Source organism: Acinetobacter sp. YH1901134 (genome assembly GCF_013416965.1).
In the GTDB taxonomy this organism is placed as follows: Bacteria; Pseudomonadota; Gammaproteobacteria; order Pseudomonadales; family Moraxellaceae; genus Acinetobacter; species Acinetobacter amyesii.
Map to the genome: position 1 here is coordinate 1 of NZ_VPEW01000017.1, position 57,671 is coordinate 57,671.

52 protein-coding genes and 5 pseudogenes (1 of these 57 running past the window's edge) are annotated in these 57,671 nt (G+C 37.9%); 24 read left to right on the forward strand and 33 right to left on the reverse strand.

Annotated elements, in window-relative coordinates; genetic code table 11:
• Positions 1 to 167 precede the first annotated feature (167 nt).
• The 3 genes and pseudogenes from nadS to FTV50_RS14315 all read right to left on the reverse strand — a co-directional run bounded on the left by nadS (position 168) and on the right by FTV50_RS14315 (position 2,155).
• Entirely contained in the window at positions 168 to 440 is a 273-nt protein-coding gene (gene nadS / locus FTV50_RS14305; protein WP_180024821.1) for a NadS family protein, read from the reverse strand.
• On the reverse strand, positions 433 to 753 hold the full coding sequence (locus tag FTV50_RS14310) for a type II toxin-antitoxin system RelE/ParE family toxin (RefSeq protein ID WP_111861355.1): 321 nt from the start codon (positions 751 to 753) through the stop codon (positions 433 to 435). The genes nadS and FTV50_RS14310 overlap by 8 nt, the downstream gene beginning before the upstream one ends.
• 96 nt (positions 754 to 849) lie before the next feature.
• Positions 850 to 2,155: pseudogene (locus tag FTV50_RS14315) on the reverse strand (ISNCY family transposase).
• 266 nt (positions 2,156 to 2,421) lie between these two features.
• On the opposite strand from FTV50_RS14315, the pseudogene FTV50_RS16765 reads away from it, so the two are divergent.
• Positions 2,422 to 2,547: pseudogene (locus FTV50_RS16765) on the forward strand (site-specific integrase); the annotation flags it as partial.
• A gap of 48 nt (positions 2,548 to 2,595) precedes the next feature.
• On the opposite strand, the pseudogene FTV50_RS14320 reads toward FTV50_RS16765, so the two are convergent.
• The 8 genes and pseudogenes from FTV50_RS14320 to FTV50_RS14355 all read right to left on the reverse strand — a co-directional run.
• Positions 2,596 to 3,350, reverse strand: a pseudogene (locus tag FTV50_RS14320) (IS5 family transposase); the annotation flags it as partial.
• A 94-nt stretch (positions 3,351 to 3,444) separates the two neighbouring features.
• A complete protein-coding gene (locus FTV50_RS14325) occupies positions 3,445 to 4,200 on the reverse strand; it encodes a class II aldolase/adducin family protein (protein ID WP_180024822.1) in 756 nt (251 codons plus the stop codon).
• A complete protein-coding gene (locus FTV50_RS14330) occupies positions 4,197 to 5,201 on the reverse strand; it encodes a ketopantoate reductase family protein (RefSeq protein ID WP_373683694.1) in 1,005 nt (334 codons plus the stop codon). Before FTV50_RS14330 ends, FTV50_RS14325 begins: the two co-directional genes overlap by 4 nt.
• Positions 5,202 to 5,242: 41 nt before the next feature.
• Entirely contained in the window at positions 5,243 to 6,016 is a 774-nt protein-coding gene (locus tag FTV50_RS14335; RefSeq protein ID WP_180024824.1) for an ABC transporter ATP-binding protein, read from the reverse strand.
• On the reverse strand, positions 6,013 to 7,815 hold the full coding sequence (locus FTV50_RS14340) for an ATP-binding cassette domain-containing protein (protein WP_180024825.1): 1,803 nt from the start codon (positions 7,813 to 7,815) through the stop codon (positions 6,013 to 6,015). Before FTV50_RS14340 ends, FTV50_RS14335 begins: the two co-directional genes overlap by 4 nt.
• Positions 7,812 to 8,849 (reverse strand): branched-chain amino acid ABC transporter permease, encoded by a 1,038-nt coding sequence (locus FTV50_RS14345; protein ID WP_180024826.1) that lies wholly within the window; start codon positions 8,847 to 8,849, stop codon positions 7,812 to 7,814. The genes FTV50_RS14340 and FTV50_RS14345 overlap by 4 nt, the downstream gene beginning before the upstream one ends.
• 90 nt (positions 8,850 to 8,939) lie before the next feature.
• Positions 8,940 to 10,085, reverse strand: coding sequence for an ABC transporter substrate-binding protein (locus tag FTV50_RS14350; RefSeq protein ID WP_180024827.1), 1,146 nt, complete (start codon positions 10,083 to 10,085; stop codon positions 8,940 to 8,942).
• A 43-nt stretch (positions 10,086 to 10,128) separates the two neighbouring features.
• The gene (locus FTV50_RS14355; RefSeq protein ID WP_180024828.1) at positions 10,129 to 11,364 is read right to left on the reverse strand and encodes an OprD family outer membrane porin; all 1,236 of its coding nucleotides are present in this window, start codon (positions 11,362 to 11,364) and stop codon (positions 10,129 to 10,131) included.
• 775 nt (positions 11,365 to 12,139) lie between these two features.
• On the opposite strand from FTV50_RS14355, the gene catA reads away from it, so the two are divergent.
• The 3 genes from catA to FTV50_RS14370 all read left to right on the forward strand — a co-directional run bounded on the left by catA (position 12,140) and on the right by FTV50_RS14370 (position 16,042).
• Positions 12,140 to 13,084: a catechol 1,2-dioxygenase gene (gene catA / locus FTV50_RS14360; protein WP_180024829.1), complete on the forward strand. Its 945-nt coding sequence runs from the start codon at positions 12,140 to 12,142 to the stop codon at positions 13,082 to 13,084.
• An 88-nt stretch (positions 13,085 to 13,172) separates the two neighbouring features.
• A complete protein-coding gene (locus tag FTV50_RS14365; RefSeq protein ID WP_180024830.1) occupies positions 13,173 to 14,432 on the forward strand; it encodes a GTPase in 1,260 nt (419 codons plus the stop codon).
• A complete protein-coding gene (locus FTV50_RS14370; RefSeq protein WP_180024831.1) occupies positions 14,429 to 16,042 on the forward strand; it encodes a dynamin family protein in 1,614 nt (537 codons plus the stop codon). Before FTV50_RS14365 ends, FTV50_RS14370 begins: the two co-directional genes overlap by 4 nt.
• 46 nt (positions 16,043 to 16,088) lie before the next feature.
• Here the strand turns inward: FTV50_RS14370 and catM are convergent, their stop codons facing one another.
• The gene (catM, locus tag FTV50_RS14375; protein WP_180024832.1) at positions 16,089 to 17,006 is read right to left on the reverse strand and encodes a cis,cis-muconate-binding transcription regulator CatM; all 918 of its coding nucleotides are present in this window, start codon (positions 17,004 to 17,006) and stop codon (positions 16,089 to 16,091) included.
• A gap of 102 nt (positions 17,007 to 17,108) precedes the next feature.
• Here catM and FTV50_RS14380 point away from each other — a divergent pair, with 102 nt between their 5' ends.
• From FTV50_RS14380 to FTV50_RS14400, 5 genes are all read left to right on the forward strand, one after another.
• A complete protein-coding gene (locus tag FTV50_RS14380; protein ID WP_180024833.1) occupies positions 17,109 to 18,218 on the forward strand; it encodes a muconate/chloromuconate family cycloisomerase in 1,110 nt (369 codons plus the stop codon).
• 14 nt (positions 18,219 to 18,232) lie between these two features.
• Entirely contained in the window at positions 18,233 to 18,523 is a 291-nt protein-coding gene (catC, locus tag FTV50_RS14385; RefSeq protein ID WP_180024834.1) for a muconolactone Delta-isomerase, read from the forward strand.
• A 201-nt stretch (positions 18,524 to 18,724) separates the two neighbouring features.
• Entirely contained in the window at positions 18,725 to 19,396 is a 672-nt protein-coding gene (locus FTV50_RS14390; RefSeq protein ID WP_180024835.1) for a 3-oxoacid CoA-transferase subunit A, read from the forward strand.
• A 19-nt stretch (positions 19,397 to 19,415) separates the two neighbouring features.
• Positions 19,416 to 20,069 (forward strand): 3-oxoacid CoA-transferase subunit B, encoded by a 654-nt coding sequence (locus FTV50_RS14395; RefSeq protein WP_180024836.1) that lies wholly within the window; start codon positions 19,416 to 19,418, stop codon positions 20,067 to 20,069.
• A 175-nt stretch (positions 20,070 to 20,244) separates the two neighbouring features.
• Entirely contained in the window at positions 20,245 to 21,177 is a 933-nt protein-coding gene (locus FTV50_RS14400) for an IS5 family transposase (protein ID WP_180024837.1), read from the forward strand.
• A 211-nt stretch (positions 21,178 to 21,388) separates the two neighbouring features.
• Here the strand turns inward: FTV50_RS14400 and FTV50_RS14405 are convergent, their stop codons facing one another.
• From FTV50_RS14405 to FTV50_RS14450, 10 genes are all read right to left on the reverse strand, one after another.
• A complete protein-coding gene (locus FTV50_RS14405) occupies positions 21,389 to 22,822 on the reverse strand; it encodes an amidase (protein ID WP_233945547.1) in 1,434 nt (477 codons plus the stop codon).
• A 216-nt stretch (positions 22,823 to 23,038) separates the two neighbouring features.
• The gene (locus FTV50_RS14410) at positions 23,039 to 23,431 is read right to left on the reverse strand and encodes a DUF4440 domain-containing protein (protein WP_019836947.1); all 393 of its coding nucleotides are present in this window, start codon (positions 23,429 to 23,431) and stop codon (positions 23,039 to 23,041) included.
• A gap of 155 nt (positions 23,432 to 23,586) precedes the next feature.
• On the reverse strand, positions 23,587 to 24,546 hold the full coding sequence (locus tag FTV50_RS14415; protein WP_019836948.1) for a p-hydroxyphenylacetate 3-hydroxylase reductase component: 960 nt from the start codon (positions 24,544 to 24,546) through the stop codon (positions 23,587 to 23,589).
• A 72-nt stretch (positions 24,547 to 24,618) separates the two neighbouring features.
• Positions 24,619 to 25,572 (reverse strand): PDR/VanB family oxidoreductase, encoded by a 954-nt coding sequence (locus FTV50_RS14420; RefSeq protein ID WP_180024838.1) that lies wholly within the window; start codon positions 25,570 to 25,572, stop codon positions 24,619 to 24,621.
• Positions 25,573 to 25,606: 34 nt separating this feature from the next.
• Positions 25,607 to 26,344 (reverse strand): SDR family NAD(P)-dependent oxidoreductase, encoded by a 738-nt coding sequence (locus FTV50_RS14425; RefSeq protein WP_180024839.1) that lies wholly within the window; start codon positions 26,342 to 26,344, stop codon positions 25,607 to 25,609.
• A gap of 9 nt (positions 26,345 to 26,353) precedes the next feature.
• Positions 26,354 to 26,839 (reverse strand): aromatic-ring-hydroxylating dioxygenase subunit beta, encoded by a 486-nt coding sequence (locus FTV50_RS14430; protein ID WP_180024840.1) that lies wholly within the window; start codon positions 26,837 to 26,839, stop codon positions 26,354 to 26,356.
• 13 nt (positions 26,840 to 26,852) lie between these two features.
• On the reverse strand, positions 26,853 to 28,130 hold the full coding sequence (locus tag FTV50_RS14435; protein WP_180024841.1) for a Rieske 2Fe-2S domain-containing protein: 1,278 nt from the start codon (positions 28,128 to 28,130) through the stop codon (positions 26,853 to 26,855).
• A 29-nt stretch (positions 28,131 to 28,159) separates the two neighbouring features.
• Positions 28,160 to 28,675, reverse strand: a complete 516-nt coding sequence (locus tag FTV50_RS14440) for a nuclear transport factor 2 family protein (RefSeq protein ID WP_180024842.1) — start codon at positions 28,673 to 28,675, stop codon at positions 28,160 to 28,162.
• Between the two features lie 37 nt (positions 28,676 to 28,712).
• Positions 28,713 to 29,879, reverse strand: a complete 1,167-nt coding sequence (locus FTV50_RS14445) for an acyl-CoA dehydrogenase family protein (RefSeq protein ID WP_180024843.1) — start codon at positions 29,877 to 29,879, stop codon at positions 28,713 to 28,715.
• An 18-nt stretch (positions 29,880 to 29,897) separates the two neighbouring features.
• Complete coding sequence (locus FTV50_RS14450; protein ID WP_180024844.1) at positions 29,898 to 30,671, reverse strand: amidase family protein; 774 nt, start codon at positions 30,669 to 30,671, stop codon at positions 29,898 to 29,900.
• A 147-nt stretch (positions 30,672 to 30,818) separates the two neighbouring features.
• Between FTV50_RS14450 and FTV50_RS14455 the strand changes: the two genes are divergently transcribed.
• Positions 30,819 to 31,286 carry a MarR family winged helix-turn-helix transcriptional regulator gene (locus FTV50_RS14455; protein ID WP_180024845.1) on the forward strand — a complete coding sequence of 156 codons (468 nt, stop codon included), beginning with the start codon at positions 30,819 to 30,821 and terminating at the stop codon, positions 31,284 to 31,286.
• A 127-nt stretch (positions 31,287 to 31,413) separates the two neighbouring features.
• On the opposite strand, the gene FTV50_RS14460 is transcribed toward FTV50_RS14455, so the two are convergent.
• The 8 genes and pseudogenes from FTV50_RS14460 to FTV50_RS14490 all read right to left on the reverse strand — a co-directional run bounded on the left by FTV50_RS14460 (position 31,414) and on the right by FTV50_RS14490 (position 40,030).
• Positions 31,414 to 32,403 carry a 3-hydroxybutyryl-CoA dehydrogenase gene (locus FTV50_RS14460; RefSeq protein ID WP_180024846.1) on the reverse strand — a complete coding sequence of 330 codons (990 nt, stop codon included), beginning with the start codon at positions 32,401 to 32,403 and terminating at the stop codon, positions 31,414 to 31,416.
• Positions 32,404 to 32,407: 4 nt separating this feature from the next.
• Positions 32,408 to 33,514, reverse strand: coding sequence for an NAD/NADP-dependent octopine/nopaline dehydrogenase family protein (locus FTV50_RS14465; RefSeq protein WP_180024847.1), 1,107 nt, complete (start codon positions 33,512 to 33,514; stop codon positions 32,408 to 32,410).
• Between the two features lie 111 nt (positions 33,515 to 33,625).
• Entirely contained in the window at positions 33,626 to 34,615 is a 990-nt protein-coding gene (locus tag FTV50_RS14470) for an AraC family transcriptional regulator (RefSeq protein ID WP_180024848.1), read from the reverse strand.
• Between the two features lie 148 nt (positions 34,616 to 34,763).
• Positions 34,764 to 36,116 carry an MFS transporter gene (locus tag FTV50_RS14475; protein ID WP_180024849.1) on the reverse strand — a complete coding sequence of 451 codons (1,353 nt, stop codon included), beginning with the start codon at positions 36,114 to 36,116 and terminating at the stop codon, positions 34,764 to 34,766.
• Between the two features lie 449 nt (positions 36,117 to 36,565).
• A pseudogene (locus FTV50_RS14480) lies at positions 36,566 to 37,528 on the reverse strand (IS5 family transposase).
• A gap of 33 nt (positions 37,529 to 37,561) precedes the next feature.
• Positions 37,562 to 38,097 (reverse strand): annotated as a pseudogene (locus tag FTV50_RS16875) (transposase); the annotation flags it as partial.
• 233 nt (positions 38,098 to 38,330) lie between these two features.
• The gene (locus tag FTV50_RS14485) at positions 38,331 to 39,242 is read right to left on the reverse strand and encodes a ParB/RepB/Spo0J family partition protein (protein ID WP_104442427.1); all 912 of its coding nucleotides are present in this window, start codon (positions 39,240 to 39,242) and stop codon (positions 38,331 to 38,333) included.
• An 11-nt stretch (positions 39,243 to 39,253) separates the two neighbouring features.
• Positions 39,254 to 40,030, reverse strand: coding sequence for a ParA family protein (locus FTV50_RS14490; protein ID WP_130075507.1), 777 nt, complete (start codon positions 40,028 to 40,030; stop codon positions 39,254 to 39,256).
• A 942-nt stretch (positions 40,031 to 40,972) separates the two neighbouring features.
• Here FTV50_RS14490 and FTV50_RS14495 point away from each other — a divergent pair.
• The 3 genes from FTV50_RS14495 to FTV50_RS16775 all read left to right on the forward strand — a co-directional run bounded on the left by FTV50_RS14495 (position 40,973) and on the right by FTV50_RS16775 (position 43,192).
• Positions 40,973 to 42,151: a replication initiation protein gene (locus FTV50_RS14495; protein WP_104442428.1), complete on the forward strand. Its 1,179-nt coding sequence runs from the start codon at positions 40,973 to 40,975 to the stop codon at positions 42,149 to 42,151.
• Positions 42,152 to 42,539: 388 nt separating this feature from the next.
• Positions 42,540 to 43,064: a helix-turn-helix domain-containing protein gene (locus tag FTV50_RS14500; protein ID WP_180024850.1), complete on the forward strand. Its 525-nt coding sequence runs from the start codon at positions 42,540 to 42,542 to the stop codon at positions 43,062 to 43,064.
• Positions 43,061 to 43,192 carry a hypothetical protein gene (locus FTV50_RS16775; protein ID WP_257223926.1) on the forward strand — a complete coding sequence of 44 codons (132 nt, stop codon included), beginning with the start codon at positions 43,061 to 43,063 and terminating at the stop codon, positions 43,190 to 43,192. The genes FTV50_RS14500 and FTV50_RS16775 overlap by 4 nt, the downstream gene beginning before the upstream one ends.
• 680 nt (positions 43,193 to 43,872) lie before the next feature.
• Here the strand turns inward: FTV50_RS16775 and FTV50_RS14505 are convergent.
• Positions 43,873 to 44,649 (reverse strand): hypothetical protein, encoded by a 777-nt coding sequence (locus FTV50_RS14505; RefSeq protein WP_180024851.1) that lies wholly within the window; start codon positions 44,647 to 44,649, stop codon positions 43,873 to 43,875.
• Positions 44,650 to 44,750: 101 nt separating this feature from the next.
• On the opposite strand from FTV50_RS14505, the gene FTV50_RS14510 reads away from it, so the two are divergent.
• From FTV50_RS14510 to FTV50_RS14555, 10 genes are all read left to right on the forward strand, one after another.
• A complete protein-coding gene (locus tag FTV50_RS14510) occupies positions 44,751 to 44,990 on the forward strand; it encodes a helix-turn-helix domain-containing protein (RefSeq protein WP_180024852.1) in 240 nt (79 codons plus the stop codon).
• Between the two features lie 51 nt (positions 44,991 to 45,041).
• Positions 45,042 to 45,494, forward strand: coding sequence for a transporter (locus tag FTV50_RS14515; RefSeq protein ID WP_180024853.1), 453 nt, complete (start codon positions 45,042 to 45,044; stop codon positions 45,492 to 45,494).
• Positions 45,495 to 45,592: 98 nt separating this feature from the next.
• Positions 45,593 to 47,806 carry a hypothetical protein gene (locus FTV50_RS14520; RefSeq protein WP_257223927.1) on the forward strand — a complete coding sequence of 738 codons (2,214 nt, stop codon included), beginning with the start codon at positions 45,593 to 45,595 and terminating at the stop codon, positions 47,804 to 47,806.
• 11 nt (positions 47,807 to 47,817) lie between these two features.
• A complete protein-coding gene (locus tag FTV50_RS14525) occupies positions 47,818 to 51,318 on the forward strand; it encodes a hypothetical protein (protein ID WP_180024854.1) in 3,501 nt (1,166 codons plus the stop codon).
• Between the two features lie 882 nt (positions 51,319 to 52,200).
• On the forward strand, positions 52,201 to 52,392 hold the full coding sequence (locus FTV50_RS14530) for a transposase family protein (protein WP_257223929.1): 192 nt from the start codon (positions 52,201 to 52,203) through the stop codon (positions 52,390 to 52,392).
• Positions 52,362 to 52,883: a transposase family protein gene (locus FTV50_RS16785; RefSeq protein WP_257223930.1), complete on the forward strand. Its 522-nt coding sequence runs from the start codon at positions 52,362 to 52,364 to the stop codon at positions 52,881 to 52,883. Before FTV50_RS14530 ends, FTV50_RS16785 begins: the two co-directional genes overlap by 31 nt.
• A 411-nt stretch (positions 52,884 to 53,294) precedes the next feature.
• Positions 53,295 to 53,585 (forward strand): hypothetical protein, encoded by a 291-nt coding sequence (locus tag FTV50_RS14540; RefSeq protein WP_151766085.1) that lies wholly within the window; start codon positions 53,295 to 53,297, stop codon positions 53,583 to 53,585.
• A 95-nt stretch (positions 53,586 to 53,680) separates the two neighbouring features.
• Entirely contained in the window at positions 53,681 to 53,980 is a 300-nt protein-coding gene (locus tag FTV50_RS14545) for a hypothetical protein (protein ID WP_180024856.1), read from the forward strand.
• Between the two features lie 10 nt (positions 53,981 to 53,990).
• A complete protein-coding gene (locus FTV50_RS14550; RefSeq protein WP_218950751.1) occupies positions 53,991 to 54,170 on the forward strand; it encodes a hypothetical protein in 180 nt (59 codons plus the stop codon).
• 139 nt (positions 54,171 to 54,309) lie between these two features.
• Positions 54,310 to 54,540, forward strand: a complete 231-nt coding sequence (locus tag FTV50_RS14555) for a hypothetical protein (protein ID WP_257223928.1) — start codon at positions 54,310 to 54,312, stop codon at positions 54,538 to 54,540.
• 87 nt (positions 54,541 to 54,627) lie between these two features.
• Here the strand turns inward: FTV50_RS14555 and FTV50_RS14560 are convergent, their stop codons facing one another.
• Positions 54,628 to 54,810 carry a hypothetical protein gene (locus FTV50_RS14560; RefSeq protein ID WP_180009562.1) on the reverse strand — a complete coding sequence of 61 codons (183 nt, stop codon included), beginning with the start codon at positions 54,808 to 54,810 and terminating at the stop codon, positions 54,628 to 54,630.
• 513 nt (positions 54,811 to 55,323) lie between these two features.
• Positions 55,324 to 56,073 carry a metallophosphoesterase gene (locus FTV50_RS14565; protein ID WP_180024858.1) on the reverse strand — a complete coding sequence of 250 codons (750 nt, stop codon included), beginning with the start codon at positions 56,071 to 56,073 and terminating at the stop codon, positions 55,324 to 55,326.
• 582 nt (positions 56,074 to 56,655) lie between these two features.
• On the opposite strand from FTV50_RS14565, the gene FTV50_RS14570 reads away from it, so the two are divergent.
• A protein-coding gene (locus tag FTV50_RS14570; RefSeq protein WP_180024859.1) for an HNH endonuclease crosses the window boundary here: on the forward strand, positions 56,656 to 57,671 show its 5' portion. Its footprint extends 619 nt past the window's final position; the window shows 1,016 of its 1,635 coding nt (coding positions 1-1,016); it begins with the start codon at positions 56,656 to 56,658; its stop codon lies beyond the right edge, outside the window.

Here is a 57,671-nt window from a genome sequence, read left to right on the forward strand (position 1 = left end):
TCACATGCGTAATCTGCATGAGTAGGAACGTCATGCAGTAATACAGAAATTTCTTTATTCATTAAGCCACTCATTAATAATTATCTTAAGATTTCCTAAAATTAACATAATACACGTTATACGAAGTCAAAAAATGGGAGCTAAGCTCCCATTTTTAATGAAATTTTTTAAATAAGGCTAGGATGTGCATCTAAGATTCTAATTAATGTTGCCGCTGGTCCTGTCGGATAGCGTCGGCCTTGTTCCCAGTTTTGCAGGGTGCGATGACTGATGTGGAGACGTGCAGCAAATTCGCTTTGACTTAAACCAGTTTTTTCTCGGACTTCCTTAATATCAGGTAATTCAAGTTCGGTTGTTCGACTAGCTTTGATTTTTTTGCGTTTGATTGCTCCAGCTTCTTTAATCGAAGCGACCAAGTCATCAAATAAATTGTTATCCATGAAATTGCTCCTTCACGAGTTGGCGCAGAATGGCGGTTTCTTTATCCGTTAGATCATCTTTTACAGATTTTGGATAAGCCACCAAGAAAAAGATTTGATCATCCTCATTTACCCAATAGTAAATTACTCTGATACCGCCACTTTTACCTTTATTACCTTGAGCGCAACGTACTTTCCGAATGCCACCACCATTCTTGATCAAGTCACCTTTATCAGGTTGAACCAATAGATCTTGTTGAAGTTGACGATATTCCTCATCAGATACAAGGTCTTTGATTTGCTTGGTAAAGATACTAGTTTCAATGAATAACATAGATTCTATGTACGTCAATGGCGTACAAGTATTCTAGCAGTTTCCACATTAAAAAACGAGAGCTGCTGCCCTCTGTTATTCCCAAGTAGAAATGTCCTATATGGACATTTCAAAGTCAAGCACAGGATTCAGATTTCGTTGTTCAATCGCTGTTTTCTGTGCTTGTCTACGTGGCATCTTTTGAGAACGATTGCGTTTGTTTTGGTGTTCCAGTTGTTCATGCTGTTGTTGAATATGTGCCACCACAGAACCCAAACGTTTATTCTCAACAATCTCTCGTTGATTGAGCTGACTTAATTTATCGAAGATACTGTAATTGATTTTTCTTCCCTGATATTCAATGGCTACAGTACCATCCGGATATTCCAGGAACTCAAGATACTTGCCGACCAATCTTTGATTTTCTTCGCTGTTTTCCAAAATATATACGCATTTATCATAAGTAATCGTCAAGCTGTTCGTGACCCTGCGGAGTTCACGCCAGGTAAAAATATCATCTAATTCTTCGGCTGTTTCAGTGATAGTCCGGTGCAGATCCTTGGGATTAAAGGCCATCTTGGCGAATTTACGATTAAATTGCTCAATAAAGCACGGCAGCCACTTATTGGCATCTGCAATTGAACTGATGCCTTCCAGACGCATCTTCTTGATCAAACGGTCTTGAAGGGTTCTATTCGCGCGTTCTACGCGTCCTTTAGCCTGTGGTGAGTTGGCAAAGATAATATCAATCTTTAACTCATTCAGAATGCGTCCAAATTGCGTGATTTTGCTGTCCTGGCTCGATTTCTGGTTCACTCGGAAGACCGAATGTTTATCGCTATAAAAGGCCAGGGGCTTACAATATTGTTCAATATAGGCTCGGGTTGAAAGCATATAGTCGAAGGTCGTTTTCGCCTCACAGAACAGTGGCATCATCGATATAAACCAGCAAGCAGCACTTAGCAGCGCGTCCTTCGAACCTGTCATGATATGAGCCATCAATCTGGATTAGCTCACCGAAGCAATCCCGGTTATAACGTGGCTGATATGGACGTTTAAGGCGCTTGGATCGTGGAATCCAGAGGTCATTTGCAGTCATCCAGCGCCGAAGCGTTTCTACCGAAAGATCGAATCCATGCACGGTGGTGAGCTTTTCATGCGCTAAAGTGGGTCCGAAACCATAAAGTTGATCTGAAACAATATTGAGACACTTAAGTCTGAGTTCTTCAGGAAGTTTAGAATTGCTGATTTGGCCACGACCGGCATGAGCTAATGCAGCGGGACCTTGAGCTTTATATTTCTGCAGTAAGCGTCTGATCTGATGTTCTGAGATATGAAGTAGCTGAGCAGCCTGGGATTGAGTTATACGTTGATCACAGATTTCTTGCAAGACTGACAATCGGTTAAGTTCTTTATCCGACATAGACACCAACATATCAAACCGTCCGCTAAGGAAATTGCAAAAGCGCATATTCTAAAAGCGGACATTTTTACTTTGGAGAAACTGGACATTTCTATTTGGGGCTTACAGAAGAATTTCGTATAATATAGATTATGTTAAATATAATACCCCATCCATTAACTTCATATTTGTACTTATTTTACTTAATATCAATAACTTATACAAATAAAACTCCTAAGCAAAAATATGATATGTTGACCTAAATTGTAGTTCATGAAGTTCACACTATGTTTGAAGTTAAAAGTATTCATTTAGAACAAAAGATATCTAATGAGAACGAAATTAAATTATTGTTTGATACTGAATCAACATTTCCATGCTTATACCCATTATTATTTAGCTTGAAAGGGCTTTGTTGCACAAAGATTTAAAAGACAACACTCTGCTCATTTGAACAGAATTTAAGTGATAACTTGGGTAAGTGGTCGACCTAATTCCGTAAATCTGTTGAGGACTGCTACACGTGTATGTATCTCATTCACTTGGCTATCAAAACTCCTTGTACTGAGTTTATCTCCTAATAATTTAATGCAGTACATCTTAGTTTCAACCAAACTTCGCCGATGATAGCCTGACCATTTTTTCCATAGTGTCCTGCCTAAACGTTTAATTGTTCGAAGTAATTCATTTCGCTCTAGCGAGCTACTCTTTGTATCTTTCCATGGTTTCGCATTTTTCTTGGCGGAATCACTGCATACGCTTGCCAATCTGCAATGACCTGACGGCATTGCTTGGTGTCATAAGCTCCATCGGTATAAACAGAGTCAATTTGCTCATCTTGTGGAATCTGATTAAGTAAATCATCAAGCACCTGTGAATCACTGAAATTATTGGTTGTGAGCTGAATAGCGTGTAGTGTTTTAGCATCTATACCAATATGTAGTTTACGCCATTGACGACGATATTCAGGTCTATGTTTCTTACGCTTCCATTCACCTTCACCTAAAAACTTTAGCCCAGTAGAGTCTACGAGTAGTAGATGAAGACCACCACTACTTTTTTGATAACCAATTGTAATATCGATATGCCTTTGTCTTCTGCACAGTGTGGAATAATCTGGCGCTGTCCAATCTAATCCACAAAGCTTAATCAGACTTTAGACAAATCCAGTAACCATACGTAAAGACAGACGGAATAAGGATTTAATCATCAGAATAGGTTTGAAATTTTCATCAACATATTCTTGCCTTTCAATATCAACTTCTGTTATTTCAAGTGCATAATTTTGTGCCATTTCAAAAATTCTATTTTTATATCCTCCTTCTCTCCTCCATTTTTCTAACCATTGCCCTAAAAAATTTATCAGCAAATCCGCCATCTTGAATCAGCATCTGGGTCAAATCTGCACATTTTTGTTTAATGGTATCTTCTAGCAAAACATCTACACTTTGCATGGAGTCTGCTAAACATTGAATTTCCGCCGCGCGCTGAACCGTCCATAGCAAAAAGAATGCTTTTTCAATACTATTTTCACCAACAGCAACACCATGATTTCTCAGAACCAAAATATGTTTTTGTCCTAAACTCTGGATCATGCGCTTTTTTTCATCTTCAAATAATGTGATCCCTTCAAAGGTATGATAAGCCACGCGGCCAAACAATTGAGCGCCATAAAAATTATCGTTTTTAAACCCTTGTTGTTTCTGTGCAATTGCGCTGATTGGCGTAGTATGCGTATGGATTAAACAGCGAATATCATGTCGCGCCCCATGTACCGCGCTGTGCAAAGCAAAGCCAGCAGGATTGGCATCATATTCAGAGGGCGTTACTTTATTCCCAGACAAATCTACCTTAAGTAAGTTTTCAGGGGTTATTTCTGTGTAATTGAGACCAAAAGGGTTCACCAAATAATAGTGTTCATTGCCCGGTAAGCGAGCTGAAACATGATTAAAAATTGTCTCGGTCCAGCCAAAAAAATCAATCAAATGGTAACATTGGGCCAGCTTTACCCGTAAATCCCATTCTTCCTGACTGACATCCATTGGCTTTTGAAAATTATTATTCATGTTGAAGATCCCTCATTTTTTATCGACTGAGCACTTAAAAAATGGCTTAGTTCATAAATTATTTTTGTCACAGGCAACTCGCAGCCGTAGCGCTCAGCTAACTCAAACACTGCATCGGCAATATTTGCCAATTCCAGTGTTTTCTTGTCTTGGTAGTCATACCACATCGATGTATAAATTGAGCCCATTTCTGCACCCAGCTGCATAAAGGTATTTGGATCAATTGAAATCCGCGCACTGTAGCAAGCGGCTACACTTCTGACTTCCTGAGTAATGGATTTGGAAATTGGACTTAAATAAGTATTTGAGTAGATTTGCTCTAAAGTCGTATTGGCGACCACAGACAATGGATTTGAACTGAGGTTGGCAATCACTTTCGTCCAGATTTGATCGCGAATATTTTCGACTGGCCGTGCTTCAATGCCACTATTTTCAAATAAGTTCACCAAATCTTGTAGCCGATCTGACATTTGATGATTCGGCTCCCCAAAAATCAGCAAATGCGGATTTGTAGATTTGACCTGCCCCAGCCCCTGCAATTGTGCCGTGATAAATACTACGGCACCAATCAAGTGTTGCAGAGGAAAATTTTCAGTCAGGGTATTGTGCGGGTCTAAAGCTCTGATTGTGGCTAAAGGCTGTTGTTCGGTAATGCCATAAAAATACCAAAAAGGAATCCCGTTCATTAAAGGAATAATTTGAGTCTTTTCATGCAGCATACGTTTCAAGTTGGGCATAATTTCAGTTAAAGCCTGAAATTTAGTCGCGATAAAAATATAATCTTGATCGCTTAAATCATCTTGATCGCTGACCACTTGCACAGGATAAATATTATGCTGACCGGTTAAGTCCTCTAAATGAATTCCATGTACTTTAATGTGCTGATAATTTTCGCCACGTGCGAGCAAACGTACATTGTGGCCTGCAAGGATAAGCCTTGCAGCCACGACACAACCAATTGCACCTGCACCATAGACGAGAATTTTTGAATCTGAATTCACTTCTGCCTCCATGCAAATCAATGTTGTTGAGCGGTATTAAATTACACCGCTAAAATATCCTGATGTTTGCTATTGATGCCTAAATAACTTTCAATAATGCGTGGATCTTCTACAAGATCACTGCCTTTACCGTGCATAGACAGTTCACCCATTTCTAACACATAGGCATAATCTGCAAGCTTTAATGCGGCACGTGCATTTTGTTCAACCAATAAAATAGACACGCCTTGCGAACGTAAATGGTCGATGACTTTAAAGATTTCACGGGTAATTAACGGTGCAAGACCTAAGCTAGGTTCATCCAACATTAATAGTTTAGGCTTTGCCATAAGTGCACGCCCTACCGCCAACATTTGGCGCTCACCGCCAGATAATGTGCCAGCCTGCTGGCTATGGCGTTCTTTAAGGCGAGGAAAAATATCATACACTTCATTTAAGGTTTGACTCAGTTGTCGATCCCCCTGACGATAGCGCTGAAAAGCGCCAAGCATCAGGTTATCTTCAATACTCATTGAACTAAAAAGCTCTCGCTTTTCAGGCACCAGTCCTAAGCCTCTGACGACCATACGTTCTACTGCAGGACATTGCTCAACCGCACCATCAAATTCAACATTACCTTTAGAACTTAACAAGCCCATAATGGCTGAAAGTAATGTGGTTTTTCCTGCACCATTTGGCCCAACCACAGAGACAATCTGCCCCTCGTTTACGCGCATATTGAAATTGGTTAATGCCTCAACTTTGCCATAGGCAACACTGAGATTGGAAATTTCAAGTAAAGCCTTTCCTTGATCATTTTGAATGACATCACTCATGCAGCACCTCCAAGATAGGCTTCAAGCACCGCTGGATCTTTTTGAATATCCTCTGGTAAGCCTTCTGCAATTTTTTGACCAAATTCCATTACCACAATACGGTCTGCTAAATTCATCACAAAATCCATGTCATGTTCGACCAGTAAAATTGCCATGCCTTCTGCTCTTAGTTTATTCAATAAAGCGGCCAAGGCTTGTTTCTCTTTAAAACGTAAACCTGCTGCAGGCTCATCAAGCAATAACAAACTTGGGCTTGCGCATAATGCACGTGCAATTTCTAAGATACGTTGTTGTCCCAAAGCTAAACTGCCCGCTTCGGTATACAGATAGTCGCCTAAGCCAACGCGTTCCAACTGTGTTTTCGCTTCATTGAGTAAAATATTTTCCTCATCTCGGTCCATATAGAACATAGAAGAAAAAATACCTTTTTCACCGCGTAAATGCGTGCCAATTGCCGTGTTTTCTAGCACCGTCATTTCTGGCAAAATTTTGACATGCTGGAAGGTTCGGCTCAGTCCTAATCGCGCAATTTCACGTGATGGAATACCATTGATCTTTTGCCCTTTAAATATCACTTCGCCGCTGGTTGGTTCATCCACACCCGAAATTTGGTTGAACATGGTACTTTTACCTGCACCATTCGGGCCAATGAGTGCAAGTATTTCACCTGCATGAATCGATAAATTCATGTCATTGTTGGCAACTAAACCACCAAATTTTTTGGTGACATTTTTAGCCTCTAAAATCACACTGCCTTGTTCAGGTAATGTTGGCGTGGCTAAGGATTGAGAAACGGGATTTACCTTGGGATGGATATCTACGGGTTTAAATTTTGCTGGCACAAGTTTTGTGATGAATGACCATAAACCTGAAGGCGCTTTTTGCATTAATAGAATAATAATCAAGCCAAATACAATGGTTTCATAATGCCCTTCTGCGCCAAAAACAATTGGCAGGAAGTCTTGTAACCATTGTCGAACAAGGGTAAATATACCCGCGCCTAAAATTGCACCCCAAATACTGCCTACACCACCCAGTAACGCCATAAATAGGTAATCAATACCCATTTGTAAACCAAACGGTGTTGGGTTGATGAAGCTTTGTGTATGCGCATATAGCCATCCTGAAACGGAGGCAAATATCGAAGCGATCATAAATACAATCATTTTAGAGCGGAAGGTATTCACACCCATTGATTCTGCCATGACCTGACCGCCTTTTAAGGCGCGCATCGCACGACCTTCACGTGAATTGAGCAAGTTTTTGGTGACAATAATGGCAGCAAAAACAACCAACCAGATGAGGTAATACATTTTATTACCCGAATCGAAGGCATAACCGGCAATCGAGATATTTGGAATATTGGATATCCCTGAATGTCCGCCTAAAGACTCAATGGTAGAGAAGAAATAATATAAAGAAATGCCCCAAGCAATGGTGCCCAAAGGTAAATAATGTCCTGAAAGCTTGAGTGTCAGTCCACCAACCAATAGTGCAGAACATAAGGTAATTAAAATTCCGAACAACAGACCAAACCACGGATTGCCACCTGTCCAAGCCAAAAAGTTTGGCAGCTGTTCAGTGACGGTTAGGTAGGCCGTTGTATATGCGCCAATTCCGACAAGTGCAGCCTGACCAAAGGTGGTCATTCCACCCACACCAGTGACCAGAACTAAACCGAGGACAACCAATGCATTTAAGCCAATATAATTGAGTAACGTCACTTGATAGGTCGGTAAAATAAGCGGACTGATGAATACGATTAGAGCAAAAATTAAAATTAAGTATTTAGATTTCATTCTTCGTCCTCCTCTACATGGCGTGTCGTTAGGGATTTCCACAGTAAAAATGGAATAATGAGTGTGAAGACAATAATTTCCTTGTAATCACTGGCCCAAAACATAGAGAACGATTCAATAACTCCGACGACAACAGCGCCAATGGCCGCAAAAGGAAAGCTGATCAAACCACCAATAATGGCGCCAACAAAGCCTTTTAAACTTAGAATAAATCCAGAGTCATAATATAAAGTGGTGATTGGAGCAATCAGAATGCCTGAAAGCGCGCCAATAAATGCCGCCATAACAAAGGTGAGTTTTCCAGCAAAGATGGGTGAAATTCCCATAAGCTGTGCACCAATACGATTGACTGCAGTGGCGTGTAATGCCTTGCCATAAAGGGTTTTCTCGAAGAAATACCACAATACAAGGATCAAAATAAAGAATGCCGCGATGATCACCAACGTTTGGCTATTGACCGTTAAAGATCCAAGATTAAACGTTGCATCACTAAAGGATTGGGTTTGCGCACCATCAGGGCCAAATATAACTAAACCTAAGCCCACCAAAACCACGTGCACCGCAATAGAAACAATCAGTAAAACTAAAGGTTTTGCGCTAACCAAAGGTTGGAAAAAAGTGCGATAAATTTGAGGGCCCAACGGAATAATTGCCGCTAAGGTTAATATAATTTGTCCCCACATCGGTAACTGATCAAGGTGCAACTTATACATAGCCAGTAATAAAACACCTATATAAATTAGGCTTCCGGCAAATAGCTTGATATTAAAAATACTGTTGTGTCTGACTTTGGCATATAGATCTAATAAAGTATTTACCACAAAGAATGCAGCCACCAACCAAACAATTAAACTTGGTTTACCGGCCTGAATAGATGCCAAAGTAAGTGCACCAAAAACTGCAAATTCGCCCAGAGGAATTAATAATATTCGTGTCACTGAAAATACAAGAATAATGCACAGTGCCAATAAGGCATAAATCGCACCACTGGTGATGCCATCCTGTGCAAGTACCAAGGCAATATCTAAATCCATAACGTCTCCCCGCCTTTCCTGTGGGTGAGTCAATATTCGAGTAAAGGGACGCCTCCACCCGAATAATTTAACTTTTTATCTCTATCAGTTTTATTTCAAAAGCTTCCACTGACCATTTTTCACAATAATCATTTCACGACCACGTTTATCAAAGCCGCTGTGATCTGTTGGCGTCATGTTATAAACACCTTGAGTACCCGCCACTTCTTTTGTGCTTTCTAAAGCATTACGTAGTGCTGCACGGAATTGCGGAGTACCCGGTTTAGCTGTTTTTAAAGCGACAGGCACTGCTTTTTCCAACAAAATTCCAGCATCGTAAACGTTCGCCCCGAAAGTCGCAGGAGTCTGTTTATATTGCGTCTTGTAGGCGTTCATATATTTAGTAGCAACTGCTTTAGACGGATGGCTGCTCGGAATTTCATTAATCACCAGCATCAAACTCGCAGCTAAGATTGTATTTTCTACTTTCTTACCACCTAGTTTTAAGAACTGATCCAATGCAGCACCATGGGTTTGATAGATCTGGCCACGGTAACCGCGGTCAAATAGTGCTGTTTGAGGCGGAACTGCTGCACTGCCAGGTGCGGCAATTAAAATTGCTTGTGGCTTTTTACTGATCAGTTTCAGCGCTTGACCTGTCAAAGACGTATCTTGACGCTGGAAAGACTCCTGAGCGACGACTTGAATGCCATGCTTTTTAGCTAATGCACTCACAACCTTGCCCCAGTTTTCACCATAAGGATCAGCTGTACCAATAAATCCGATGGTTTTGAACTTACGTTTCACCATGTCTTGGATGAGAGCTGCAGCAATAATGTCGTCATTTTGAGTGGTCTTGAATACCCATTTTTTTTGAGCATTCATCGGTAAGACTACAGATGCTGTACCTACTGGCGCTAATAGCGGAACTTGTGCTTTTGCCACTGTTCCAATGACTGCTGAAGCATTTGGCGATCCTGATGGACCAATAATGGCATCGACATTATTTTCTTTAATTAATTTTTCAACTGCTTTTACTGATGCAGTCGGATCGCTGGCATCATCGAGTGAAAAATAACGTACAGTTTCATTGCCAATTTTTTTAGGCAGTAAAGCAATGGTATTTTTTTGAGGGATACCCACCATAGCGATTGGGCCAGATGATGAAGTAATCACACCTACTTTGATTTCAGCGTGTGCACAAACAATAGAGGCTGCCAAGACACTGGTTGCACATACTAATTTTCTTAAAGTCATTATTCTCTCCTTGCTATTCTTTTAACCTACACGTTAAATCCAATTAGAATTTCATGCTGTAAGTCGTAATGAATCGATTTTCTACAAAATCATTTCCTGCGCTATGACCCGCACCGTATTTGGTTGTGGTATCGATATAGCGCCACTCAAAGCCAAGTCCTTTCAACTTACCTTCTGGAACGGTGTAACCTAAGATAAAGTTTGCTTCGGTTTCTTTATTGTCTGTTAGACCTGGACGCTCAATATTAGTTCCATATAAATAACGTAGTGTGGTACGCAGACCTGGTACGCCTACATCTTTAAAATCATACGAATATTGTGCGTGATAGGTCAGTTCTTCAGGTTTAATAAACCCTAGTGTTGACCATGTATGTAAAAATGGTTGCGGTGCATATCCATCAAATGTTGGGAAGTTGGTTTCGCCTTTATTTTTTTGTACGCCTGCTGCGAATGAATGTGGACCATTACTTAAATTGGCTTGAACACCTAAAGTTTGACTATCAATATTTCCGTAATATGCATCACCATCTTCACTGTTATGGAAATAACGCGCATCCAATTTCAGCTTAGTTGTACCTACATTGGTGTTGTACGCTGCACTAAAAAAATGTTGCTGATAAATATCTTCAAGTTGCCCGAACCAATATGACCCATCAACTGCAGGAGTGAATTTATAGTCAAAACCAACATAGTTCAAACCATCACTTTCCATGTGTGGTTTACCTGGGGCAAATAAACTTAATTTCTCAAACTCATCATCATTACGTGCATTAATATGCGTGATGCGGCCCAATGAAAATTTTAAGTTATCAATTGATTTATTTTCAAATGCAGCACCTGCATAGGTCGTTACCAATTGACGTGACTCATCAATATAAGCGACTGGCGTACGTGGCGACAGCTCACCGATTAATAATTCAGAGTCTTTATATTTGAGCTTTAAGGTCGCGCCAAATTTATTATAGCTGCGTTCTTGCTTATTTTTGATTGGGTCGAATGGAAGAATCGTATCAGGTCTTTCAGCGTTATGATCAGTCAGACGTAAAGCATAGCTAGATGTCACATCTAATCCCATCTGTACTGGTGTATCTGTATAACCTGAACTAAATTTTAGACCAAGTGCTTGTGACCAGCTACCTACATTAGGGGTCGTTGTGTTATCACGCTCCATATAAAAATTTCTAAAATTTAGTGTGGTTTGGCTGTCTTCGACAAAATCAGCATACACAGCCCCATTACAACAGACGGTTAATAATGCTAATGCTGGTAATTTATTCATGTAATATCCTTATACAATACAAATCAATCGAATTTTTCTCATCTGTTCCAATCAATGAGTTAAGTCATCCCGACAAAGCTAGCCTCTATATTTCATGCCATCTCTGACCATTTTTTATGACTGCATCGCATCAATATTGTTTATTTACATGGAAATTTCAATGTTATTTTAAGTATATTTATATACCTTAAATAGTAAAATCGCCTAAATTATTTACACGAAAGGAATATTCATAAGTCAAAACATTATATTTTTTATGGAGATGAAGTTTTCAAAACGAAAAAATAGATTAATGATGTTGTAATGATCTGTAAGTTTGCTTGATTCTAATATTTCATTTGGAGCTTGTATTGCAATTAGCAAGACTTAAATATGTAACATCTATCAATATGAAATGAATGTAAATAAAAAAGTCCTATATTTAATCAAAGCTCATATAAATTAGTCACCTCGTTTTAGATGACCAGTTTCAATATTCGATTTTTCTAATTTTAGCTATTTTATTGGACTCAAATGAGCTTAATTAGTTTCATGATCATTTAAGCTTTATGTTAATAAGAACTATCCGACTTAGATTAATTTTTTAGAACTACATTCCTTAAATATACCTTTTAAGTATTTAAAGATACCAAAACAAGACTAGATAAGGCTATAACATTTAATTAAGGTATATATGAACGGATATACAATTTAAGAATCAATGCAGGCTTAACTCATACAACGATTGAATAATTATGTAGTGGACCAGCATTATGGCAACATGAAGGAGATAGCCATGACAGCCGCAAATGTTAAAATTTTTAACACGGAAGAAGTACAAAATTTTATAAATCTACTCAGTGGACTTGAGCAAGAAGGTGGTAATCCACGTATCAAACAAATTATCCACCGTGTAGTTTCTGATTTATTTAAAACCATCGAAGATTTAGAAATTACTTCTGACGAATATTGGGCGGCAATTGCATATTTAAACCAACTCGGTACAAGTCATGAAGCTGGATTGCTTTCCCCTGGTTTAGGTTTTGACCATTTCCTCGATATGCGTATGGATGCCGCGGATGCCGCTTTAGGTATTGATAACCCAACGCCACGTACCATTGAAGGCCCTCTTTATGTGGCTGGCGCGCCTGTGTCACAAGGCTTTGCCCGTATGGATGATGGCAGCGATCCAAATGGCCATACGCTTATTTTGCATGGCACAATTTACAATGCAGATGGTCAACCGATTCCAAATGCACAAGTTGAAATTTGGCATGCCAATACCAAAGGTTTCTATTCACACTTTGACCCAACTGGCGAACAAACACCGTTCAATATGCGCCGTACTATTATGACGGATGCACAAGGCCATTATCGTGTACAAACGATTCTGCCATCAGGTTATGGCTGCCCACCAAATGGTCCAACACAGCAATTGTTAAATCAATTAGGTCGGCACGGTAACCGTCCTGCGCACATCCACTTTTTTGTGTCAGCAGATGGTCATCGCAAACTAACTACGCAAATTAACGTTGCTGGCGACCCGTACACCTACGATGACTTCGCTTTTGCAACTCGTGAAGGCCTAGTGGTTGAAGCGATTGAGCATACCGATCCTGCGACAAGTCAAGCCAACGGCGTAGAAGGTCCATTTGCTGAAATGGTCTTTGATCTAAAATTAAGCCGACTTGTCGATGGAGTTGATAACCAAGTGGTAGACCGCCCGCGCTTGCAAGCTTGATGCAAATATAAATCTAATTTTGAATCTTGTAATCAGGCTGCCAGCAATGGACTAGCCTGATTTGCTTTACGGATAAATAGAAAATTATATGGATATTCGTATTTTTGATGCAGCACAAAATGAAATTTTAGCCATTCTTCCAGAGCGAAATAGGACTTTGGCTCGGCTTCGTGCCATCTTATTAGCAGGACAATTTCCCACCGTGACGGTGATTGGCAAATATAACCACGGTAAAAGCCGACTTTTAAATGAACTCATTGGCGATGACATTTTCTCTGTTGCAGATAAACGTGAAACCGTCACCCTATCTGAACATTTAAAGCATAATATTCGCTGGTTAGATGCACCAGGTTTAGATGCTGATGTCGCAGCCATTGACGACCAATATGCGCAAGATGCGATGTGGACCGAAGCGGATATCCGCTTAATGATCCATTCGGTTCGTGAGGGTGAATTCGATCCGTATGAATTACATTTATTTCAGCAATTCAAACAGGATGAACAGCAAACACGGCGCCAAAGCGTACTCGTGTTGACACAAATCGACCAAGCACCAGATGCAGATGTTTTAGCACATATTATTGACAGTATTAAGAAACAAGCGCCAGATGCCAATGTTCTGCCTGTTTCTGCAACGCGTCATCGCCAAGGCTTAGTCAATTCTAAACCACTCCTAGTTCAACGCAGTGGTATTCCAGAACTAAAGCAAAAGCTCAACAGCATGATTGAAAAAGTATCAACAGTACGCCAGTTTGAAAAAAATAAGATCTTTACTGAACTTAAATCAGAAACATCTGAATTGCAAAATTCGATTCAAACCAATATCCATCAAGTTACTGCAACACTTGAACAGCAATCTGAATCCTTTTTACATGATCTCAATCAAGTGCTAGACAAAGTTCGTGAGGATTTACAGCCCATTCTGCAGATTTCAGGAAAAGACGATTCTTTAGAACCAGATTCCTTTGCCAATATGTATAAAGTGACTGCGGGTAAACGAGATCGTAACCGTATTCAAGTAGCGTATTCTCGCGCTTGTATCGAAATCAACAGTCACTTAGTACGATATGGTGTGATTGGTTTATCTGATACACAAAAAAGTAATGTCCGTAGTTTGGATACTGTAATGGTTGCGGTCATGGGGGTTTCGGTCAAACTGCGTAAGGATTTAAAACTTATTTTTGACGAAGAATCAGGTCGTGATCGTTTGCGACGTGAATTCACACACTATTTTGAAGTCTCGGCCGATCGCATGCAATTGAAAAACCAACTGCAGAATCTAGAGCAACGACTTCAACTCATTGTACAAGCCCAACAAGCAACAGAAACTTTGGAGGGAGCATTATGAGTACTGATTTGATTCAAACTTCGATTGAAAGTCCAATTCAACATTTGATCCAAAGTTCCGATGCTTTCGATCAGTCTGAGCAAGATATTCTACCGCATTTAAATAAAATGCAGGCTTGGCATCAGCAACTGGCAACCAATCTAAATGAACGACGTTTAAACAGTAACGGATTGAGTTCATCCAGCCAAATATCTACTGCGATTGTAGCTTTAAATACCCAACTTGAACATTATCTAAGTTACTGGGAAACACATCTAGATCGACTCAAAGATGCACATTCTGTTGCTGAACATTTTGAAGATAAAATCATTTTACTGATTTTTGGCAAATTTAATGCTGGTAAAAGTTCATTATGTAATGTCTTGGCTGAAAGTTTCCGTAGACGACAACAAAGCGTTGATTATTTTTATCTCGATGCTGGAAATATCATCGAAAGTGATAAACCTTTAAAAGAAGGTGCCACAGAGACTACCTCACGTTTACAAGGTGTTTGCCTCGGTCATAATTTAATTTTATTAGACACGCCTGGACTGCATTCTGTAACTCCCCAAAATGCCGAACTAACTCAACGGTTTTTAGACAGTGCCGATGGTGTTTTATGGTTAAGCAGTTCATCCTCACCCGGTCAAGTCAAAGAACTCATGGCTTTGGGACAAGAGTTACGTAGGCATAAACCCTTACTGCCTGTGATTACCAGAAGTGATTATTTTGAAGAAGACGAGGTGGATGGAGAAATTTGCCAAGTCTTATGCAATAAAAATTCGGTTCAACGCAGTTTGCAGGAACGGGACGTCTACACGCGTGCCACGGCACAGCTGGTGGAAATGCAAGTTGATCCCGACTTATTACAAGCGCCAGTATCGATTTCTTCGCAAATGTTAAAAGATGCAGATTTTAAGGATCAAGCTATGCAATCCGCGGGATTTAATAGCCTATTTAATGCTCTTTTACATTTAATTGAACCCGCCTTAGCCTATAAACAGCGAAAACCTGCCGAAGCCTTACTTCATCATTTGCAGGAAGAAATATTAGCGCCGTTACAACTTGAAGTTGTGCCACAGCTCAATCAATTACAGTTGTATTTGAACAATGCAAGCAATGCATTGGCACAGCATAAGTCTCAAATCATGACGCAAACATGGCGCAGCGTTATTGCCACTTTACCGAGCCTATTAGAACAATTTGCCGAGCAGCAAGCCTTGCCTGATTTATATCGCACGCTTACACAGCAAACCAATCAATTACTGGCAGTACACATTTCAAATCATTTGGCTGATTATCAGTTGAAATTTATGCCGCTTGAGCATTTAGAGTTTTCGGAGTATTTGGCGTACGAAGTCATATATGCAGACGAGGGTATGGACGTCTTAGCCATTGGCCATGAGCGTTTATATACTGAAATTTCGAATGGTTTATTGCAGAAAATAGACAACTATTTGGATGATGTCATTGAGCAATGTCAAAACGTGCTGAGCGACATTGAAAAGCAAATTGAGACCATCAAACAGGGCTTAATCAATGATGAACAAGAACTAAAATACATTGCCGATTATTTAAGACGACCAAATTCTGATTCATCAAAAGCGAGGAATCTTTTGAATCTATCCTAAATAGGCACATTAAGGAAAACTTCAGTGCAGCTTACCTACCATTGTGTTAATCATCATTGAGTTGAACTGGCTTACCCTCTTCGGCGAATACTTCTTTGATGCATTCTAAAATATCGGGAATGTATGAACTTTGATCCATATTTCTGACCGATAATGAAATTGGCGAATAAGCTTCTAAGTCTAAAATTGGAATATAGATTAAGTTTTTCATGCCAATTTCACTGGCACTTTCAGGAATGATCGAAATCCCTTCACCAGAAGAAACCAAACCGAGTGCTAAATGAATTTCACGAACTTCTATGAGCTCTTTCGGGACTAAGCCTAATTCCGTAAAAATAGACTGAATTAATGTCGAAAAATTAGGTTTAGGCGCAATGGGATAAGAAAAGATGGATTCTTTGACAATTTGGGATAGGTAAACGCCAGTATCAATAAATTCTGCCAGATGGTGATTTTTATGCACCGCGAGTTTTAAGCGCTCTTTACGTAATAATAAACGTTTGATGGCTGGATCGGATAATCGCAATCGACCAAAACCAATATCAATCTTACCTGCTTTTAGGGCTTCAATCTGATCCCGCGTGCCACACTCGATTAACTCTACATGTGTATCTGGATGTCGCTGACGAAATAAATAAATGATTTGAGGCAACAAGGCATACAGTAAAGAACCGACGTAGCCGATCCGAACTGTCTTATCCACAGCATTGATGCGCTGCGCCATTGAGGTCGCTTGAGATGTATGCGTCAAAATTTGCACAGCATGTTCATAAAAGAACATCCCTGCCTCTGTTGTTTTAACTGGGCGCGATCCTCGTTCGAATAAGGTAATGCCTAATTCTTCTTCTAATTTTTGAATTTGTCGACTCAAAGGAGGCTGAGCAATACAGAGTTTATCTGCAGCTTTAGTAATGCTTTGTTCTTCAACAACCGTCACAAAATAACGTAAATGTCTTAATTCCATTTATATACCTTTTAAGTATTCAAAAATACCAATTTGGCTCTAGTTTAAGATATTACATTAACTTAGGGTATACAAATAGCTAAACACAGAAGATTTTTTGCAATGTATAAAACTATAGAAACATTGCTTGTTGAGATTCCAACGATCCGTCCACATAAGATGGCTGTTGCAACAATGCAAACTCAGACACTCGTACTGGTTAAAATCAGCACAGACGACGGTTTTATCGGCTGGGGCGAAGCCACCACAATTGGTGGCTTAGGCTATGGCGAAGAAAGTCCTGAAAGTGTTAAAACCAATATACAAACCTATTTCGCGCCCTTATTAAAAACGTTAAATGGTTTAAACGTCGCACAGACGATGCACATCATTAACCGTCATATTAATGGCAACCGTTTTGCGAAATGTGCCATTCAAACGGCTTTACTGGATATTCAAGCACAACGTCTAGGCCTGCCTCTTAGTGAGGTTTTAGGTGGTCGTTTGCGTGACAGTATTCCAGTGCTATGGGTACTGGCTTCAGGCAATACTGAAAAAGACATTGCTGAAGCGCAAAAGATGATTGCCAGCAAGCGTCATAATGTGTTCAAACTCAAAATCGGTTCACGCCCTGTTGAACAAGATGTTGAACACGTTTTAGCAATCAAAAAAGCCTTAGGTGATGACATTTCGATTCGGGTCGATGTCAATCGTGCTTGGTCTGAATTGACTGCCATTAAAGGCATTCAAATGCTACAAGATGGCGGTGTCGATCTGATTGAACAGCCTTGTGTGATCAACAATATTGATGCGATGGAACGCTTAACCCGTAAATTCGACATTGCGATCATGGCAGACGAATCCCTAATGGGTCCGCAAAGCGCCTATGAATTAGCAAAACGCAATGCAGCCTCTGTTTTTGCCGTCAAAATTGCACAATCAGGCGGCTTACTTGAGGGCTGCGAAGTTGGGAAAATTGCCAATCTTGCAGGTATAGATCTTTACGGTGGAACCATGCTGGAAGGCCCTATCGGCACGATTGCTTCTGCACACGTATTTTCAACCTTCAGTAATTTAGCATATGGCACTGAGTTATTTGGTCCATTATTGCTGACTGAACAAATTTTAAAAACACCACTTAAATATGAAAATTTTGAGCTACAAATCCCTACAGGTTTAGGCTTAGGTATTGAGTTGGACGAAAATAAAATCGACAACATGCGTCGTCAATAATTTAAGGAGACATCATGCTTTTCCAAGTCAAAATGGACGTACATATCCCTTTAGATATGCCAAGCGATAAAGCCAATGAAATTAAAGCTGTTGAAAAAGCTTATTCACAAGATTTACAGTGCCAAGGTAAATGGCGCCATATTTGGCGTATTACAGGTCAATATTCAAATATCAGTATTTTTGATGTTGAAAGCAATGAAGAGTTGCACAACATTTTGCAAGGTTTACCACTCTACCCGTATATGGATATTCAAGTGACTGCCTTAAATCGTCATCCTTCTTCAATTCGTGAAGATGACACCTGATTAAAAAATTAAACCATTCTCATTTTTAGGATGGTTTATCTCTCATTTATTTACTGAGATGTATTCCAGGATTTGTAAAGGTGCAGCTTGAAATAGGAGCTAATTGTAGAGTGATAACAAGCCAATAATTTTTATGCATAGGTATTTTTGAAATGATATTTACGCATAGCAATTTAAGCATATACAAATAAGAGTAGGCATATGATTGATAAAAGCTCAACATCATTAATGGATGCACTGTCCCAAATTAAAAACGGTTCAACTATCATGATCGGCGGCTTTGGTACAGCAGGTCAGCCCGCAGAACTAATTGACGGACTGATTAAGCTTGGCATCAAAGACCTCGTGATTGTGAATAACAATGCAGGTAATGGTGATTATGGTCTTGCCAAACTGCTTAAAGCTGGCTCTGTACGTAAAATCATATGTTCTTTCCCACGCCAGTCTGACTCTTGGGTATTTGATGAACTTTACCGTGCTGGAAAAATTGAATTAGAACTGGTGCCACAAGGCAATTTGGCATGTCGTATTCAAGCTGCTGGCATGGGTTTAGGCCCAATCTATACGCCTACAGGTTTTGGTACGCTTTTAGCTGAGGGTAAACCGACACTCAATTATGAAGGCAAAGACTTTGTTTTAGAAAATCCAATCAAAGCCGACTTTGCTCTCATTAAAGCGCATCAAGGCGACCGTTGGGGTAGCTTGGTTTACAACAAATCGGCACGTAACTTTGGCCCAATTATGGCTATGGCTGCTGATGTGACTATTGCGCAAGTATCTGAAGTGGTTGAACTGGGTGGTTTAGATCCAGAACATATCATCACCCCAGGGATTTTTGTTCAACACATTGTTCAAGTTACACCTGCTCAATAATTGGATACGGAGATTTAAGATGAGTTATACCAAATTAAGCCGTGATCAAATTGCTGAACGTGTGGCCCAAGATATTCCAGATGGTGCTTATGTGAATTTAGGCATTGGTTTACCGACGAAAATTTCGAATTATTTGCCTTCAGACAAAGACGTATTTTTACATTCTGAAAATGGCCTATTGGCTTTTGGTCCACCTCCAGAAAAAGGTCAAGAAGACCCTGAGCTGATTAATGCGGGCAAAGAATTTGTCACTATGCTGACTGGCGGTGCATTTTTCCATCACGGAGACTCTTTTGCCATGATGCGTGGTGGTCACTTAGATATTGCTGTACTCGGTGCATTCCAAGTGGCTGAAAATGGCGACTTAGCCAACTGGCATACAGGCGCTCCCGATGCCATCCCTGCTGTGGGCGGTGCAATGGACTTGGCTGTAGGTGCGAAGAAAGTCTTTATCACCACAGATCATGTAACCAAAAAAGGCGAACCAAAAATTGTCGCGGAATTAAGCTACCCTGCTACTGGCTTGAAATGCGTAGACCGTATTTATACCGACCTTTGCGTTATTGATGTAACGTCTACAGGCATGACCGTGATTGAAAAAGTGGACGGTATGAGCTTTGAAGAGTTGCAGTCGATGACTGGTGCAAAATTGGTGGATGGGACATCTAAATAAAAAAGGAAGTCCCCCTTTTACAAAGGGGGATTTAGGGGGATTTTTCGAATAAATCATCTTTTTAAAATCCCTCCCAACTTCCCTTTAAAAAGGGAGGAGCTTTCAGTTAAGGATTTAAAAAGGCTTTGTTGCACAAACCTATCTGTAAAGGCTTTTTCAGCGATATCATTTTCAAATGAAGAAGCCTACACACAAAATCTACCGCACAACCAATTGGCCCGCATATAACCGAGCACTCATGAGTCGCGGAAATATTGCCCTTTGGTTTGATCCTGCTACGCAATGGTATACGCCATCAAAAGGCAAACAAGGGCGAAATCAAACCTACTCCGACGCAGCCATCCAATGCTGCTTAATGATTAAATCCTTATTTCGTCTGTCTTTACGTATGGTTACTGGCTTTGTGCAAAGTCTGATTAAACTTTGCGGATTAAATTGGATAGCTCCAGATTACACCACGCTTTGTAGAAGACAAAAGCATATTGATATTGTAATCAGCTACCACAAAAGTAGCGATGGGCTGCATCTACTCATAGACTCTACAGGCATGAAGTTTCTAGGTGAGGGCGAATGGAAGCGCAAGAAACATGGACCTGAATATCGTCGCCAATGGCGTAAACTTCATATTGGTACAGATGCTGAAACCCTTCAAATACGCGCCATTCAACTCACTACAAATAATGTGAGTGATTCACAAGTGCTTGGTGATTTACTCGATCAGATTCCACAAGATGAGCAGATTGACTCTGTTTATACCGATGGAGCTTATGACACCAAGCAATGCCGTCAGGTCATTGCAGATCGGCAAGCGCATGCGGTGATTCCACCTAGAAAAAATGCGAAACCATGGAAAGATATAAAGAGTAGCTCGCTAGAGCGAAATGAATTACTTCGAACAGTTACACGTTTAGGCAGGACACTATGGAAAAAATGGTCAGGCTATCATCGGCGAAGTTTGGTTGAAACTAAGATGTACTGCATTAAATTATTAGGAGATAAACTCAGTACAAGGAGTTTTGATAGCCAAGTGAATGAGATACATACACGTGTAGCAGTCCTCAACAGATTTACGGAATTAGGTCGACCACTTACCCAAGTTACGCTTTAAATTTGGCTCAATTAGGGGCGTTTTGCATTTCCAATCTTTGTGCAACAAAGCCCTTACATGCCCATCTTTGCCTGTTTTGGTAATAGTCATTTTTTTCAAATAAAAAAATCATTAATCGCTGTAATAACTACCATATATTACATATTCAATATTTGTAATATCTTATTTGTTCATGTTTCAGACTTTTAAAGGTTCGCTATTTATTTAAATTTCAACCTTTAGATTGCGACAATTTAAATAGATAATCACTGTGCTCTAACAATTCATCATCTTGATGAAATTTACCCACCAGTTGAATACCGAGTGGCATGTTTTGCTGATGCGCCATAGGGAAAGTTGTTACAGGTAAACCCATGACTTGCCATGGACGGCTCATAAAAGGTTGTCCAGTTTTTTCTAAACCAAGTGGTGCAATACCCGGTGCAGCTGGTGCAATCGTGAGATCAATAGATGCCTTGTTCATCCAATTTACATAGTCTGTTTTGATTTTTTCAACGGATTGAAGATGTTCTAAATAATCAGCATGAGCCATATTCAGACCAGTATGAATAAGTTCAGTGATATATTCATCCATTAAACCCGTATGAAATTCATATTGTAAATTTCGCGCCACTTCAAATGCCATAATCTTATAATGATGATCAGCCAATGCTTTAATGTCGATATCTTCTGGGAGTTGTACAAATGTGATGGATTCACGCTGTACACTACTCATAAACCCTTTCATTGCATATTGCATTTCAGGTTCTATTTCACCTAATTGATCACCAGAATAAACGCCAACTCTTAGATTCTCTTTAGCCATTTGCTTAGAATCTAAATCACTACGTAATTGAATGATTCGTCTCATCAATAGTAGGTCAGAGAAATCATTTGCAAACATGCCCAAACTATCTAAAGATTGTGCGAGTGGTTGAATATTTCTAAGTGAAAATTCTGAATGGCTTGCTACATATGCCATGCAACCACAATATGCAGCAGGTCGTATTACGGAAGCTGCTGTTTGAGTACCTAATGCAAACGGTGTCATATGTGCAGCAACTGCCGCCGCAGAACCACTTGAAGAACCGCCTGGTGTGCGCTTCGGATCATGTGGGTTTTTCGTTTTGCCAGACTTAAAAAAAGCAAATTCGGTAGTTACCGTTTTACCCATCAAAATGCCGCCAGCCTTTTTAATTGCAATAACCACGGCAGCATCCATGTTAGGAACACGATTATTATGAATTTTTGAACCCATACGGGTTTCGATGCCTGCAGTATCTATCACATCTTTTACGGCAAAAGGTAATCCTTTTAAAACCGAATTTTTATAAAATTCCTCATTACTATAATATTGATTTAAATATTCTTTTTTTGAAATAAGAAACTGCCATGCTTGAATATCTGGATCACTTTGTTCAATTCTAGAATAAAAAGAATCAATGATCGTTTCCAAGTCTACTTCGTTTTTTTCAATCACATCTAATAATTCACTAATACTTTTACAAATCCATTGATCATGGTTCATTAATATTCTCCAAATGCTATTAATCTGAATGTATTGAAATAAATTGCTAAACCTGTGGTTTAAAATATGTATAAGCAGGCTATGGAATAAATTAAAAAATTGTTCTTCAAAGAGTTGCAAAGAATCTTTGAAGGACATTCATATGGCTAATTTCACTTTGAATTTTGGTAATAGAGTTTTTCGCATCTTTATCTGGATCTAGTGATCATTTGTATAATCCTCTCAGATAATAAATATGAAGATTTAAGATCAAGAAAAAGACGACTTTAAACAGAACTAAATGTTAATTTGTTTGAAGCGAAATAATTGAAAACATAACCACTTCAGGCTATGTTTTCTTTGAATTAAGGCTCATCAAACAAGAAATGTTTCTTGTAAATAGCGCCATAGCATTTTACCTTTTTCTTCAACCAATAAAGCCGAAGCTCTACGGCTTGTTGTTCCAGCATCACGATGATGTGTTTCTGTATAGTTTAATAAAGCTGCATCATCTTTTAGTAAAACGACTTCCGGATCTGAAATTTCAATTTTTAGATCAGAAAGATTGCCTTGATTGTTTTTAAATAGCTGTAAAACTTGTGCATATTGGATGCGCTTACCTGCTGCACCAACCATTTCAAAATCTTCACTAAAGTATTCAACCATTTGAGCCAATTGCTCATCTGTTTCTTTTGCATTGAAAACGGATTGGATCAGTTCGTGTAAAGAAACAGTACTTTGAATTACCGCTTGTTTTTCCAGTGCCATATCATGTCTCTCTTTTAATCATTTAAATTTAACTGTAATTTTCATTTAAAACTGTATTTTGTAGCTTAAATCATTTCAATCTGTTGTCGTAAATCAAAGCCAAGTTGGCAGACAAAATATAGAAAATGCCTGTCAACTTATAGATAGCTTTTGAATTAGATCACGCCTGCGATGTCTTTAAGTATTTTGATAAAAGAGTCCTGTTCATCTTTCGAGTATTTTGCTAAAACCTCGTTTTGATGACTATCCGCAATATCAAATAAATAATGCGCTGTTTTTTTACCTTTTTCAGTCAAACGATAAAAACCATCTCTTTCTTCAAGCAACCCATCTTTGGCTAAGATGGCAGCTGATTGCTCTACTTCACGCATTGGCATCGCAATATCACGTGGTAAATCATTTTTATTCGATGCAGTTCCACTGCCTAAAACCAAGAGCAACCGTGCTTCACTGGTTCTAAAACCTGTCACTAATTGCTTTGGAATATAGTCATTTTGGTAAAATTTAAATGCACGACTCATGAGATAACACACATTACTGTATAGATGCCCTTGATGCATTTCTCCGACATCTGCAGTGTCTTCAATACTATCTTTTACTTGCAATAGTGGGTGTGGTGTAACGCCAGAATATGCACCTTGGTGATAAACTAAAGGACTACGTCCTTCGTCATGGAAATTCACCACTTTCCCGACAATAATCCAATGATCTCCACCTTCTAAAATCTGGTGGCGTTCACATTCAAATACCGCTGAACAATTGTCTAAAATTGGAGCTTTACCTGCACCTTCGTGATAACTGGTACCTTCATATTTATCGATATTACGTCGTGAAAATTTGTTTGAAAGTTCAATTTGTGAACCCGATAAAATATTTACAGCGAAATGTGTCGCTTGTTCAAACACATGATAGCTTGAAGAATTTTTATCAATACTCCATAAAATCAAAGCAGGGTCGAGTGATACTGAGTTAAAGCTATTTGCTGTCACCCCCACTTTTTCACCATCAGCATTTTGTGCGGTCATGATGGTCACACCTGTCGCAAAATTCCCTAATGCACGACGGAATTTCATTGGGTCAATTTTGACATTTTCCATTGTTTTTAATGAATTCATTTTATTCACTCCTGAATCTTGTTTTCCCTATTTCCACACAAACTTGATATGCTCTATCGTTACATTAACAGCCTAAATATCAAGGACCAGCCGTGCCGATTTTGATCGTGAACAACACACTAGAATCTGTTCATTACTGGCTTTTTCTTCATCTGTAAAATACACATCACGGTGATCTGGTTCACCTTCAATCACATCACACATACATGTGCCACAAACACCTTGTTCGCACGACATTTCTATCTCAATGCCTTCACGTGCCAATGCTTGTAAAATGGTTTCTTCTGCATCCACCATGATAATTTTGCCGCTTTGTTGTGCGACCACTTCAAATGCTTCACCACCTGTTTCAATTTCAACTTGAAAATATTCTTTATGAATTTGATTTTCTGGAAAGTTTTGCGTCGCGGCTAAATTAATGACCCAGTCCATAAATCCATTTGGACCGCAAGTATAGATATGACTTTCAGGGTCTATATCTTTAATTGCCGATTCAAAAAATTCACGGTGGCTTGCACCTTCTGATTTAAAATGAAATTTTGTGAAATTTTCCAATTCACCATTTTTAATTTCATCTACAAATGCACATCGTTCTGGACTTGAACCGCAATAATGCAGCTCGAATGAGGCACCTTCTTGTGCCAATTGGTAAGCCATCGTGATCAAAGGGGTGATACCAATACCACCACCAATTAGCACGCTATGTTTCGCTTGCACCAATGGAAATAGATTTTTAGGTTCACTGACTTCAATTTCCATGCCATCTTTTAGATCATTAAATGCAGATACTGAACCACCACGTGACTCAGGATCACGTAGGATACCTAATCGAAATACCCCATGTTGGCTTGGATTTTGACAGAGTGAATATTGACGAACCATGCCATTCGGTAGATGCACATCAATATGAGCACCTGCCTCAATATTAGGCAAAGCTTTTGATGTTGCTGATTCAAACTCCATGACTGCAACATTTTCACCTTCAACTCGACGGTTTTTGACAACAACTTTATATAGTGTAGTCATGATTTTTCTCCCTCTTATACGTTATGCAAAAGGCTTAACGCATAAATAATCCACCGTTAATATCCCACGTTGCGCCAGTTACAAAAGCTGCACTCGGACTTGCCAATAAAGCACATGTTTCTGCAATAAATTCCATGCTACCTAATGCCTTTACGGGAATATTTTGTAAGAATTGTGTCATTTTCTCATCAGAAACAACACTATGTACGATTGGAGATTCCATTGGTCCCGGTGCGATTGCATTTACGGTCACACCTTTGGCAGCAAACTCTTTGGCAAATATTTTTGTCAAAGTGACGATCGCACCTTTGGTTGAAGCATAGTGAGCACCAGTTGCAGTACCGCCATTTTGACCTGCAAGCGATGCCATATTAATGATTCGTCCATAACCTTGATCGGCCATGTACTTCCCAATAATTTGGCAAGCTTGGAAAGTTCCGCGTTGGTTCACTTGCATGACCCAATCAAAATCTGAAGCAGTAATTTCTAAAACAGGTGTTGCCTTAGTCACTGTTGCGTTGTTGATTAAAACATCAAGTTTAGAAAATTTTTCCTCAATCCATTGCACTGCATTTCGAAAATCGTCCTCTACTGAAATATCTAATTTTAGAGGGAACATATTGTCAGCATTTGGACTGCGAGCCTTAGCATTTTCCGCTTTTTCCAATGTACTAGCAGATAAAATGACTTGATGACCTTGGCTTGCAAAATACTCTGCAATTACATTTCCCAGACCTGAAGCTGCACCAGTCACTAAAACAACTTGTTTCATTTTCTTCTCCTAGAGAATGTAACTGATACCCGCTAAAGTATCGGTAGAGTTAATTAAGTTAATAATTTTGCGGTTAATTTTAAAACCTTGCTCTGCATCACGAACCAAATGGAAGGTCACGTCAGCAGTATAATGTTTTAAATTTTCTTTGCGGAACTCACGCAAGTTTTGCGCACAGCGTAGAACAATTTCACCATCTTCATCTTTCAAAATGCGGATCCGTGACACACTGCGTACCGTGTTAGCTTTTGGAGAGGTGGAAATGGCCTCTCCATTTTCCAATCGTTCTATGCGTAATTTACGCATGTGATGATTGTCATAAGCATAGTTCAGATTGTTTTTGTAATCTGTCAGTGCTGGATCGATGGGAATGATATACACCCCTTTTTCATTCCAAAGGCTTAACCAAGCATCGTGTTCTGAATGGTCTAGCATGTCTGCTTCAGCCCATACAAAAGCTGTGACTTCATTTAATAGATTAATATCAATTTTCATGGCGCTCTTCTCCTTAAGCCGTCATCAACTTTTTCCACTGCTGATATGCAGCGCGCATTCCTGTTTCCGCACTCACGTCACTTTTTAAACCATCTTCAGTTTTAACTTCGCCCGGTAAGCCTCGGTTTAGCATGATCCACAGGTCTTCGCCTGCGCTTGCACCTTTTTGTACGCGTTCCCAAGCTTCTGCATCATCTGGTGTGCCAAAGCCAAATGGTCCTTGGAAATGTTCATGTAAACGCAGACGGTATTGGTTGGCGATTTGTGGTCCACCATCCATGGTAATCACTGAGTGGTGAATTTCTGTTTTGTCTACTGAAATGGGTTGCATCACACGGAAGAATGCCATTGAACATGCAATGTTCGGGAATAAGTTTAAGTTAAAGCCCGAACCACCTACAGCGCGAACAATACGGCGCACTTCAAGTTCTTCATGACCTTCATCACGTAATGCTTGAGCAAGATCTTCAAAACGCTCTTGAATTGGACGCTCCATAAGTTCTTCGTCTAGATCGACCAATTCAGGAATCATCACCATGACACTATGACCATTACCTAGGTCTTCAACAAAACCGGGTTGGTTATCAAAGTTGAATAGTTCTTCTGTTTTTTCATCGACAGAGCTTAGGAAAGATTTGTGTACCAATGGGAAGTGGTAAGCGTCCGTGGTGTTTTCTAACTGAATTTTCCAGTTTCCAGGGAAGGTAAAACGATGCTCACCCAAAACTTTTACTGGATAGCCAGCACCTTGTTTCATGAATAAATCAATCCACTTTTTCGCAGGACCAAGAAAATCTACTAGCGGTTCTACATCATGATTAAATGACGCGAAAATCATGCCGTTGTATTCTTCAACACGTAAGCTGATCAGAGGAAATTCTGATTTATCAAGACATTCGCCATAACTTTCAGGAGATGGTACGCCACGTAAGCTTCCATCAAGTGCGTAGCTCCAACCGTGATATGGACATACAAAGCTGTTGGTTTTTCCTTTTTTGTGTTCGCATACAGTGGCAGCACGGTGACGGCAACGGTTCAATAACACATGTACTTTTTTCTTACGGTCACGTACCGCAACCACAGGTTGCTTACCAATATTGATGGTTTTATAGCTACCTGCATCAGGAATTTCACTTGCGTGTGCAACCCAAACCCATGAATTATAGAAAATCTTATCCATTTCATCTTCAAAGATGGCTGGATCTTTATATAGGGAGGTATGTGCACGATCACTTTGTACCAGTGCATCATAATCACGTTCTGCATCTTGCATTGGAATTAAACTATTCATATTCACGATCCTTCTTTCTTATCCTTGGCTTAATTCTGGTGAGGTACTGGCAATTCAGCTGTACTGTTCCAGTGTGATACAGGGCGACTAAAAATATTTTCAGTTTGGAAATGTTTAATTTTCCACGCACCATCAATGTGTTGTTGAAACTTCACGCTCAGTTTTGCTGCATTTAAGTGGCTACGACCGTCGCGAAATGTTGAGGTTTGCAACATAAGCCAAGAGGCATTGGCTTGTTGTTGTTTTACATAAATCTGCTCTGAGCTGACAAAATGAGCATTCATAACAAAATGAGATTCTTTTTCGGTGTAGCTTTTGAACATGTTGTAAATGCCTTGCCAAGAGTCATAGCGACCAAAAGATTTGGAATATTTTTCTCCAACGCCTTCCCAAATACTGTCCTGATCAAATAAATCCATGAGCTCATCTAAATCAGTATTGGCATCTAAAGCATCACAGATTTCCATATAGCGATTAATGCAATTACGGATCGCTGTTTCAGCTTCGAGTTTTGCTAAGCGGTTAAAGATTACGCTCAAGTCCATGTCATTCACCGTAAAAAATCACTTGTTTTCCATATACTCATAGATATCCAGGTGTTGGTTTTAGACCAAAACTTACTGAACCCGCATTTTGTAAAGTGGCATCGCCCATGAAGGCATGCTGTGTCACCACATTGGTGTCATTCACAAATCGGCTAAATACATTGTTGGTATAAATGGCGGTCATCCCTGCCAACATTTGCATTTTGCGTGCTACACGAGCAGCTACGCGTGCGGCATGGGTACATGACAAACGCATATCACTGATTTGCTGATCTGTTGGTTTTTGACCTGCAAGAACTTCATTCCATACCACTTCCATCGTTTCATAGAACCATGTACGGGCTGCTCTAAACTCGGCTTCTACTTGAGCAAACTCATATTGAGTGACTGGCCGATTGGCAATTTCTGAACCACCTGTAATCGATGCTTTACCGGGTGCAAGTTTTTTGAATTCTTCCAAAGCTGCTGCTGCAACACCAATCCCTACTACAGTGAGCACCTGTGTTGCCAAAGACAAAGATGGATATTTAAAAAATGGTTCAGGCAATTTTGATGGCTCGCCACGAACAAATGTCCACTCTTTCGCAACCAATACATCTTCAACGACTAAGTCATGACTACCAGTGCCCTTTAAACCCACGGTGTCCCAAGTCATATCAATTTTTGCTTTACTGGCTGGCATAATAGCTAGACGAGGCAAACCTTGAATTTCATTTCCCGTTTGAGGGGAAATACCTACACCTAAGATATCAGCGCCCATACAACCGCTTGAAAACTTCCAACGGCCTTTAACAATCACACCTTCATCAGTAATTTCAGCGGGTTGTGGTGGGAAAATACCTGCTGCAAAAACGATATCAGGAGAATCTTTATAAAGAATTTTCAATGTATCTTCAGGTAAACTACCCAAATACGCAGGGCTCATGCCAAAGCTTGCCACCCAACCGACTGAACCATCTGCCATAGATAATTTTTCAATCAATTCGCAAAATTCACGCGGTGAAACTTCCAAGCCACCAAAGCGTTTTGGCACAAGCGCGCGGTATACGCCAAGCTGTTTTAACTTATCGATAATGTCTTGGCTGACATACGCTTGTTGATCAAATTCGCCAGTGATAGCTCGTTCACGAATTTCTGTACACAATGCTTCAACATCAACTGTCTGCGCATTGTCTGAACTAAATCCCTGAGATAAATCATTCATTACCTAACTCCTTGTAATTTATTGTGCTGCCTTCACGACAAATTTGGCAATTACACATAATTGTTCATCTGCATTGCGCTTAGTAACGATCTGTAGTCCGACAGGTAAACCTTGTTTTGTTTCGAGTGGAATCGATATTGCTGGGTGTCCAGATAAATTAAATGGACGCACTAAATTAGTTAAATTTAAAAATGCCACCGTATTTTCAGCATCTGCAACTTTAGGTGGAATTTGTGGCAGTGTAGGCAAAAGCAAAGCGTCAAACTTATTCAGTAATGCATCGATTTCTTGAGTAAATTCAGCTTTTACTTGTTCTGCTTGCTGCACTTGTTCCAAGGTGGTTTCGGCTGTTTTCAATAAACGTCCTTGGACATCTGCACCAATCAAACCTGTTTTGGTTAACTCACCGTAGGCTTGCCAATTTTCATAATTGATAATCTGCATACCTGCATCAAAAGCCTTTTTAAATGTTTCGACTTCGACTTGCTCGACCTGTAGATTGGCTTGGCTTAAATAGTCTTGAATACATTCGATCACTTCAGAATTTGCCTGCACATTGAGCCAAGCGAATTTTGAGGCTGTACTAAATGATGTTTCTAAGGTTTGCGCTGTAATCGTACAGTCCGCATTTAGAATATATTCGACCATGTCAGCATTTCGAGCTGCTGGCGTAGTATCTTCCAAGGCACGGCTGCCGGAAATTGTTTTAATACCTTGAATATCTATAGAATCTTTCACCATCACGGTTAATTTACCTGATCCTAATTGAATATTTTTCTCCACAATATTCATTCACTTTTCCATGTATTTTTATCCTTAAATTAAATATCGTAAAATTCCGTGTAATTGTCAAGCGACTATTAATCAAATAAAGAAAGAAAATATTTCAATAATTTGTATAATGGGCCTATATCTTGTTTATAAAGTCGCAATTTGACTATGCTTACTCACTTAGAACAGTTTTTGCCGAATAATGAACCTGACAGCTTGAAAAATTATCCTTTTTTCTGGATATCGCAAGTGAATGGCAGATATAGCCAGCTTATTGAAAAATCTATAAAAAAATTAGGTATTGATAATACTCGCCGTAAAATTATTTTAAGCGCCAATGCCTTAGGCCAAGCAAGCATTACCGAAATTGCGAATCTTTCTACATTAAAGCTGACTACCGCAACCAAAGCGGTTTACCGTCTGGTTGAGGATGATATTGTTGAAGTGTTTTCATCCGATCAGGACGAAAGGATTTCAATGGTGAAATTGACTGAAAAAGGGTATTCGCTGGTTGAACAAATCAATCAAATCAGCCAAGTGACGTTATCTGGCATTTTGAACGCTTTCGATGATCAAGAGTTAAGCGACTTAAATGCACAATTAAAGAAAATGTTTGATTTAATGCCGATGAGTTAAATATTTTTAAATCATATACTTGAGATGAAATTCAAATACAAACTCAAGTCTTTAAAGCACTAAAAAGCTCATCCCAAGATGAGCTTTTTGCTTTTATTCAAATAATGGAACCTTTACAAGCAGCGATTTAATTTTTCAACACATTAAATTTTGGCTTTAATTCGGCGGTTTCTATGCGGCGATTAAAGGTATTTAATACTTTCAGTTTGTAGGCATCGATATCCATGCTTTCATAGTCATAAAAACCTTGACCTTCACGCAAGCCATTACGCTTATTCTGCATATTGTCTTCGATGATCTGCGGTGTACGATAGCGTTCACCCAATTCTTTCTGTAAATATTGGGAAGCGTAATACAGAATATCACCTCCTCCCCAATCAATAAATTCCAATAGACCCAGTACAGAAAAACGCAAGCCAAAGCCGGTACGGATTGCAATATCAATATCTTCAGCCGAAGCAACACCCTCTTCCACCATCCGCGCGGCTTCATTCATCGCCAAGGCTTGAATCCTCGGGACGATATACCCTGCTTTTGCATTACATACAACAGCAACTTTACCAATCGCAGTGAGGAAGGACTTGAGCTGTTCAACCGCAGCATCAGAAGTTTGCTCTGAGCGGCTCAGCTCGACCAACGGAATTAAATAAGCAGGATTCAGCCAGTGCGCATTCACCACTCGTTCAGGATGTGACAGCATTTGCGCAATATCCGTGACTAAAAATGTAGAGGTTGTCGAAGCCACAATACACTGCGGTGAAATATACTGATCTAACCAGCTGAATATTTCCTGTTTGGCCTGAGTTTGTTCAGGCACGCCTTCCATAATTAAATCACACTGCGTTAAAAACTCAGTCGACTCTAATTTGGCCAAAATTTGGATATTCGCCTGAATCGCGGTAATTTGTTCGGCTTGCACAAACTGGATAGTCCGGAGCAAAGTTAACTCTTGAGCAAGGTCTTGCTGAACTTGCTGCTGATATTGGATAAATTCTTGTTCCGACCGTACTTTGGCATCGATTAATTTAACTTGAAGCCCAGCATAGGCAAAAGCAATCGCAATTGCCTTACCCATGCGTCCTGCTCCAATCACTGCAACGTGTTGAATCTTGGACATTGCATTACACTCCTTGTTGCAGCACCGCTTGCATTTCCTGCTTAGATTTATGGGCCAAACCTAAATTTTCTAAGGTACGCCCCTCAGCATATAAATCTCGACCAGTAACCGCAGACGCAATATTTAATAATCCCTCTGCAACAGGGGTTGGTACACCTGCCCAACGACCAACAGAAACAATTAAGGATAAACCTAGGCGTGTATCTTCAAGCATATAGCGATGTTCTTGCAGGTTAATGTCTTCGCGCCAGTCACCGCTGTCCGTTAGTTTGCCGTGCGCACCGCGACCATACATCCACTCGTCACCTTCGCCTTCTTTATTGTAATGATCAGCCAGCGGAAAATGCGGCGCTGGATAGCCCAAAGCTTCACGGACACGCATACGCTCTGCATCAAGCTGATTGGTCACGCGACGAATTGATGGCTGAGTACCTTCATTATGAATATCCCAAGCTTCAAAATGCTCTAATGGACCTGCATTCATCATAATCAGCGGTGGGTGGATAATTGGCCCTGCATTCATCAATGCACCACTTAATCCATCTTCGATAGGCTCTACACTCGGATACGCTTGTTTCAAAATTTTAAATGCATGTTCAGATAAATTGCTTGGAAACACGCCTGTCGGCAAACGGGTCGCATAACCACTGACCACAATATGATTTACGTCATGTTTGCGCACCAAATAAGGCAGTGTGCCTGTTTCCGCAAATGCCACTCTCGCATTATTGCCCGCGTCCTTCATGGCTTTTGCAAAGACAAAACTTCCGAACGTACCTGGCGGCAAATATACTACTTGACCGTCTTGAAAGTATGGTGCTGCTTGTTCAGCAAGATTCACATGTGTAGTTGCAGGTAAAGGAATAATAATCAGCTGAGCATGAGTAATTGCTTTTTCTAAATTATTTTGCAAATTGATTTGACTGTTTTCAAAGCCCACTGTGACAGACCGTTCGCCCTGAAAATCTTTGACAAAGAGCTGGCCTGTTGCAGCCAATGCTTCAAGTGCCTCTGCATCGCGGCGCCAAAGCACCACATCATGCCCTTTTTCCGCCATTTCTAAAGCCGCTGCATAGCATCCGTGACCGCCGCCAAGTACTGTAATTTTCATCTTGAATCCTCCTGATTAACTAAATTCATCATAGAAAATTACTTAACTCATCACTTCCCCATATGCGAATGTACTATTCAATTTACGAAACTGAAATGTCTAGAATACCCATTAGGCCGCACGCATTTTTAAGGTTTGTGAAGGCAAGCAGCCGTAACGCTTTTTGTAAATCGTGGAAAAATGTCCAAAACTTTGAATTCCATTGTTGAGCAGAATATCCGTCACTGTTTCATTTTCATGGCTATTCAGCAATGCTTGATGCACCAGTTCAACACGCATGTCGCGTATATATTCAATCGGTGTTTGCTGAAAATACTGGTTAAAACCCTTTTGCAGCGTTCGGCCCGTCACACAGCAATACTCACTTAAAGCAGGCAAAGCAATATTGTCTTTAATGTGCTGCTGAATATACTGCTGGGCTTTTTTCATATACGCAGGTAATACACGCTGGCGCTGTTCATTCAACCGCTGACTGTAATTATTCGGGACTTTTAACAAAATCAATTCAATTAAATATTGGGTAAAGCTTGCAGAAATAAAGCTCCAATTTTGAATATTGTAATAGGCATGACATAGATAATTCAGCGTTTCAAGAATAGAGCTTAAGCCTTCATCGGTACACGGCATGCCGCTGTCAAAAATCACAGCTTCTGTACTTGTATAGCCCAGCATTTTAAAGAGCTGAATTTCAACATCTTGCTGCGTTAATTTTAAAATAATATTGCGGCAACGGTGATTGGTAATAATTCGGTTTTTACTGTTTGGATGCGTCACGGTCATAATACCAACCGACTGCAATACCTGATGCTGTGCATGCTCAACTTTGCACTGGCCTTCCAAGGTAATGCGAAACAAATAATTTTGTGCTGCCTCATCAATGGTAATCGCCACAGGCGCACTATATTTCAAATCATACAGTGCCGAATTACCAAAACTAAAGCCATTTAAGCGCGTATTTAAACTGGCAACCGCTTCAACATCAAACTGGTGCGGACATAAATAATGGCTGATCTGATCTTTAATGGTTTGATAATCATCTGAATTGAAAAGTAAAAATTCATCAAGATAATGCAAATGATTAAAATTAAGCAATTGATTCATCTCCGCACTCCATTATCGGCATTGATTTAATGCAAAAGCCCATGTCTTAATAATGGGCAATTGCATATTTTATCGCTTAAGGCTTTTCAGCGTTCAATTCAAGTTTTTGGCAAATGCCGTCGTTTGAACCCAATACTTAAAAAAAACATTAAGCAGAATGTTCTCGCTGCATACTGTCTGCAAAAGCCTTGCATCCTTTCTTTAATAAAATAAAGGACAAGATGCAGGCAATGCCGCCCACGATGGATAAAGATGTTCCAACCATCAGCGGGTTCTCAAAAATTTTATCTGTTACCAATGCAACCAAAGTGGTTCCAATTCCGACTGCCACCAAGTTGCTGATCAGCAGGAAAATTGCTGAAATTTGCGCACGCAATTGGTTTGGCGCCAACATTTGCATTGCTGTTGTTGAAATCGGCATTGGGAAAGATGCAAAGAACATTGCAGGCGCGAGTAAGGTCACTGCTAACCAATATTCAGAGACCTGAGTAAAAGCGACTAAAGGCAATACCAAACCGACAATCCCAATGACGCCAGTAATCATTGGGGCATCTTTACGTCCTTTTTGAATCAACCAATCATTTAGCCAACCTGCACAAAATACACCGAGAGTATTGGCAACCAGCAAAACTGTACCTAACATATAGCCAGCTTCAGTCGGCGTCATACTGAAATTACGCATAAAAAATGCAGGCGACCAGCTGATTAAGCAATACAAAGCCATTGCATAGAAAGTAAAACCTAAATAATGACAAGTGAAGGTTTTACGATGTTTTTTCAAAAACGTAAATGCAGCACGGATGGTAACTTTTTCAACTTCACCACTAGCATTTACACTTTGCCCTTTACGCTTCGGATCACGCACCGTTAAAATAAACAATAAGCCAATGAATATCCCTGGCAAGCCAACCAAAATAAAGGCCATTTGCCATGCTTTTACAGCGCCAAAAATTGGAATTTCGATTAGGCTTAGGTCTTTAAGCAAACCAATTACATAGCCGCCGACTAAAAATGCGATACCGCCGCCCACAAAAGAGCCAATCGAGTACACTGCGACTGCGCGACCCAATTTGTCTTTACTGAACATATCACTGAACATGGAATATGCAGCAGGTGATAAAGCGGCCTCTCCAACACCGACACCCATTCGGCTAAAGAAAAGCTGAATAAAATTTTTACTAAGGCCGCAAAGTGCAGTGGCAATGCTCCAAAAAATAATTCCAGCTGCAATAATTTTTGGACGTGAAAAACGATCTGCCAAGTACGCTAACGGCAAGCCCATAAATGCATAGAACAATGAAAATGCTAAACCGTGCAATAAACTAAATTGAGTATCCGAGAGGTTTAAATCGGCTTTAATGGGTTCAATCATTAAAGCTAAAATTTGCCGATCAATAAATGAAAAGATATAGGCCAGCATACAGAGTAAAACCACATACCATGCATATACGCTCGATTTCTTATTTACAACTACTGCTCGATCACTTATAGAACTATTCATGTAATGCAATCCTTGTATGATGACTCAAGTTCCTCATAAGTCATATTTCCTTTATTTTCTTGATCAAAACAAGAAATGATGTGTTCACGATAAACCTTTAACCGCCAGCACTTTTAATGCGCTCTTCCTAGCGAGATTTATTGTTAAATCTAAAACCTCAAACTCCGTGACCCTGTATATAGAATATATTCACTTTTACATGTATATTTCTACATATTTTTAAGTATAAAAACATACCTTTTTGATTGGTTTTTGTCATTAGATATCTTTTAAATCACATTATTTTTTACAAATTTTATTGAATTTTACATGGATTTTTTGATTTATTGCATTTGCGGATATCTTTCATATAAGGAAATAACTCATGACACTTTCTCAGGAAAAGGGAGTCAAAAAGGCTTTGTTGCACAAAGATTTAAAAGACAGTACTCTGCTGATTTCAACAGAATTTAAGTAGTAACTTGGATGTGAGGACGCCCTAATTTTGTAAATCTGTTCAATACGGCTATGCGTGCATGGATCTCATTCACCTGACTCGGAAAACTCTTTGCTGTTAATTTCTCACCTGAGAAGCACTGCTTCGTAAGATTTGATGCAATGCATCTTGGTTTCCACCAAACTTCGATGATGATATCCAGACCACTTTTTCCAAAGCGATCTGCCTAGCCGTTTGATTGTCTTTCATAATTCGTTCCGCTCTATAGACCTCGCTTGCTGATCTTTCCAAGGCTTTGCATTCTTCCTTGGAGGAATCACAGCATGTGCATCTCGATCTAAAATGACTTGTCGGCAATGCTTTGTGTCATAAGCACCATCGGTATAAACAGAATCAATTTGTTCATCCAAGGAAATTTGAGCAAGTAAATCTTCGAGCACTTGCGAATCACTGACATTATTCGTTGTGAGCTGAACTGCACGTATTTGAAGAATTTTAGCATCTATAGCAATATGAAGCTTACGCCATTGGCGACGATATTCTGGTCCATGTTTCTTACGTTTCCATTCACCTTCACCTAAAAACTTCAAGTCAGTTGAGTCTATGATGAGCAATATATTGCGCAAGGTAGCCCATCACTACTTTTTTGATAGTTAATCGCAATATCAATATACTTTTGCCTTTTGCATATGTTCGAATAATCTGGCGTTATCCAATTTAATCCAGAGAGTTTAATCAAGCTTTGAACAAAACCTGTGACCATGCGTAATGAGAGTCTGAATAAAGATTTGATCATTAAACAGCATTGAATAGCGGTGTCTGAGTAAGTTTGACTTCGACCTTGTTGGGCTTGTGGTTGTGCATACCACTGAATGTTTGGATCAAACCAAATAGAAATATTTCCTCGATTAATAAGGGCACGATTGTAGGAAGACCAGTTGGTTGTACGATAGGTTTTAGGAGCAGATTTATTCATTTTGAAATTATAGGACTGAATAAACCTTCTAGGTTAGATTTGTGCAACAAAGCCGTTCTGCATTAGCCTGTCATACCGATTGGCAGTTCCTCGTAAATATTTTTAATCTTGTTAATGCATTTTCCATTAAATACCTAATTTTATATAAACACCAATCCATATGTTGCTTACTAGATTCAGACTTACATTTCTTTAGTATATTTGCTTTGGTTTCGGTTTTCTCAATTTTTCTCTAAATAATTCTGAAACATAACTCCTATCTGCACACAATATTTCTGTTTCTTTTAAATCCAAAGCATCAAACACAAGATGCCTGTTGCTGAGAATATATTGAATCAAGAGTTTAATCCTGATTCTTTAAATCAGACATGGGGCTTGCTATCACCAATAATAAATTCAGTAGGATTTCCATCCGCATCCACAACTAAATGGATTTTAGAACTATTTCCACCAAAGTTATTAGAAATAGCTTGGTCTTTCACTCCGGTCGTATGTTGATGCACTCGCATATGAGATGCATCAATAGAAACCTATTCTAGATTTGCATCATTTGATAATAATTTAAAGACTTAGACCATTGATTATGCGCCAGCATTGTTGTAATACATAACAAGAAGGAATGTGGTTTGTCGATTGAATTTTACTTTCTCACTATTTTTTATACAACAAATGTCAACAGCATCTAACTTTTATAAATATATATTATAAAAAAATTGTTTTTAATTAACATTAATTATTTTACTAGGTATCACCAAGATTATACTATCAGACATATTTTAAAGAAAAGAAGTGTAGCAAGTTGCTACACTTCTTGATTTTTCTCTACCAACTCTTTCAATAGATTTTCTAATTTTTCCAAACTAGCATCATCAAAATGAGAAATTTTTAAAGAAACCTTTAATAACTTATCATTAAATTTAATATTTCCAGCAACTTTCCCAGCATATTCAATTTTTTTTACAAGCGATGTTGATGGAGAGTCATTATTATCTTGAACTAGATATTTCGTAGCTTGTGCAACAGCCTTAGTTTGCTCAAGTTGGCCATTCTTTACTTTTGTCCAAACAGTTAACAAGGCTTTTTCAGCACGTTGTTTTATTTCGTCGTGATCTGCAAGAAATTTTTTAAAAGCTGTTGCAGCAGTTCGACCTAATAACTGGGGCTCATTTACCAAATCATTCAAGATGGCTTTAGGCAACTTTTCAAAAGATAAATATTTATACATGTCTTCGCGATTTAAGCCTAAAGACTTCGCTAAACGTTGTTTATTTTTCTTTAAATTTTCATCCAAGCCTACTAGACCAATATAGATTTCGAAGTCTGTTAAATCCTGGCGTTTTAAATTTTCAGCTAGTGTAAGTAGTGAAGCCTCTTCATTATTTGCATCAATAATAATTGCTTCAATGGTCGATTTTTTTAGAATTTCATGCGCACGTAATCGACGTTCACCTGCAATCAGTTCAAATTTTAAATTTTCAAGTTTACGAACAGTGATGGGTTGCAACAAACCAACTTCATCGATCGATTCAGCCAGTTCTTTGATTTCCTGCTCATCAAATTTTCTACGCGGTTGATAAGGACTCCGTGAAATGTCTTCAATGGGGACATTTCGTCTAAATTCCTTTAATTCCTTGATATTATCTTTTTGAGCTAATTGATGCTTTTGAGTATTTTGTTTCAGCTTTTGAGCTAAAAGTTCTTTTGCAGTTGCCATAAAATTCTCAATCAGTTAACTTTAGCTAAAACTTCTTTAGCTAAACTTTCAAAAGCCTTTCTAACCTTTCCACTTTTGTCTAGCTTAAGTAAAGACTGCTGCATAATTGCGGCTTGATTTACTTTTGTACTTTGTGGAATAGTCGTTTCCATAATATAGCCCACTTGCTTAAATGCTTCATCACGAATGAGTTTACAAACATTTTGTCTCTCATCGTGCTTGATAAGTAGTGCACCTAATAATTGTAGCTCCGGATTGATTCGCTTTATTTTTTCTAAATGATTAAGTAAGTCTGTAACACCATATAGACCATATTGTGAGCCAGATTCAATCGGGATAATTACATGTGTTGAAGATGCTAAAGCATTACTCGTCAATAGTTTTAAACTTGGAGGGCAGTCAATTAAAATAAAATCATAAAGATCTTTTAATAGTTCTAATTTTGTAGTGAGTTCTTCTGATGGTCTTGGCGCATCTTCTTTTAATTGGTCCTCAGTTTTTCCTAAATTGAGAGAACCATAAATTAGTGAAACATTATCAAAATTAGTATCTTCTTCTAAAGCGTCAGTAAGTAATGAGACATCACCTACTAATAACTCAGCGGTTGTTACTCCAATTTCACTTGGATGTTTTAAACCAATATGCAAGCTAGCATTTGCTTGAGGATCTAAATCGATCACAAGCACTTTTTTTCCTAAGTTTGCTAGCTCAGAGGCTAAATGAACAACTGTTGTTGTTTTACCACAACCACCCTTGTGATTCGCAACAGCAATAATTTTTGCAGACATACTTGTCAAATCATTCTATATTTACAATTACTATTAATATAAATAACTTTGGGCTAAGTTACTACACCTTTTAAATTTAAAACAGTCATTTGTATAACGCTAAAGCAATTTTAAATTTAAAGTTTTATATAGCTAGCTTATTTAATAATTAATAGTAATTAATAATTAAGTTAATTAATAATTAAGTTGATATTTTTCATTTAAAAACAATACTATATCAACTTTAAGGTGGAGGGTTTGTCATCTTAAAGTGGAAGAGTTGTCTTCTATAAGTGGAAAGATGATCACTTAAAAGTGGAATATATGTCACTGTAAAGTGGAGTATTTGTCACTTAAAAGTGGAGTATTTGTCACTATGGTGGAATGTTTTTCACTGTTAATTATAAAATATATGTATTATCATTTAAAATATATATAAAACAATTATTTATGATGTTGATAACTTAATGAATTTAAGTGCAAGAGTGGAAAAAAAATCACTTACAAAAATAATATTGTGGATAAAGTTGCAAGACTTTTTTTTACTACCCCATTTTTTGATATATTCATTGATCTAAGAGTGGAAAGAATTTCACGCACTCACCCTAGAATGCAGATATTTTGTTCTTATGACTAAACTCGATATTTTTTTTCAGTGATCTGCGTTTTTAAAGGTGGAAAACTTGTCATATCGAAATAGGTTAATTGATTATTTAAAATCCATTATGGGTGTTTATTCATCAATCCGTATTTCTATAAAGAATCAGAAACATCTAAAAGTGGAGTGTTTGTCATCTTGGAGTGGAATTTAAAAATATATTTCCACTTTAATGGATTTTTACCTAAATTTGGTGACAAGTATTCCACCTTAGGTTTTTTAGGTGAAAGTGTTGAATCTTTTTCCACTTTTTTATATAACATGCATAATCAAGTTAAGCACACTTAAAATAGTTAATACACTTTATGTCAGAACTAAGCCATAACAAAGAAGAGCTGGATTCAATCCCGTACTGCATAGGTAATATTCGTCACAATGGGGTTGTAAGTACTAGCAATCGTTTGATACGACCTATTGAATTGTCAGCGAATGAATATAAAGCACTTTTATATGCGATGGCTGTTGCCAATTACGGTGAGAAGAATCATATCGATAAAGAGATTAGTGAACAAACATACATCTATCTGTATAAAGATGATTTAGCTGAATTACTGGGATTAAGTAAGCGAAATTCAATTAATGTAGCCATTGATCGAATTTACAAAGAACTTTCATCCCGTGTGGCGCATTTTGTAATTGAAGAACCTGTAGATGATATAAAGAAAAAGACTAAAAGAGTTCACTCGGTTGTCCCTATTATCCGTGAGTTAAGATGGGAAGATGATTCAAAGAATGCACTTCAAATCAGATTTACCAGTGAAGTATTACCTTACTTTACTCAATTAGCTGGTGGTAATTTTACGACATACCAACTAAAACATTTATTTGCTCTAGATTCAGTTGCAAGTATGAGTCTTTATACCTATTTCATAAAAAACGAATTCAAATTTAAGACTCAAGAAATCTATGAAGTTCCATTATTATTAGAGAATCTCAAAGCTCTAATTGATATAAATGAAACTAAATATGACCGTTGGGTCGATTTTCGACGTTATGTATTAGATAAAATTGTAGCTGAAATTAATGAAAACACCGATCTACAGTTAGAATATGAAACCATTAAAAAAGGACGCCCTATTGTAGGCGTAAAATTTAAACTACATCATCGTGGTTTTGAAAAGCCTGTAATTGAAAATAAAAAGGCCGAAAAATTAAAGATCTACTTAGATGTTCCATTTGAAGATAATGCTGAGGTAAAAGATCTAGGTGCAAAATTCGATACCACTGTACGTTCATGGTATATTTTTAATGATGATGCTAATTATTTACAGCTTGAAAAGTGGTTTAAGACTGTAGGTTGCCTCACAGACTCTCAAGCAAACGTTGTTATCAATGATTCATTATTTCAAATGGATTTTGCTGAAGTAGGAATGAGCTTAAGTGACTTTAAGCGAAAAATGAAAAATAAATTGAAAACTGATAGTAAATTTGTGGAAGACATCAAGGATCGTCTAAATGAAATTTTCGGAAAGGATATTATTTAGGAGTGTAGCAACTTGCTACACTTTTATCGGCTATTCTTAGTTCAAAGAAACCACTTATAACTTTAATTAGAAAAACAATCTTACGACATATTGATCTAATTCATAAACGATCTGTAGGCTAAAGGTGATAAGAGTATTTTTTGAAATAAATATTGAAATTAGATAAAGTGGATTTTATCATCGATATGATTGAATATTAAATTTAAGATGAAAAATGGCGATCTAGTAGTTAATATGATGAAGGAATTCTATTTAAATCACCATTTTTCTAAAGAATTAATTTATAAATCTTAGATTCTCAAATGAAGTGCAACAGAGATTAAATTATTGTAAAGAAGCAAGATAAGCTAGCATTATGCTTTCGACCGACCAAAGTCAAAGTTGTATCATGGACTATACTCATCTTACCCAAGAAAAAAGATATCAGATTTCTACATTGTTACGTGAAGGATTTTCTAAACGTTACATTGCTTGGAGACTGAATCGTTCACCTTCCACTATTCCTAGAGAAATTAATCGTAATCGAGCGAGAAATGGTTACTTCGCTAAACATGCTAATCAACTCGCTTTAAGACGCCATTGCTACAATCCCAAAAGAATCCCTGATGAAATATGGACACATGTCATCTTTTATTTTGAACTCCAAGGGAGTCCTGAACAGATTGCATCTCGTGGTCAGCTGGCTAATCGTAAAAGCATTCATGATAGACCGATTGAGATTGAACGCCGTCATCGTTTTGGTGATCTAGAGATAGATACGATTGTGGGTAGGAATCATCAGCAATCATTGGTCTCGATTGTAGATCGCAAAACAGGTTATTTGTGGTTGAAGAAGTGTAGGTCAGGCAAAGCAGAGGAAGTTTGCCAAACAACAATCAGTTTACTTGAGCCGAAAAAGATCAGCTCAAAATGATTACCGCTGATAATGGTAAGGAGTTCAGTCTGCATGAATATGCAGCTCAAGCATTAGAAATAGATTTGTATTTTGCAGATCCTTATAGTGCTTGGAGCGAGGCAGAAATGAAAATACCAATGGCTTAGTCAGACAATACATTAGAAAAGGAAGGAACTTAAATCAGTATACAGATGAATACATCTCAGAAATCACTGATCGTATCAATCATCGTCCAAGAAAAAGACTCGGCTTGGAAGTCCGAGTCAGGTATTATGGTAACAGCATGGTGTTGCACTTCAAATGCTAATCTAAGAATAGAATAAAATTTCATTTTTATTTGCATAAAATATTTATAGATACTTGTTTTTAAGCATGTAAAAAAAAATTGGACGAAGCTTTTTTTTTAAAGCTTTCTCAATAATATAATTTACAGATGAAGAAGCCTGCACCTAAAATCTCCGTACAATCTTCGTCCTTGTATTTTCAAGTACTAATCAAGCAAAAAATTGATCCTAAGATACTATAAGCACAGCTACCAGGCTTGCTCTGACGCAATCACACTTATTCTGATAAAGGGATTCAAGGCTGCTCAAGGATTAAATTTCTATTTAGATTGTCTATAAAGATGCTTACTCGCTTTGTCCACAATCTGATTAAACTTGATAGTTAATGGACTCATAATCCGTTGGTCGACAGTTCAAGTCTGTCTGGGCCCACCATATAAAACAACCACTTAGGTGTACTAATCCTAAGTGGTTTTTTTGTTTTTAGATTCTGGTAAGCAAATGGTAAGCAGATAAAATCAACTTAAACAAACAGTTTCTTTCTATAGTTCTACTAGGTTTGGATGTGTGCTTGGAATGAAGTCTTGAAGTTTCGGGTGAATGCGGAAATCTGCTTCGGCTTTTGTAGATATCTCTTTAACTTCACTAGACCAGTTTTTCCTTCTGTATTCTCGCCAATTTAATTTAATTTTGAGTGGTCGACTGTATCCTTTTAATTCTATAAGGAAGATCTGATCACATAATTCATCAAATAAAAAGACATGTGAACGATGGAAGTGAGGATTTCTTTTTAGTAATAACTCTAATGAATTTATGAGAAGTGAACAGCAATCATTAGAAAGAGCGGTACTATTAATGGTTACTCCCCAGTGATGCAATAAATACAATGTACATAGGCTGTCGAGTGAGCCATAGCTTGCTATATGTTTTAAGCAACTCTTATCAAAGTCTTTAATACGTCCATTGGATGAAATGAACTCTACGATATAGTGAGGTAAAGTAGCTAATTCTAATAATATAAGATCTTCATCAACTATTTGATATTTCAAAATTTTCCATAGAGGATGGTTAATAATATTAGATGAGCCAATACATTTATATTCAACTGTACTTATCCAATATTTTTGTGGTGTAGATAAACCAAATTTATACTTTTTAAATAAGCTTTTTACATCGTGTTCTTCTGGGTATCCATAAAAAAACTTCTCCATATCATAATCATTTTTATATCTACCAGAATGTACTAACTGATTATAAAAAAAGTCATACCAGCTTATCGTTTTTGCAAAATCAATCCTGGTTCTTCTCGGGCGACCCATACATCACTCTGACTAATTAAAGTTCAAATCATTTTAATTCTAAATTAGGAAAGAAAAAACCTATTTTTGTAATATTACTTTCCAAATTTAGGTGTGTTTTGATGGCTTTAAATCAACACGGAAATAAAAAAATGTCATTTAAGCATAAACATAAGCCGATTACAGATGATCGGCTTTTATTGACTACTAGAGAGAAAGCTAGGCTTTTAGGGTATGCAGAACAGACTTTACGTAAGTGGGCTTTATATGAAAATGGCCCAATTAATCCTATTAGACATGGACGTACTCTTCGTTGGAGTAAGGCGGAAATCTACAAATTTGCTTGCTTAAAAGAAGACTGATTTTGAAGATGGTATGGACTAATTGCTCATACCTATTTACTAGGTTTCAACATGCAAAAAAAATCATTTGAAGTTCTGATCAAACTCAGAGCACTTTTGATATTAGATTTACCAGACTTTATTCGAGGTTTTATCTTGAATCTTAAAAACAAGCTGGATGCTTACATCAAAAGAACTCTTAACACGAGGGCGAAATCGAATAAAGCCGTTGATGAATTTGAGGTCCTAAAATGGTTAATCCATAAAATTCCTCTAGATCTGCAACAGGTCGACAAGCACAAACAGAAACATGTCCATGCTGTGCTGTTTACCTGTTTTTTTACTCAATTATCCGAAGCCTTAGGTCTGCGGTTATCACAGCATATGCGATCGGATCCAAATCTGCAGCGTCATGTTCAATTGAGTGCCAGCACCTATAAAAAATACTTCAAGTTGCATAAAGACTTGAACCTCAAGTTAGAGCAAAACCAAATTTTCAATTTTTACCCTAAAAAATTATGGTGATTTTATGAGTCAAAATGATAAATCGTCAGAGTTAGACGAAGAAACCAAATTATTGGAAGAATGGGTCAATCAGTCCCTGAGCGAAAAAAAAACAAATTTTGAATCAGCTCCTTGCGCAAGATCAGCAGGCACAGGAACTGTATGCTGCTGCTCACAAAATACATGTGGTGATTAAAAATAATCGGATAGTGACACAACAGAAATTATTAGCAGGCTTAACGCAATGGACTAAAAGTGCATCTATAGGACAACTAAGCGACCAACAAAAAGCAGCATTCATCTATTCCTATCTTTTGACTGCAGTCTTGTGCGAAATGCTGAAGGGAATCATCTTGTTAGAGCCTCAGATTACAAGGGATGAAAAGGGTGAAAAAAAGGTTATTCTAAATAATTGTAAAAACAACAATAAAATCAATACAGTATCTTATAATTTAAAACTTCTTTTGCAAAAGCAGTTATCGAATACTGAGAAAAATAAACTGTTGTATAAAAAAGTTACACGAAAACTCCAAGCTATGGATGAATTTGATGCCAACGAGTTAAAAATTCTTTTAGAGCGTAAAACAATAAAAAATGATTTTGAACAGCTTAATCTTGGCCGCTATATTCAACAATTTATTATTGTTTTCAACGAGATTGCCAATAGTAGATTAAATTCAACAGTAATTAATATTCAGGCTTTAATTAACGATATTAAAAATGGCATGACCTATAAATCTGATTCAGGCACATCATCGTTGGATGTAGAGAATGAGGATACTGGACAAGATACAGACGTCAATATTTCTGATCCTGAACAGGATGAGATCGCCAAGCGGGTGAAGGGGAGTTTCTCTGACGACAAGCAGAAACAGCTTGAAAAGCAAACTAAGCGAATTCAGCGACGTGACTTAGCCTGTAAAACTAATCCGCTTTATCTGAAACCCAGTTTATTAACTGAGGTATATCAGCGATTGCACGAGTGTTATCAAGAAAATACGAGAAATAATGCATATCAATCGGCTCTAGCTGTGTGTGGTCTGATGTGTCTCTTGACCGGTCTGAGTCCAACGGTCTTTCAAAAGATCAAGTATTTGATTGGTATTGGTAGAATTAAAAAAAAATCAGTCAAAAAAGTCATCCATTATTATTGGGTGATCGATCCTAAGTTGAATGCCAATCATTCCGGTGCCATGCAAGATAAAGCACAGCGTTATAATCGGGCCTTAACCCTAGAATGGCGCATACCAGCACCCTGGATCACCAGTTTAGAGGCTTTAGAGGAACCTGAATTTTGTGTGATTGAGTACAATAATTTTTTGCGGGAAGTCTTTAAAGAGCATCAGATTGGTGAAATCACCTGCGGGATGTTAGAGCGACAAATCTATTTCCATCTGGATATGGAGACTGGTGATAACCTAGTCGCACACTTGTTGGCTAATCGAGATACTCATCATATCGTGCAATGGAACTATGAAGGGCGTCAGATCGATCAAATCGACCAGCATTTTCAAGGCTATATTAATGTTCTATTAGACCGTAGAAAAGGTGATCCATGGATTGAGAATGAACACCCTGGCCATATTTTTCATCGTGAGGAACGTATTGGTAGTCAGCGATGCTGGACTGTAGAGGCCGCGAGTGAATTTTTTAATCAGCTTTATCATTTTGTCAAAAACACATTAGCCAATACTCAAGCGAATCTGATCGAGAAGCTGAATGCTTACAGCATTTGGATGTGGCATCTTTCCTTAATCTGCCTGACGGTACGTCCAATAGTCGGCATGCCGGGGTTACTCAAACATTACGATCCTAAGGCACAACTGCTTTATGTGCATGATAAAAAAACTGATTCACGAAAAGTAGGACGTCCTGTTCCTGTTACAGGCTACTGGCAGGATCATTTCAATGCATATCGAAAATATCTGACGCAAACCATCGAGACACTCGGGATAACTAGTTTTAAAGTGAAATTGGAAAATGATGGTTTTATGCTCTATGTCATCTCACATCCTCGGATCAAGTCCCAAAAAGGTCAGGTGAATCTTGCGGAAGTCGTGGAGCATTTGGAGTTACAGCCCATGTCTGCTGATTTTGTCACGAATTACCTTAAAGAGACCGTGCAGATTTATAAAAACTGGCCAAGGCATTTCACTAAAAATCATCTCGCCTTGAGTGGTGACATTCACAATACGCTATATACCCATGATAAGCAAAGCATGGGATTCAGTCACATTTCTGGGTTAAGCCCTTATTTCTACAAACACGACATTCAGCAGCAAGTTAAAAGCTTGCTCAACAAACTAGAAATCGCAAAGCTTGAAGTGCTTTAAAGGACCATCTTGTGCTTGATACATCACTCGTTACGCAATTAGAAAATGCCATTAAAAGAGAAATCGCCGACATTTTTAACGAAATTTCTCAGCTGATCACTGCTACATACACAGATGTAAATTCTGACCTTGCTCAAATTGATTTTAAGTGGCTTGATCAGCAAATTCTGGACAAGTTCAATAACCATAGAGCAGTTTTAGAGCAGCTCTGCCAAACATCCAAATTTAAGGACAAGGCTGCAGATTACCTTCAATTCTGTTTTAAACAAGTGAAACAGATTTGTAAGGAGAAAAACCAGCAGTGGCAAAAGGATTACCCATCCTATGCCGAGAGCTATGAGATTAAGTTGCCCGATTGGATCGTCTACACACCTAAACGTCTAGACAACGTTTTTTCAGGACGAAAGTTACAGCAGGGTACTATGCTCGTCGAGGTAAAAGAAAAACTGTATGTGAATTGGGCGGATTATCTCAAACAACAAACTCAAGGTATCCTCTTATACTCTACGGCTAAAGAGCAACAAAAATTAGTGAATACCTTGTTTGAATGTCTGTGTATTTCATTAATTTTTGATCAGGGATGCATTCAATCTGAACGGTTGCTGGCGATTCATGATGCAATTTTTAAAATGAACCTGGATAGTGGCTTGCTTCCGATCTATTCAGGTGACGAAAAGGTTCAAAAAGCTTATGTCTTTTCATACACGTTGCCCTCGACAAAGTATGGCAACATCTATCGTCAGGATGGCGAAGAAGAGGCGGAGTTATGGCAAACCCAAAATATTTATTTCAATGCCTTTGCGATGCTATGTTATCGACGGATTCAGGAGCTAATTAATAGATCGCAAGGGCATGAATTACAAAGCACTTCGCCATTGCTGTGCTGGGAAAAAGAACAGAGTGAAATTGAAACGGGGAATCAGCCTGAAGCCTTACTGCTAGAAAAACTTAAAATCCATTTAAACATTGTACTGAATATGGCGGAGGAGGGGGACTCTAGAAAAGGACGTGAGGATCAGCCATTTACACAGCTTAATCACGTGAAGCTATTTTTAAAAGGCTTGGAAAAGACTGGTTTTGCCATTTTTAAGCATATGGATTATGTCTTGTGGCAAGAGATTCCTAATCTGGATGTGTTAAGTGCCAGTGTACTGAACAATCAGATCATCACTTCGCCTTTAATCTATGAGCAGTATACACAGCTCTATGATCAACCCGATAACTGGAAAACCATTCAGACCAGAATTAGAAACCTTGGCAAAAATAACCAATTTTTAGAATTGGAGATGCCTACAGTTACAGTCAAAACATTTCATGATCGACGAACCGGTCAACGTCATGAGCTGAAATCCTGGCTTTTATCTTTTCATCAGGAAATCAAACCCAAACAGCTTGCGGATCAACTCCAAGAAAGCATCCAAAAATCTGAGGACTATAAATCTGCGTATGAGGCTGGAAATGGCGAGTACCTAGATTATGTAGTGGCTATTGCACATTTACGCGTGTGTCAGTGGTTAGAAAACGAATTTGCTTATCATAGGAAAGCAGCTATTAAAGTCTCAACAATCAAGCGTTACTATAGTAGTTTTGTGCTTGACCTACTTTGTTATGTTCTAGAACAGCAGATCAATCTAGATACAGCCACTGAAGAGCAGTTTGAGGAAATGTATCGCACGATTGTTGAAGAAAAACTGCTGAATGATCAGAAAAATCATAAAACGACCGCCCAAACCAACAACAATAAAAAATACAATACCTCGGGTTATGCCTTTGATCGGCTGAAAGCCTTTCACCAATACTTAGTCAAGAATCATCGTGCACCGATTGTGCAATATTTATATCAACGTCAAAGTGACGGTTTATTTTTAAAAACCAGACTCATTAGTCCGCAGATGTTTCAATTGATGATACGGATTCTTAGAGAATACCCAGAAGCTTTGGGTCTGACTGAGCAGGATGCAACCTGTTTAGAATGGGTCTATACATTGGCATTTAGACTGGGCTTGCGTATTGATGAAGCTGCCGGGATCTGTATCGATGATTTTGTATCTCCGCAGTTACGAAAACATCCTGACAATCGACAGCTCTATTATGTGTTTGAATCCGCTTTAGATCAGCAGAAAGACGATCGATCTGACCATAAAATGAGAAAAACAATGGGTGATATTGATGATCTCACCCTTAGGATTCGTCTAAATTCTGAGCGTGATCTGAAAAGTGATAATGCCACGCGTCAGTTTGATTTAGTTCATTTTTTAGCACCGGACGAGTTCACAGGATTTTGTCGCTTTTATCAAAACCTGTTACCTGGCTCTAAAGCGACTGCAGCAGTCTGCAATAGAAAAACCAAACAGCTCTTTATGCAGGGTGAACAACCTTTATCCAGTACAAATTTATCAAAAATTACCAAGTTGCTGTTTAATACTGTATTAGGGACAAACGATCATCAATATACCTTTCATGCTTTCAGGCATAGTACCGCTTCACATTTGGCTATCCTTTTAAAAGGTAGCATAGCACTGGTACGTTGTTTTACTGACTATGATTCCGAGTTTGGGCGTAAGCTTAAAAAGCACATTTTAGCCAATATGAAGGATGCTTCATCGCGTAGTGCACAAGCCTGGTCTCGACTTGCGCATCTGATGGGGCATGAAGACATTCGGATCACTGCAAGACATTATCTGCATCATCTGAATATCCTGATTGCTGACATGTTTTATCAAGCAAACCGTGAATATTCACCTCAATTGATCAAGGCATTATTAGGCGATAGTCAGTTGATGCATCGCGATTTCAAAGTTGAATTTCAGTCGGATGAAAGAGATATTTTAAAATTGATGAAGAAGATTCATTCACACACAGAAAATAATTCTCAAACTGCTACATTAAAGAGCAAGAAAAAGCAGAAGCAGCCTCAACAACAGGAAGTATTTTTATACCGTGAAACGTTTTTAGACGAATACCGGAAGTGGCGGGAAAAAAAAGAAATAGCAACGATCGATCCTGAAGTATTGAAGTTCATTCAATCGATCAGCCAGCCGTTTTCTCTCTATACAAATCACGTTAAAAATGATGCTAATCCTGAGGATCTTATCGGTTTTACTTGGAATAAAATGGTGATATGGTCTAGTCTCAATCAGATTGAGAAACCTTTTAACTTAAATAAAAATGTAACCCAGAAAGATCTTAAACATTTTTTTTATTGTTTAGAAAATAAAATTTCACTTGAAAAAGATCGTCCTATTTTGAATTTTAAGGCATCATCTGAAAATGACTTGATTGACTATCAAAGATTCTTAGATTTTATCAATAAACTTTATTCAAAAGATTCAGATAATTTTTCAAAAGATTCAGATAATTTTGAATGGGATGAATATAATCCGGGTGAATTTAATAATGTAAAAAAGGGCGAGGTGAAAATAAAAAAATATAAAATATGGAATAAAAAATATAATAATTTTGTTCAAAAGATGCTGTTGCAAAGCGTCTTTTACAAGATGAAAGAGTGCTGAGAGTATCAAAAAAGAGTGCTGAGAGGTTCTATCAGAGGTTTAGCATATGAACGGAAATTTATCAAAAAAAATACATTGAAAACATATGGATATTGTTTTTAATTTTACAGCTTGGTTTTTCTGAGTATTGGTTTGCAGATAATCAGTTTTTTAGCGCTCAAAAATGGGGTAATTAAGAGTGAAAATCCTACCCCTATTCTTAGCTTTTTTTGAGTGATTTTAGACAGAAATGCAAATCTTTTTGAGAAATTTTTTAATATTTAATCTTTGTTAAAGTTAATAGAGGTATCTCGAAATTATTGTTCATTTAAATAATGTATTTTATTGGTTTTAAAGTAATCAATTGGATTGAGTGTTAATTTATAGTAAATGGGGTTTTTATGGTTGTGAAAATCTGTTTTAGAAGTTTATTTTAATTGATTGAAAATTTTTGGTATTTTTAAAAGAATGATTCTAGCTTTTAATTTATTTAGTGGGATGCTGTTTAAAACCTAAGTGCTGTGGTTATATAAAGACTAGAAAGATGGAATTATTCTAAAAAATATAAACTAGAGATATAACTCTTTCAATAATTTGATGCAATCCAACTTGGTTTCCATCGGACTTTTGCGATGATCACCTGACTACTTTTTCCAGAATGTTCTTCCTAGAAGTTTGAATGTTTTTAAGAATTCATTTATTTATAAAGATCTCTATTAGATCTCTTTCATAAATCAAAAAACGATCTATCTTTTGCTGATTATTTGTACCGAAGAATCTTAAACAATCCTGCATAATCTGCGGATGAAATACATCGATTCAAAGAAGCTTTCAGAAACACAGTTCAAGCGATACACCGGCATCTCATGGTCAACCTTTGATTTAATGGTTGAGCAATTGAAAATGCATGTTCCTGCTAAAGGTAGACCACCTAAATTGAGCATAGAGGATCAGATTCTTCTATACTTAAGTTATTGGCGTGAATACCGAACATTGTTCCATGTCGCAACAAGTTATGGTGTCTCAGAGCCCACTGCTTTAAGAGTTGTCCGTCATGTGGAGGACTGCCTGATCAAGTCCAATCCAAAGGCCTAAAAAAAAAGAAGAAAAGCTATAGTGGCAAGAAAAAGACTCATACATTCAAAGTACAGGCCATCATTCATTATCAAACTCAAACAATCCTGAGTTTATGTAGCAGTCACGGTGCCGTACATGATTTTGAACTCTTCAAACGTAACTTGAATCAGATTCCTGCAGGTGCCTTTATTCTTGCAGATAAGGGTTATCAGGGAATTTATACAGTGTATCCAAATAGCTTGTTGCCATTAAAAGCAAAGAGGCGCTGCAAACTGGATCCTGAACTCAAAATCTATAATCAGGAAATCAATAAAAGAAGAATAGGGATTGAGCATGTATTCGGCAGTTTGAAAACCTTCGAAATTCTTGCTGAGCGATATCGTAACCGTGGAAAAAGACTAGGCTTAAGATTCGATTTAATTGCTGGAATCTATAATTTGGAACTGAGTAAAAAATGTCTTATGAAAGAAGTCTATTTTTTATCTTTCCATGATTCTATGTTTTTTTAGCAGAGTACAAGTATGTGCCAGTCGATCTAAAATGACTTGTCTGTAGCATTTCGTATCATAGACTCCCCATCAGTATATAAGGATTCAATGTGCTCCTCAGATGAAATGTGATTAAGTAAATCACCAGTGGGGGAGTACCTGATATTATTTGTTGTGAGCAGTGCCTTTTGGGATGGTTGAAGCAATATTCTAATGTGGAGCTTGCGCCATGGATATTGATATTCAGGTTGATGTTTATAACGTTTCCACTCAACTTACGTATTTTGAAATTTTGAATCAATCAATTTTTTGAATTTTTCGGTAGTATACAAGAGTTGTCAAATGGTGTGATGCAATTGAAATAGTAATCTCAGCGTTAAATAATTTAACAGATTTAGAAATCCCATTAATTGAAAAATGGAGGCGAACTAAATGAAGGATACGTATATAGAGGCAGATCATTGTATTCAAGAAGCTTTACAAGGGGGTATTGTCCACTTAAATGATAATTTATATTTTTTAAGTGCTGAAACAGCCTTACAACAAGTCCTTATACCTGAGCATGTTTGCTGTACAGCACCATACTGGATCATTGGATATGAGTTGCCTAAGCCGATTCAAAATAAACAGGAATTAGAGTCATTATTTGCATGGCATAACTTTTTTGTTAAATTTGCTAGCAATGCTGATGAATTTAAAGATTTCAATCCTAGAGATGAGTGATTAACCCTTATAGTGACTTATCCATTCTAATTTTTAAATTTATTAGTGCGAGCACATGATAACTTCTGTATCAACTAGATATAAAAGGATTATTTGTGAGTAGAAGTATAAAAAGGCAACTTGGTTTCTTTTTAATCGTACTTTGCGGATTCATTACATATAATTATATAGCTACTCGTCAAGCGGCAAATATGGAATTGAATTCCAACGTTCAAGAGCGAGAGCGAGCATTTATTCAGAAACGAGCTGAATACATAAAAAATCATGGCGAGACTAGTATTGCTGAGCAAGAGATGACTCAAGAATTAGCATTCAGAAGTGGGCATGCTTTAATGAATAATTCGTCTTCATATCAGCGTGTTGAAGAGCAAGATCCTGAACAATCTGTAAAGTGAGGTAAATATGATGGTAGATCGAATTGCTTCTAAAGAGAACACAAATATAACCGCTGAGTCCGAAGTAAAAAATCAGCAAGATGAAATAATAAAAGATAATTATCGAAGGTTAATACTAAATGCAACTCATCATCTTCCTATGAAAGCCGTTAGAACTGAACAAGATATGATAGAGTTTTTAGAAGACTGATTTTAAATGCATTGATCAAATTTTATTTGATCGCCGTGATTAAAAAGGGGGGATTATCTGATCGCTAGATCATTCCCTCATTTCAATTTATATTGTAATTTGTTGGTCTTATTTAAAATAAAAATCAAGGGGGTAATTGATGTCGAGAAAAACAATAATGACCACAAATGAAAGGCGTCTTCAAGCTCTAAATCAAATGCGTGCGAGTTATAGAGGTGTGCAACTTTTAAGACAAGATAGAATTAAACTGATTCAACATGGTGCAGTTGTTCAATCGCATGAAGGTTCGATCAATGACAGTGATCGTACTCTGTGTGATGATTTATCAATAGAAGTTGATGAATGTGATATGTTAAAAAAAAACGGCTGAGACGATGTATGCCTCTACAGGTGATACAATTTGGTTGAGTTTTTAAATATACAATTCAAGTGCTTTCTGTTTTTTAATGAAGAGTGCTCAAAATTGCTTGAGGAAGTCTTCAACTGAGATTTCTTGTTCTACATAGAAAACACCATTTGGGTCTGCTTTCATTTTTTTAATAGAATTACCTTGGATTTTATGGATATCGAGTAGGTCTTTAAGTATTTGATCTGCAATTTTATTCTTCCAATCATTTTCAGGATCTAAAGGAATCGACATGAGTTTCTCCTAGTTCAGATGTGGTATAAATTTCATTATCAGTATCGCAGAAAATTTGAAAATAAATTGATGTAGGGAATAAAAATGGCTGAATGCAGTTACGCCTATTGAAGAGCATGATGAGTTTTTATCTATCTGCGAGCTTTTGTAGTTCATCTCTATGTTGATGAATTACACGTTTTAAATGATGTAGTACAATACGTTGTGTTGCTTGACTGTTGTCAAATGCCATAGGTATAACTTCAATAATTGGGCGTGATCTTTGTTCAATATTTTTAAAATCGATCGGTCTTCTCATTTTGCCATATAACTTTAATGGTGTTATGTAATTTTATACTAATTCTAACTATGAGCTAAAGCTTAAAAGTCCTAACAGCACTATTGAGTACCAAAAAACATGTGACGACACTTATTTTAGGTTTTGATAGGACTAATGCTTCATCATTAATATTGCAGACAATTTTAAAATCGAGTTATCTGATGCTTTAAAAAGGTTTCAGAAAAAATATCTATTTAAACTTCGATGATCAAATTTTCTCTAAACCCATTTTTACCTTGCTCTGGCGGATAACCCAAAGGATTGATCACTAATCTACATCCATCGACTACAGTATCCACTGATGTATGCGTATGTCCTGCAATCCATAACTTAAACCCTTTTACATCTAGGTCATTAATAAAATAGGGATTGAGGGCTGATGCAACAGGGTGCGTACCCCAATAAGGATCAAGACAAGCTAAATGAGGTGGAAAATGCGTAATAACAATCACATGATCTTGCCCTCTAAACTGCAAAATATTTTGATGATATTTTTTAAATAGTTTTATGTAGTCATCGGCGGTTATAGGTCTATTTTCATCACTAATCATGATTTGATCAAAATCATAAATCGATTGTTCAGCATCTTTTTGGGACTGTAAAAGTACCTCAGGAGATGTAAGTGGTGAATTGGAGCGAAAGTTCGTAAACAGCGTGCAACCTACAAATATTTTATTTTGAATTTTGATATGGTTGTCATCAAGTAGTGCATTTTTTGGGTAGTTTTCTTTCAAGAAATTCACGACTGAACTGTAGTTAGAGCTGTAGTAATCATGATTACCTAAAACAAAGATAAATTTTTTATTCAGAGATTTACATTTTTCGGCAAACTCAATTGCACCACTTAAGCGATTAGAAAAATCGCCAGCGTGAATAATGACATCAGCTTGCTCTGATATTGAATATTTAGAATTGTGAGTATCCGATATAATTTGCAGTTTCAATCTACTTCCTTTATTAAATCAAGCTGCTTAAATATATAGATTTTCATTGCGATCAGTTTACAGCAACTAAATATTGTAGAAATTATAAGATACTTATCTATATTCTTAAGCCTCTAAAAAATATAGTTAATTATTGTTGAATCAATTGATTAAATATTGGTCATAAAATTTGACCAATTGAATTTATGCACATAAGATAAAGATGTTACAGCAAAATCTGTGACCAGGCGTGGAAACCTGTTACTCAACGAACTAAAGAGTCGCTTTTAGTGGCTCTTTTGTGTCTACATGGCGCTTTTATGGTAAGCCAGGTAGGGCAGTCTTTGACTGGCCGTTTCGTTGAGCGGTATTTCCACACCCTATTTGGTTTGCCTCCATCTCGTGGAAAGGATGTTGGCAAACGACAATCTATCAACGAGGTTTAAAATGCGTCTTTATACTATCTCTATCTGTTTTTTCTCTAGCAAAAAGATACTTCTGAGTTAATGAGTTTTTAATTCATTTATCACTGATTTTAATTTTAATTACTTCTAATTTCGTAATCTCACGAGATCTAGAGAAGTATTGCCTAGAGAAAATAAAATGGCCCGTACTAAGCTTTTAACCAATATTATTCAAAGAAAAATGATGCTGCTTGACGAAATGTCGCACTCAAATCTGCACCATAACTTTGAAATATCACTTTATGACTTCGCCAACCATGAGATCCTAGAAAAACTATATAAAGCAGACAATCAACGCTCCACAGAGTGTTGGAGCCCTGCTGAAATTCAGGAGTTTATTCTAAACTGTTTGAATGATCGTAATGTCAATTTATGCGTTCGCTATTGGAAAGATGCTGCTGGTAATATTTATATCATCGATGGTGGGCACAGGATTTCAATTATCTATGCTTGGATCAAAAGATACTTTATTGATGAGCAAGTAATAGGAGCCCCAAAATTCACGGCACCACAAAAACGAGATATTCGTCAGATTCGTAATCGATTAGGTGGATTAGCTGATTTTCAAGAGTTATGTAGCGATTCTGAGTTTCAGCAAAAATTAAAATCAACCAAAATTAATTTTATTGAAGTCATTGGGACACCTGAGGAAGCTCGAAAAGCCTTTTGTTCAATCAATTCGGATACGAAACGATTAGATCCAGATGAAGAATATCATTTACAAAATAGGGGAAGTGATGCTTTTTATGTGATTTATGCGTGTTGTTATATAAACGATAATAAATCCAACTTGGCTGAACTGAATTACGAGCGGATAAATGAAGTGATTACTTTGGGTGAGCAAATTCATGATCATCTTTTTAAGATAATACTTTTAGAGCCGGATTTAACACACGGTAAAAAAATCGGCTTGGTCAATGAACTCCTGAATATCATGTTTGGTGATACTTGTCAGAATACTGTGAGTATAGACCAAGGTCAGCGTGTAGAAAATTTAATGCTAAAACTTAGAGTTGTGCTGTGTCGTATCGCTACACCAGCAATTAGTATTCGGATTCCAAGTCTGGGCTTACACCCAAAACTATATTTTTATAAAGATAATCGTTTTCAAGTGACATCCTTTTTGGCCTGGTTCTCTATCGTCTGTGAAATTGA

Coding starts and splice junctions, on each gene's coding strand:
- FTV50_RS14510 (WP_180024852.1), top strand. CDS start 44,751: ATGGCTTTAAATCAACACGGAAATAAAAAAATGTCATTTAAGCATAAA.
- FTV50_RS14370 (WP_180024831.1), top strand. CDS start 14,429: ATGAGTACTGATTTGATTCAAACTTCGATTGAAAGTCCAATTCAACAT.
- FTV50_RS14490 (WP_130075507.1), bottom strand. CDS start 40,030: ATGTCTGCAAAAATTATTGCTGTTGCGAATCACAAGGGTGGTTGTGGT.
- FTV50_RS14395 (WP_180024836.1), top strand. CDS start 19,416: ATGAGTTATACCAAATTAAGCCGTGATCAAATTGCTGAACGTGTGGCC.
- FTV50_RS14515 (WP_180024853.1), top strand. CDS start 45,042: ATGCAAAAAAAATCATTTGAAGTTCTGATCAAACTCAGAGCACTTTTG.
- FTV50_RS14390 (WP_180024835.1), top strand. CDS start 18,725: ATGATTGATAAAAGCTCAACATCATTAATGGATGCACTGTCCCAAATT.
- FTV50_RS14420 (WP_180024838.1), bottom strand. CDS start 25,572: ATGACTACACTATATAAAGTTGTTGTCAAAAACCGTCGAGTTGAAGGT.
- FTV50_RS14430 (WP_180024840.1), bottom strand. CDS start 26,839: ATGAAAATTGATATTAATCTATTAAATGAAGTCACAGCTTTTGTATGG.
- FTV50_RS14310 (WP_111861355.1), bottom strand. CDS start 753: ATGTTATTCATTGAAACTAGTATCTTTACCAAGCAAATCAAAGACCTT.
- FTV50_RS14355 (WP_180024828.1), bottom strand. CDS start 11,364: ATGAATAAATTACCAGCATTAGCATTATTAACCGTCTGTTGTAATGGG.
- FTV50_RS14460 (WP_180024846.1), bottom strand. CDS start 32,403: ATGTCCAAGATTCAACACGTTGCAGTGATTGGAGCAGGACGCATGGGT.
- FTV50_RS14465 (WP_180024847.1), bottom strand. CDS start 33,514: ATGAAAATTACAGTACTTGGCGGCGGTCACGGATGCTATGCAGCGGCT.
- catM (WP_180024832.1), bottom strand. CDS start 17,006: ATGGAATTAAGACATTTACGTTATTTTGTGACGGTTGTTGAAGAACAA.
- FTV50_RS14410 (WP_019836947.1), bottom strand. CDS start 23,431: ATGGCACTGGAAAAACAAGCGGTAATTCAAAGTACTGTTTCTTTACAC.
- catC (WP_180024834.1), top strand. CDS start 18,233: ATGCTTTTCCAAGTCAAAATGGACGTACATATCCCTTTAGATATGCCA.
- FTV50_RS14405 (WP_233945547.1), bottom strand. CDS start 22,822: ATGTCCTTCAAAGATTCTTTGCAACTCTTTGAAGAACAATTTTTTAAT.
- FTV50_RS14505 (WP_180024851.1), bottom strand. CDS start 44,649: ATGGGTCGCCCGAGAAGAACCAGGATTGATTTTGCAAAAACGATAAGC.
- FTV50_RS14560 (WP_180009562.1), bottom strand. CDS start 54,810: ATGTCGATTCCTTTAGATCCTGAAAATGATTGGAAGAATAAAATTGCA.
- FTV50_RS14455 (WP_180024845.1), top strand. CDS start 30,819: ATGCTTACTCACTTAGAACAGTTTTTGCCGAATAATGAACCTGACAGC.
- nadS (WP_180024821.1), bottom strand. CDS start 440: ATGGATAACAATTTATTTGATGACTTGGTCGCTTCGATTAAAGAAGCT.
- FTV50_RS14415 (WP_019836948.1), bottom strand. CDS start 24,546: ATGAATTCATTAAAAACAATGGAAAATGTCAAAATTGACCCAATGAAA.
- FTV50_RS14340 (WP_180024825.1), bottom strand. CDS start 7,815: ATGAAATCTAAATACTTAATTTTAATTTTTGCTCTAATCGTATTCATC.
- FTV50_RS14350 (WP_180024827.1), bottom strand. CDS start 10,085: ATGACTTTAAGAAAATTAGTATGTGCAACCAGTGTCTTGGCAGCCTCT.
- FTV50_RS14450 (WP_180024844.1), bottom strand. CDS start 30,671: ATGAATATTGTGGAGAAAAATATTCAATTAGGATCAGGTAAATTAACC.
- FTV50_RS14435 (WP_180024841.1), bottom strand. CDS start 28,130: ATGAATAGTTTAATTCCAATGCAAGATGCAGAACGTGATTATGATGCA.
- FTV50_RS14445 (WP_180024843.1), bottom strand. CDS start 29,879: ATGAATGATTTATCTCAGGGATTTAGTTCAGACAATGCGCAGACAGTT.
- FTV50_RS14540 (WP_151766085.1), top strand. CDS start 53,295: ATGAAGGATACGTATATAGAGGCAGATCATTGTATTCAAGAAGCTTTA.
- FTV50_RS14475 (WP_180024849.1), bottom strand. CDS start 36,116: ATGAATAGTTCTATAAGTGATCGAGCAGTAGTTGTAAATAAGAAATCG.
- FTV50_RS14470 (WP_180024848.1), bottom strand. CDS start 34,615: ATGAATCAATTGCTTAATTTTAATCATTTGCATTATCTTGATGAATTT.
- catA (WP_180024829.1), top strand. CDS start 12,140: ATGACAGCCGCAAATGTTAAAATTTTTAACACGGAAGAAGTACAAAAT.
- FTV50_RS14325 (WP_180024822.1), bottom strand. CDS start 4,200: ATGAATAATAATTTTCAAAAGCCAATGGATGTCAGTCAGGAAGAATGG.
- FTV50_RS14440 (WP_180024842.1), bottom strand. CDS start 28,675: ATGGACTTGAGCGTAATCTTTAACCGCTTAGCAAAACTCGAAGCTGAA.
- FTV50_RS14530 (WP_257223929.1), top strand. CDS start 52,201: ATGCATGTTCCTGCTAAAGGTAGACCACCTAAATTGAGCATAGAGGAT.
- FTV50_RS14550 (WP_218950751.1), top strand. CDS start 53,991: ATGGTAGATCGAATTGCTTCTAAAGAGAACACAAATATAACCGCTGAG.
- FTV50_RS14335 (WP_180024824.1), bottom strand. CDS start 6,016: ATGAGTGATGTCATTCAAAATGATCAAGGAAAGGCTTTACTTGAAATT.
- FTV50_RS14485 (WP_104442427.1), bottom strand. CDS start 39,242: ATGGCAACTGCAAAAGAACTTTTAGCTCAAAAGCTGAAACAAAATACT.
- FTV50_RS14500 (WP_180024850.1), top strand. CDS start 42,540: ATGGACTATACTCATCTTACCCAAGAAAAAAGATATCAGATTTCTACA.
- FTV50_RS14365 (WP_180024830.1), top strand. CDS start 13,173: ATGGATATTCGTATTTTTGATGCAGCACAAAATGAAATTTTAGCCATT.
- FTV50_RS16775 (WP_257223926.1), top strand. CDS start 43,061: ATGATTACCGCTGATAATGGTAAGGAGTTCAGTCTGCATGAATATGCA.
- FTV50_RS14400 (WP_180024837.1), top strand. CDS start 20,245: ATGAAGAAGCCTACACACAAAATCTACCGCACAACCAATTGGCCCGCA.
- FTV50_RS14555 (WP_257223928.1), top strand. CDS start 54,310: ATGTCGAGAAAAACAATAATGACCACAAATGAAAGGCGTCTTCAAGCT.
- FTV50_RS14380 (WP_180024833.1), top strand. CDS start 17,109: ATGTATAAAACTATAGAAACATTGCTTGTTGAGATTCCAACGATCCGT.
- FTV50_RS14425 (WP_180024839.1), bottom strand. CDS start 26,344: ATGAAACAAGTTGTTTTAGTGACTGGTGCAGCTTCAGGTCTGGGAAAT.
- FTV50_RS14345 (WP_180024826.1), bottom strand. CDS start 8,849: ATGGATTTAGATATTGCCTTGGTACTTGCACAGGATGGCATCACCAGT.
- FTV50_RS14495 (WP_104442428.1), top strand. CDS start 40,973: ATGTCAGAACTAAGCCATAACAAAGAAGAGCTGGATTCAATCCCGTAC.